The organism is Acaryochloris thomasi RCC1774 (assembly GCF_003231495.1).
Lineage (GTDB): Bacteria > Cyanobacteriota > Cyanobacteriia > Thermosynechococcales > Thermosynechococcaceae > RCC1774.
This window is the reverse complement of the sequence record NZ_PQWO01000016.1, coordinates 1-57,671: the sequence shown is the minus strand read 5'-3', so window position 1 is coordinate 57,671 and position 57,671 is coordinate 1. Positions and strand designations below refer to the sequence as shown.

At 50.5% G+C, this 57,671-nt stretch carries 49 protein-coding genes, 1 pseudogene and 1 riboswitch (1 of these 51 running past the window's edge); of the genes and pseudogenes, 31 read left to right on the top strand and 19 right to left on the bottom strand.

All coding sequences use genetic code 11. The features are described from left to right. A protein-coding gene (locus tag C1752_RS20725) for a UPF0182 family protein (RefSeq protein ID WP_110987964.1) crosses the window boundary here: on the top strand, window positions 1–2,399 show its 3' portion. Its footprint begins 562 nt before the window's first position; the window shows 2,399 of its 2,961 coding nt (coding positions 563–2,961); its start codon lies off the left edge, out of view; the stop codon is at window positions 2,397–2,399. Between the two features lie 80 nt (window positions 2,400–2,479). Here C1752_RS20725 and C1752_RS20720 read toward each other — a convergent pair whose 3' ends face one another. Next, on the bottom strand, window positions 2,480–3,430 hold the full coding sequence (locus C1752_RS20720; protein ID WP_110987963.1) for a peptidoglycan recognition protein family protein: 951 nt from the start codon (window positions 3,428–3,430) through the stop codon (window positions 2,480–2,482). Between the two features lie 95 nt (window positions 3,431–3,525). Continuing rightward, a complete protein-coding gene (locus C1752_RS20715) occupies window positions 3,526–5,166 on the bottom strand; it encodes a cyclic peptide export ABC transporter (protein WP_110987962.1) in 1,641 nt (546 codons plus the stop codon). Between the two features lie 219 nt (window positions 5,167–5,385). Between C1752_RS20715 and C1752_RS20710 the strand changes: the two genes are divergently transcribed. From C1752_RS20710 to C1752_RS20695, 4 genes are all read left to right on the top strand, one after another. After that, window positions 5,386–6,774 carry an aspartate aminotransferase family protein gene (locus tag C1752_RS20710; protein WP_110987961.1) on the top strand — a complete coding sequence of 463 codons (1,389 nt, stop codon included), beginning with the start codon at window positions 5,386–5,388 and terminating at the stop codon, window positions 6,772–6,774. Window positions 6,775–6,821: 47 nt separating this feature from the next. Further along, window positions 6,822–7,904 carry a sulfotransferase family protein gene (locus C1752_RS20705; protein WP_110987960.1) on the top strand — a complete coding sequence of 361 codons (1,083 nt, stop codon included), beginning with the start codon at window positions 6,822–6,824 and terminating at the stop codon, window positions 7,902–7,904. Window positions 7,905–8,114: 210 nt separating this feature from the next. Further along, on the top strand, window positions 8,115–9,035 hold the full coding sequence (locus C1752_RS20700) for a class I SAM-dependent methyltransferase (RefSeq protein WP_110987959.1): 921 nt from the start codon (window positions 8,115–8,117) through the stop codon (window positions 9,033–9,035). Between the two features lie 340 nt (window positions 9,036–9,375). Then, entirely contained in the window at window positions 9,376–10,044 is a 669-nt protein-coding gene (locus tag C1752_RS20695; RefSeq protein ID WP_158535152.1) for a TVP38/TMEM64 family protein, read from the top strand. 725 nt (window positions 10,045–10,769) lie between these two features. On the opposite strand, the gene C1752_RS20690 is transcribed toward C1752_RS20695, so the two are convergent. Further along, window positions 10,770–12,419 carry a cation:proton antiporter gene (locus tag C1752_RS20690; protein WP_110988006.1) on the bottom strand — a complete coding sequence of 550 codons (1,650 nt, stop codon included), beginning with the start codon at window positions 12,417–12,419 and terminating at the stop codon, window positions 10,770–10,772. 232 nt (window positions 12,420–12,651) lie between these two features. On the opposite strand from C1752_RS20690, the gene C1752_RS20685 reads away from it, so the two are divergent. The 8 genes and pseudogenes from C1752_RS20685 to C1752_RS20650 all read left to right on the top strand — a co-directional run bounded on the left by C1752_RS20685 (window position 12,652) and on the right by C1752_RS20650 (window position 21,381). Beyond that, complete coding sequence (locus tag C1752_RS20685) at window positions 12,652–15,405, top strand: cation-transporting P-type ATPase (RefSeq protein ID WP_110988005.1); 2,754 nt, start codon at window positions 12,652–12,654, stop codon at window positions 15,403–15,405. A 65-nt stretch (window positions 15,406–15,470) separates the two neighbouring features. After that, a complete protein-coding gene (locus C1752_RS20680) occupies window positions 15,471–17,138 on the top strand; it encodes an ATP-binding protein (protein ID WP_110987957.1) in 1,668 nt (555 codons plus the stop codon). Window positions 17,139–17,209: 71 nt separating this feature from the next. After that, window positions 17,210–17,650, top strand: coding sequence for a hypothetical protein (locus C1752_RS20675; protein WP_110987956.1), 441 nt, complete (start codon window positions 17,210–17,212; stop codon window positions 17,648–17,650). A gap of 78 nt (window positions 17,651–17,728) precedes the next feature. Continuing rightward, entirely contained in the window at window positions 17,729–18,061 is a 333-nt protein-coding gene (locus tag C1752_RS20670) for a nucleotidyltransferase family protein (protein WP_110987955.1), read from the top strand. After that, window positions 18,033–18,372 (top strand): annotated as a pseudogene (locus C1752_RS30355) (HepT-like ribonuclease domain-containing protein). Before C1752_RS20670 ends, C1752_RS30355 begins: the two are co-directional and overlap by 29 nt. A gap of 151 nt (window positions 18,373–18,523) precedes the next feature. Continuing rightward, window positions 18,524–19,042 carry a DUF4279 domain-containing protein gene (locus tag C1752_RS20660; RefSeq protein ID WP_110987954.1) on the top strand — a complete coding sequence of 173 codons (519 nt, stop codon included), beginning with the start codon at window positions 18,524–18,526 and terminating at the stop codon, window positions 19,040–19,042. A 117-nt stretch (window positions 19,043–19,159) separates the two neighbouring features. Further along, window positions 19,160–19,789: a Uma2 family endonuclease gene (locus C1752_RS20655; protein ID WP_110987953.1), complete on the top strand. Its 630-nt coding sequence runs from the start codon at window positions 19,160–19,162 to the stop codon at window positions 19,787–19,789. A gap of 176 nt (window positions 19,790–19,965) precedes the next feature. After that, complete coding sequence (locus C1752_RS20650; RefSeq protein WP_110987952.1) at window positions 19,966–21,381, top strand: cytochrome P450; 1,416 nt, start codon at window positions 19,966–19,968, stop codon at window positions 21,379–21,381. Window positions 21,382–21,400: 19 nt separating this feature from the next. Here C1752_RS20650 and C1752_RS20645 read toward each other — a convergent pair whose 3' ends face one another. Then, window positions 21,401–22,117, bottom strand: a complete 717-nt coding sequence (locus tag C1752_RS20645) for an NADH dehydrogenase subunit K (RefSeq protein ID WP_110987951.1) — start codon at window positions 22,115–22,117, stop codon at window positions 21,401–21,403. Between the two features lie 392 nt (window positions 22,118–22,509). On the opposite strand from C1752_RS20645, the gene C1752_RS20640 reads away from it, so the two are divergent. Further along, a complete protein-coding gene (locus C1752_RS20640) occupies window positions 22,510–24,315 on the top strand; it encodes a DUF2339 domain-containing protein (RefSeq protein WP_110987950.1) in 1,806 nt (601 codons plus the stop codon). A 43-nt stretch (window positions 24,316–24,358) separates the two neighbouring features. Then, complete coding sequence (gene pdxH, locus C1752_RS20635; RefSeq protein WP_110987949.1) at window positions 24,359–25,024, top strand: pyridoxamine 5'-phosphate oxidase; 666 nt, start codon at window positions 24,359–24,361, stop codon at window positions 25,022–25,024. Window positions 25,025–25,074: 50 nt separating this feature from the next. Here the strand turns inward: pdxH and C1752_RS20630 are convergent, their stop codons facing one another. From C1752_RS20630 to gyrA, 4 genes are all read right to left on the bottom strand, one after another. Further along, window positions 25,075–25,671 carry a Uma2 family endonuclease gene (locus C1752_RS20630; RefSeq protein ID WP_110987948.1) on the bottom strand — a complete coding sequence of 199 codons (597 nt, stop codon included), beginning with the start codon at window positions 25,669–25,671 and terminating at the stop codon, window positions 25,075–25,077. A 92-nt stretch (window positions 25,672–25,763) separates the two neighbouring features. Continuing rightward, the gene (locus C1752_RS20625) at window positions 25,764–26,411 is read right to left on the bottom strand and encodes a Uma2 family endonuclease (RefSeq protein WP_110987947.1); all 648 of its coding nucleotides are present in this window, start codon (window positions 26,409–26,411) and stop codon (window positions 25,764–25,766) included. An 89-nt stretch (window positions 26,412–26,500) separates the two neighbouring features. Continuing rightward, window positions 26,501–27,790 (bottom strand): four-carbon acid sugar kinase family protein, encoded by a 1,290-nt coding sequence (locus C1752_RS20620; RefSeq protein WP_110987946.1) that lies wholly within the window; start codon window positions 27,788–27,790, stop codon window positions 26,501–26,503. A 72-nt stretch (window positions 27,791–27,862) separates the two neighbouring features. Continuing rightward, complete coding sequence (gyrA, locus tag C1752_RS20615) at window positions 27,863–30,313, bottom strand: DNA topoisomerase (ATP-hydrolyzing) subunit A (protein WP_110987945.1); 2,451 nt, start codon at window positions 30,311–30,313, stop codon at window positions 27,863–27,865. A gap of 226 nt (window positions 30,314–30,539) precedes the next feature. Here gyrA and C1752_RS20610 point away from each other — a divergent pair, with 226 nt between their 5' ends. Both C1752_RS20610 and rbp read left to right on the top strand, forming a co-directional pair. Next, window positions 30,540–30,797: a lipopolysaccharide assembly protein LapA domain-containing protein gene (locus C1752_RS20610; protein WP_110987944.1), complete on the top strand. Its 258-nt coding sequence runs from the start codon at window positions 30,540–30,542 to the stop codon at window positions 30,795–30,797. A gap of 262 nt (window positions 30,798–31,059) precedes the next feature. Then, window positions 31,060–31,338 carry an RNA-binding regulator gene (rbp, locus tag C1752_RS20605; RefSeq protein ID WP_110987943.1) on the top strand — a complete coding sequence of 93 codons (279 nt, stop codon included), beginning with the start codon at window positions 31,060–31,062 and terminating at the stop codon, window positions 31,336–31,338. Between the two features lie 155 nt (window positions 31,339–31,493). On the opposite strand, the gene C1752_RS20600 is transcribed toward rbp, so the two are convergent. Both C1752_RS20600 and cobU read right to left on the bottom strand, forming a co-directional pair. Continuing rightward, a complete protein-coding gene (locus tag C1752_RS20600; RefSeq protein WP_110987942.1) occupies window positions 31,494–31,913 on the bottom strand; it encodes a hypothetical protein in 420 nt (139 codons plus the stop codon). Between the two features lie 125 nt (window positions 31,914–32,038). Beyond that, entirely contained in the window at window positions 32,039–32,590 is a 552-nt protein-coding gene (gene cobU / locus C1752_RS20595; RefSeq protein WP_199464468.1) for a bifunctional adenosylcobinamide kinase/adenosylcobinamide-phosphate guanylyltransferase, read from the bottom strand. A 110-nt stretch (window positions 32,591–32,700) separates the two neighbouring features. Here cobU and C1752_RS20590 point away from each other — a divergent pair, with 110 nt between their 5' ends. Together C1752_RS20590 and C1752_RS20585 are read left to right on the top strand one after the other, a co-directional pair. After that, the gene (locus tag C1752_RS20590) at window positions 32,701–33,639 is read left to right on the top strand and encodes a tetratricopeptide repeat protein (RefSeq protein ID WP_110987940.1); all 939 of its coding nucleotides are present in this window, start codon (window positions 32,701–32,703) and stop codon (window positions 33,637–33,639) included. Window positions 33,640–33,875: 236 nt separating this feature from the next. Beyond that, window positions 33,876–34,517 carry a 50S ribosomal protein L25/general stress protein Ctc gene (locus C1752_RS20585; RefSeq protein WP_110987939.1) on the top strand — a complete coding sequence of 214 codons (642 nt, stop codon included), beginning with the start codon at window positions 33,876–33,878 and terminating at the stop codon, window positions 34,515–34,517. 258 nt (window positions 34,518–34,775) lie between these two features. Here the strand turns inward: C1752_RS20585 and C1752_RS20580 are convergent, their stop codons facing one another. Further along, window positions 34,776–35,879 (bottom strand): glycoside hydrolase family 113, encoded by a 1,104-nt coding sequence (locus tag C1752_RS20580; protein WP_110987938.1) that lies wholly within the window; start codon window positions 35,877–35,879, stop codon window positions 34,776–34,778. A 66-nt stretch (window positions 35,880–35,945) separates the two neighbouring features. After that, window positions 35,946–37,403 (bottom strand): proton extrusion protein PcxA, encoded by a 1,458-nt coding sequence (gene pxcA / locus C1752_RS20575; RefSeq protein WP_110987937.1) that lies wholly within the window; start codon window positions 37,401–37,403, stop codon window positions 35,946–35,948. A gap of 118 nt (window positions 37,404–37,521) precedes the next feature. Between pxcA and C1752_RS20570 the strand changes: the two genes are divergently transcribed. Then, entirely contained in the window at window positions 37,522–39,630 is a 2,109-nt protein-coding gene (locus C1752_RS20570) for a PD-(D/E)XK nuclease family protein (RefSeq protein ID WP_110987936.1), read from the top strand. Window positions 39,631–39,639: 9 nt separating this feature from the next. On the opposite strand, the gene C1752_RS20565 is transcribed toward C1752_RS20570, so the two are convergent. Then, complete coding sequence (locus C1752_RS20565; RefSeq protein ID WP_233501778.1) at window positions 39,640–40,500, bottom strand: metal ABC transporter permease; 861 nt, start codon at window positions 40,498–40,500, stop codon at window positions 39,640–39,642. 795 nt (window positions 40,501–41,295) lie between these two features. Between C1752_RS20565 and C1752_RS20555 the strand changes: the two genes are divergently transcribed. From C1752_RS20555 to C1752_RS20535, 4 genes are all read left to right on the top strand, one after another. Beyond that, a complete protein-coding gene (locus C1752_RS20555; protein ID WP_110987935.1) occupies window positions 41,296–43,257 on the top strand; it encodes a nucleoside-diphosphate sugar epimerase/dehydratase in 1,962 nt (653 codons plus the stop codon). Window positions 43,258–43,405: 148 nt separating this feature from the next. Next, window positions 43,406–43,495: riboswitch (Glutamine riboswitch) on the top strand. A 32-nt stretch (window positions 43,496–43,527) separates the two neighbouring features. Continuing rightward, on the top strand, window positions 43,528–43,962 hold the full coding sequence (gene gifA / locus C1752_RS20550) for a glutamine synthetase inactivation factor IF7A (RefSeq protein ID WP_110987934.1): 435 nt from the start codon (window positions 43,528–43,530) through the stop codon (window positions 43,960–43,962). Window positions 43,963–44,221: 259 nt separating this feature from the next. Next, window positions 44,222–47,227: an excinuclease ABC subunit UvrA gene (uvrA, locus tag C1752_RS20545; protein ID WP_110987933.1), complete on the top strand. Its 3,006-nt coding sequence runs from the start codon at window positions 44,222–44,224 to the stop codon at window positions 47,225–47,227. Window positions 47,228–48,033: 806 nt separating this feature from the next. Beyond that, a complete protein-coding gene (locus tag C1752_RS20535; protein ID WP_110987931.1) occupies window positions 48,034–48,606 on the top strand; it encodes a Uma2 family endonuclease in 573 nt (190 codons plus the stop codon). Between the two features lie 53 nt (window positions 48,607–48,659). Here the strand turns inward: C1752_RS20535 and C1752_RS20530 are convergent, their stop codons facing one another. From C1752_RS20530 to C1752_RS20515, 4 genes are all read right to left on the bottom strand, one after another. Continuing rightward, window positions 48,660–49,256 carry a Uma2 family endonuclease gene (locus C1752_RS20530; RefSeq protein ID WP_110987930.1) on the bottom strand — a complete coding sequence of 199 codons (597 nt, stop codon included), beginning with the start codon at window positions 49,254–49,256 and terminating at the stop codon, window positions 48,660–48,662. Between the two features lie 122 nt (window positions 49,257–49,378). Then, on the bottom strand, window positions 49,379–50,305 hold the full coding sequence (locus C1752_RS20525; RefSeq protein ID WP_233501777.1) for a tetratricopeptide repeat protein: 927 nt from the start codon (window positions 50,303–50,305) through the stop codon (window positions 49,379–49,381). A 152-nt stretch (window positions 50,306–50,457) separates the two neighbouring features. Next, a complete protein-coding gene (locus tag C1752_RS20520; RefSeq protein ID WP_233501776.1) occupies window positions 50,458–51,201 on the bottom strand; it encodes a lipoate--protein ligase family protein in 744 nt (247 codons plus the stop codon). Between the two features lie 13 nt (window positions 51,202–51,214). Then, window positions 51,215–51,679 carry a YbjN domain-containing protein gene (locus C1752_RS20515; protein ID WP_110987928.1) on the bottom strand — a complete coding sequence of 155 codons (465 nt, stop codon included), beginning with the start codon at window positions 51,677–51,679 and terminating at the stop codon, window positions 51,215–51,217. Window positions 51,680–51,866: 187 nt separating this feature from the next. Here C1752_RS20515 and C1752_RS20510 point away from each other — a divergent pair, with 187 nt between their 5' ends. From C1752_RS20510 to C1752_RS20485, 6 genes are all read left to right on the top strand, one after another. Beyond that, window positions 51,867–52,151, top strand: coding sequence for a hypothetical protein (locus tag C1752_RS20510; RefSeq protein WP_110987927.1), 285 nt, complete (start codon window positions 51,867–51,869; stop codon window positions 52,149–52,151). A gap of 59 nt (window positions 52,152–52,210) precedes the next feature. Further along, on the top strand, window positions 52,211–52,537 hold the full coding sequence (locus C1752_RS20505) for a YtxH domain-containing protein (RefSeq protein ID WP_110988003.1): 327 nt from the start codon (window positions 52,211–52,213) through the stop codon (window positions 52,535–52,537). Between the two features lie 34 nt (window positions 52,538–52,571). After that, entirely contained in the window at window positions 52,572–53,087 is a 516-nt protein-coding gene (locus C1752_RS20500; RefSeq protein WP_199464467.1) for a hypothetical protein, read from the top strand. Between the two features lie 66 nt (window positions 53,088–53,153). Next, window positions 53,154–53,666, top strand: a complete 513-nt coding sequence (locus C1752_RS20495; RefSeq protein WP_110987926.1) for an adenine phosphoribosyltransferase — start codon at window positions 53,154–53,156, stop codon at window positions 53,664–53,666. A 16-nt stretch (window positions 53,667–53,682) separates the two neighbouring features. After that, on the top strand, window positions 53,683–54,807 hold the full coding sequence (locus C1752_RS20490; RefSeq protein ID WP_110987925.1) for an ABC transporter permease: 1,125 nt from the start codon (window positions 53,683–53,685) through the stop codon (window positions 54,805–54,807). Window positions 54,808–54,818: 11 nt separating this feature from the next. Continuing rightward, a complete protein-coding gene (locus C1752_RS20485) occupies window positions 54,819–55,109 on the top strand; it encodes a hypothetical protein (RefSeq protein ID WP_110987924.1) in 291 nt (96 codons plus the stop codon). A 13-nt stretch (window positions 55,110–55,122) separates the two neighbouring features. On the opposite strand, the gene trmD is transcribed toward C1752_RS20485, so the two are convergent. Both trmD and argB read right to left on the bottom strand, forming a co-directional pair. Beyond that, window positions 55,123–55,821 carry a tRNA (guanosine(37)-N1)-methyltransferase TrmD gene (trmD, locus tag C1752_RS20480; RefSeq protein ID WP_110988002.1) on the bottom strand — a complete coding sequence of 233 codons (699 nt, stop codon included), beginning with the start codon at window positions 55,819–55,821 and terminating at the stop codon, window positions 55,123–55,125. 3 nt (window positions 55,822–55,824) lie between these two features. Further along, window positions 55,825–56,679, bottom strand: a complete 855-nt coding sequence (argB, locus tag C1752_RS20475) for an acetylglutamate kinase (RefSeq protein ID WP_110987923.1) — start codon at window positions 56,677–56,679, stop codon at window positions 55,825–55,827. Window positions 56,680–57,249: 570 nt separating this feature from the next. Here argB and C1752_RS20470 point away from each other — a divergent pair. Further along, window positions 57,250–57,543, top strand: coding sequence for a hypothetical protein (locus tag C1752_RS20470; protein ID WP_110987922.1), 294 nt, complete (start codon window positions 57,250–57,252; stop codon window positions 57,541–57,543). Window positions 57,544–57,671: the final 128 nt, after the last annotated feature.

The window sequence follows — 57,671 nt, the reverse complement described above, 5'->3', positions numbered from 1 at the left end:
TTGCCAATCCGAGTTTGCTCTTCGCTGCCATCAGCGTTGGCTTAAGTCTGGGGATGGGATTGATTTTTTCTAGCCACTGGACCCAGGTGTTGGCGGCTTTCCAGGCTACAAGTTTCAATCAAGTCGATCCGATTTTTGGCCGAGATATTGCTTTCTATATTTTCGCTTTGCCTGTCTTTGAACTCTTACGGTTCTGGGCAACGGCCACTTTGCTGACGAGTTTGCTGGGGGTGCTGCTGATCTATCTGCTCTCTGGGAATAGCCTCAGTCAAGGCGGAATGCCAGGGATTTCACCGCCGCAGCAGCGACATCTATATGGGTTATCGGCGGGACTAATGTTTACTCTGGCGGCGGGACTGTGGCTCGATCGATTCCAGCTTCTCTATTCGACTCAGGGCGTATTGTTCGGAGCCGGTTTCACTGATTCTCATGTTGATTTACCCGCGAGAACACTGCTGAGCTGGGGGGGAGTTGCGATCGCACTTTTTCTAACCTGGCGCACCTGCTTCTGGACCAAATCGCGTCCCCGCTACAGTCTGTTAATTATGCTGGGCTGCTACATGGGTAGCGTCCTGCTCGGTGCCGTTATCCTGCCTCAGATCGTCCAGTCCGTCATTGTGCAGCCCAATGAGCTACGGCGAGAGCAGCCCTACATTGAACGAAGCATTGCCCTGACCCGCGAAGCCTTTGATCTCGGCAGCGTAGAGACAAAAACGTTCAACCCCACCGCCAAGCTCACCCCAGAACGCCTGAAAGCGAATGACATCACCATCCGCAACATTCGGCTGTGGGATACGCGGCCCTTACTAGAAGCCAACCGCCAACTGCAGCGCATTCGTCTGTACTACGAATTTCCCGATGCCGATATTGATCGCTACACCCTCAAGGCAGAATCTAATTCGACCACAGCGACGGAAAAACGTCAGGTTCTTGTTTCAGCCCGCGAGTTAGACTACAGTGCCGTACCGCAGAAAGCCCAAACCTGGGTCAACCGACACCTCATCTATACCCACGGCTATGGCTTCACCATGAGCCCGGTCAACATTGCAGAATCTAGCGGCTTGCCCACCTACTTTGTTAAAGATATTGGCACCGAAGCCGACGCTGGAACGCTGCAGACCGCTACCAACGAAATTCGCGCAAGTATCCCAACCGATCGGCCCCGCATCTACTACGGTGAGCTGACCCGTAACTATGTGATGACCGGCACCCGCGAAAAGAACAAAGAGCTGGACTATCCTAGCGGCAACGATAACGTCTACAACACGTACGACGGTTCCGGCGGCATCGTCATGAGCTCCTACTGGCGGCGGGGCATCTTCGCGGCCTACCTAAGAGATTGGCGCATGTTGTTTAGCCGCAACTTCACAACAGAAACCCGCGTTCTATTTCGCCGCCAACTTGAATCTCGAGTCCAAACCATTGCGCCTTTCTTACAGCTTGATCGAGAGCCGTACTTGGTGGCAGCCAACGGAATGCCGCCCAGCGATACCGTCCAACAGCCCGGCACGCTGTACTGGATGATTGATGCCTATACAACAAGCCATCTTTTCCCCTATTCCGATCCGGGAGAAGAGTCGTTCAACTACATTCGCAACTCTGTGAAGGTGGTTGTGGATGCCTATAACGGCAACGTAACGCTCTACAGCATTGATGAGACCGATCCCATTCTGCGGACTTGGCAACAGGTTTTTCCGGGACTATTTCAGCCCTTCAGCACCATGCCGCCGGCTTTGCGCAGCCATATTCGCTATCCCGTTGATTTATTTCGGGCTCAGTCTCACAGCCTACTGACCTATCACATGACTGACCCACAGGTTTTTTACAACCGCGAAGATCAGTGGCGAATTCCCAATGAGATCTACGGCGAAAAGTCACAGCAGGTACAGCCCTACTACTTGACGATGAAGCTACCTGAGGCTGAGAGCGAAGAATTTATTCTGCTGTCGCCTTTTACGCCGGTCGGACGCAACAATCTGATTGCCTGGATGGCGGCTCGCTCAGATGGAGACAGTTACGGTCGGCGGCTGCTCTATCAGTTTCCGAAGCGAGAGCTGGTGTTTGGTCCTGAGCAGATTGAGGCGCTCATTAACCAAGATCCGATTATTTCACAGCAGATTTCACTCTGGGATACTCAAGGATCGGGGGTCATCCAGGGAAATCTGCTGATTGTGCCCATTGATAACTCACTACTGTACGTGGAGCCGCTGTATTTAGAAGCCGAAGAAACCAGCGTCCCCATTTTGGCCCGGGTAATTGTGGTGTATGAGAACCAAATTGTGATGGCCAAGACACTAGATCAGGCCCTCAACGGCATCTTTAGCCCCTCAGATCAAAGTGCTGATGCGATCGTGCGTCCGGTGGAAGACCTTTTGCCCCTCAGGAATGATTCTGAGTAAGGGACAGATGTGAGTGGTTCCAAGAGGCGGGAGTTCTATTCACTAGCTTCAATCTCGACACCCATGCAGAATACTGAGACTTATGGCTGCAAGGACGGTGCTGGTGATTGACCTGGACAGCCAATCCTGACTTCATTTGTTTTGGGGTAGAGCTGTAGCAACGAGAGAAACCCAGCGCGATTAAAGCTTCTCGGATCACTTCGATTACCTGCCCGGTCCACGGCCCGATGGGTGGTGATTCGATCTTCGGGTACGCCAGTCTTTGAGACCAGCCAAGCGAGGGAGTAATACTGAGGACTGGTGTAGCCACTATGGCCAGATCGGCCACTGCGGCGACCGTCTGGAGGGCTGACAAAAGAAATGTGGTAGGCAAAATTATTGACAGAGGCCGACAGGGATGGATTCGTGCTGACGGTTTCGTCGCCTTTGGAACTAGCAAAGACGGAGGTTCCAGCCCCAAAGGCCCGTTTATCCGGCGGCACAAGGTAGTAAATTGTGCCGTCGCGCATAATCAGCGCATGGTAGCTAGCCTGCTGAGAGTTCTTGGGATGATTCGTTTGAAACAACCTCAGGGTTGCAGGACCAGAGATCACGGTTTCATGCAGCACGATAATGGGCTCTCGGTAGGCCGGTTGCCCCTGATAGTCCAATAGATACCGCTCACCAAAATTTGTGGGATGGGCCAGCGCAATTCTTTCTACAGGATGATGCTGGGCAACATAGTCCAGTGTTGCTTGAGGGGCATTGGTGCGAGTGGCTTCTGCTGACAGCGATGGCGGGGCTGGCTGTTGACGAAAACGGTCCAGCGTTAGCGTTCCTGGAATGAATTGTGTCTCTAAGTTCGGCTCTGGAGGGGCTTGCTTGGGGCGGGTTAGGCATCCCCGAACAGGAATCCCTGGCGCTTGCGCAACCAGATTTGCCGTCGGTGAAGCTGGACGGCGAATTGCCTGATGAGCTTGAATCGATAGATTAGTCGTCAGCAAGGCCACCGTTGATAAGCCGGAAAGAAATAAAAATAATTTTGGTTGCATAGTCCCCGTTTAGCAAATGTCCCAAAAATCTCATCTATTGAGACCTGAATCTCGCAATGAAGTTCCAATTTTGCTGCAAGGCTGCATGTGATGATTTATGCCTGCTGCGTGTCCAATTCTTGCACGACTTGTTTGTCGTACTCGATCTTGCCGAAATCAAGCTTGATGATCCGATCTGCTAGATGAAAATAGTGATCGTCATGACTAATGGCGATTATGGTTTTGCCCCTGGCTTTTAGGTCCGCCAAAAATTCAGTGTAAAAAATCTCTTTGAAAACCGGATCCTGATCGGCGGCCCATTCATCAAACAGATAGATGGGGCGATCTTCCAGGAGGGTTGCTAGCAGTGCCATTCGCTTTCGTTGTCCTTGAGAGAGAGCGGTGGTTGATAATCGACCTTGCTCAACCGTTACTTTATGATCAAGCTGAAGTTCTCTCAGATATTTCAGGGCCTTAGCATCAAGCTCATCTCCTGCTATCCCTAGCAGGCGGTCGAACAGGTAGAAATCAGCAAAAATCACGGAGAAGTGTTGCCGGTACCACTCGCGGTTCTGGCGATCAATCAACTGGCCATCTAATGCGATCTGGCCCTGCACGGGCGTGTACAGTCCGGTCATCAGCTTGAGTAAAGTGGACTTGCCGCTGCCGTTGCCGCCAACGACAAACACGAGTTCTCCAGGCTGAAGGGTGACATCAATCGGCCCTAGGGTAAACTCTGAATCTTTCTCTCCTGGATAGGTGCAGGTCACTCCCTTTAGGTTTAAGCTCTGCCATGATTCTGTAGCTGCAGCCGGGGATGACTCCAGCTCCTCTAGGTCTCTGAGCGAGAGTCCTAAGGTTTCGATGTTGCCAAGGGAAACGCTGGCTTTGCTCAGAAAGGGGAGCTTGGCAACGACGCTCTCCATTGGACCCAGCAGATAGGTAAACGTCAGGACATAGCCCAGTCGCATCTGGGGATTGATCGCCATTAAGTGGGGCAAGACAAACAGGATCAGGCCCAGGGCGAAAAAATAAATGAGCTTGCCCCAGCCATCTAGGGTTGCAAATAGACTGAACCCCCAGCTACTGGAGCGCCGAAACTGGCTGGCCGTCACATCTAAATCTTGACCGAGAAAGTCCTGGCGCTGCCGGTGATGTAGCTTGAGCTCTTTGACGCCCTCAATCACGGTGCGAAAATGCTGGAAGAGCTGGTCTTGCTGTTCACGCGCCTGCATGAGATAGACTCGGCCTCGACTCAGTAAAATTTTGCAGCTAATCCCTGCAATTAATGAGAGCAGCAGTACCATCAGCATGATCTGCCATGACAACCAAGAAATATAGACCATACAGCCAATAACGACGGCGAAGTTAATGCAGAGCACCGGAATGGCGGATACCGCCGTCGAGAGCGTCTGAATATCTTCTGTCAGAATCGCTAGCAGACGTGGCGATCCGATGCGCTCTAGATGATTAAGTTGGGTAGCTAAGATCTGGCGACTCAGGCGAGACTGCAGGGCAAAAACTGCATCTTGGGATAACTTAACGAGCACCACTCGGGAAACAATGCTGGTGGTTAGTGCGACCAGGGCAAAACCGGCAAAGCTCCAGGCCAGAACCGTTGATTGTCCCCCTTCTGCTAACGTTCGACTGACTAAGGCGATGACCGCTGCACTACAACCACCGCTGAGAAAGCCGGTTGTAAGTGCGATCGCAACTATACGCCAGGACGAACGAAGCAAGAAAGAGATAAGAGCCATGGGTTAGCCGAGAGCAATAGCTGCTATTCAACCACATCGTCTGAGGCGTTGGAGCCGCATGTTTTGTTGCTGTATAGATGATTAAGTTGATCCAAGGCTTGGCAATATCTCCTGTACACTACTAAAGTCTTTGGCGCTGATGTCTGAGTCTCCTGCTCTATTTGAGACTTCAAAGTCTCACTAATTTTCAAGACTTGATGGCCCTCAATCAATTAAATAATGGATATTCTCGAACTCATAAAACAGCGGCAAGAAGAGAACTTTAACCTACATAAAAACTATCTGAATAACCAGATGGTTAATGTTTTGCAAACCATTGGCTTTGACCGTAAATATGAGAGAGCCGTAGGCCCTTACCTCTTTGATCACAAGGGCGATCGCTATCTAGACTTGCTCAGCGGCTTCGGTGTTTTTGCGCTCGGACGAAATCATCCTCGGGTGGTCAAGGTGTTACGGGACGTGATGCAGGCCGAGATCCCCAATCTGGTGCAGCTTGACGTTTCCATCCTGTCGGGACTTTTAGCAGAGCAGCTACAGAAGATTACACCAGCGGGACTAGACCGCATCTTTTTTGCTAACTCTGGTACGGAGACGGTTGAAGCTGCACTCAAATTCAGTCGGTGTGCCACGGGGCGCAGCAAAATTGTCTACTGCAAAGGGGGATATCACGGTCTGACGCTGGGGGCTTTGTCAGCGACGGGCGATGATTATTATCGTCAAGACTTTGGCAAAATGCTTCCTGACTTTATTGAGGTGCCCTTTGGTGATTTAGTGGCTCTGGAAAAAGCATTGAGTTGTAAAGATGTTGCTGGCTTTATCACTGAACCGATTCAAGGCCACGGCGTCTGGATTCCGGAGGCAAACTACCTCCCTGACGCGGCGGCGCTTTGTCGTCGGTACGGCACGTTGCTGATTGCCGATGAAGTCCAAACGGGGCTGGGGCGGACCGGCAAGATGTGGGCGGTGGATCATTGGGGGGTTGAACCTGACATTCTTTGTATGGCTAAGGCGCTGTCTGCAGGTTTCGTCCCTGTGGGTGCGGTGGCCTGCCGTCAGTGGATTTTCAATAAGGTCTTCAACCGTATGGATCGCGCCGTGGTTCATGGCAATACCTTTGGTAAGAACAACTTGGCGATGGCCGCTGGGCTGGTGACTTTAGAGGTACTGGAAGAAGAAAATCTGGTTGAGAATGCTGCGACCGTGGGCAATCAGATTCTCTCTGATCTAACGCAGTTGGTGGGCCAATATGAGTATCTGAAAGAAGTGCGGGGCAAAGGAATGATGATTGCCCTTGAGTTTGCACGGCCTCGCAGCTTTTCTCTGAAGGTGCCCTGGGACATGATGGAGGCTGCTAACAAAGGGCTGTTCTCACAAATGATCACGGTTCCGTTGCTCCAGCGCCACCGGATTCTCTCGCAGGTGGCGGGTCACGGGATGAATATTGTCAAATTTATCCCACCCTTGACTTTGAATCAGTGCGATCGCAACTGGATCAAAGAAGCGGTCACCGACGTTGTCGCTGACGCCCACCGCGTACCGGGTGCCGCCTGGGAATTTGGAAAGTCCCTAGCAACTAAGGCCGTATCGATGAAAACGACGGCTCGTTAGCTGCCCTTATCTCGGCACAGTTCCCTCAAGCGAGCGTCTTCCTGACTATGACCAGCCTTTTTCATCCCCTGTGCGGGAGTAATCTGAACACGCTTTCGCAGCTCCTGACTCAGAATGGCCCCATTGCGCCCAAGTACCTGCCTCACGCTGCCTTTGCGCTGGGGTTTACGCTCCTGCGCTGGCCGATCACCACTACAGAACGACTGGTCTCAGCGATCAACCCTCGCCCTCCGATAGAGTCGCCAATATTTATTGTGGGATACTGGCGCTCGGGCACCACCCATCTGCACAATCTGATGAGCCAAGACCCGACTTTTGGCTATATTTCTCCGCTGGCAACGGGTCTGCCCTGGGACATCTTGGGGATTGTGCGCGCCTTTGAACCACTGCTGGAAAAGGCACTGCCGGAAGATCGCTACGTTGATAATGTGGCTGTCACGCCAAACTCTCCGCAAGAAGACTCGATTGCGCTGGCGAGTATGCTGCCGCTGTCTTACTATCACAGTCTCTATTTCCCGAGGCGGTTTGAATATCACTTTCGGCGGGGCGTTTACTTCGAAGGTTGCAGCGAACAGGAGATTGAGCTTTGGAAACAGCGCCACGTTCAGTTCCTAAGCAAGGTCTCAGTCCATCAGGGCGGAAAGCGCATCCTGATGAAGAATCCGGTCTATGTGGGGCATATTGCTAAACTGCGCGAAATTTGGCCTCAGGCGAAATTTGTCCACATCTATCGCAACCCCTATACGGTCTTTCAATCGACGCGGCACTTTTTTACCAAGCTCCTGCCTGAGCTGACTCTGCAAACCCACGATGAGCTGCCCATCGATCAGCTTATTCTAGAAAGCTATCCCCGGCTAATGGGTGCTTTAGAGGCTGATAGTGAGCAACTCCCCCACGATAGTTTTGTCGAGATTCGGTTTGAAGATCTTGAGTGTGACCCGATGGGGCAGCTTGCAAAAATATATAACACCCTCAATCTGCCTGATTATGAACAGGCTCAGCCGCACTTTAAGGACTATTTGCAAAAATTAGGTGCCTATCAAAAAAATAGCTACTCTCCGAATGTAGAAGATCGCGCAAAAGTGGATCGACTCTGGCAGCTCTTTATTCAAAAATGGAATTATGCCTAATAGCTTGATGCGTTGATGTCAGGGCATCGGTGCATCTCAAAGGACGATGGCAGCGGTGTCTTTTCTTCTCTCTCATCTAAGAATCAGTTGACATCAATTGAGCTTTTTCAATCTTTTTTAGTCTACTAATTTCTACTAATTATCCCCTTATTCTCATCAAGTTCTTGATAGTTCTTGCCTATGCTGAATGAATAGATTCTGTAGAGGGTTGTGGACAAAATTTCGGAAACGGCGTATCTCGTGGCTCTGCATCGAGCGTTGGAATCTGAGCGTTCAGATGCTTTATTCCATGATCCTTTCGCACGACTCTTGTTAGGGAATCGGGGGCAGCAGCTCACCTATATTCTCGGAGATCAGGAACGGAATAGAGATGCGATCGCAATTCGCACGCGAGTTATGGACGATCTGATTCTGAAGCTTGTCGGGACGGGTGAAGTCAATCTTGTCTTAAATTTGGGAGCAGGCTTAGATACCCGGCCTTACCGCCTACCTTTACCCCCATCATTGAATTGGGTAGAGGTCGATCTTCCGGACTTGATGGCTGAGAAAGAACGAAAATTACAGCTTCATCGACCGCAGTGCCGCTTACAGAGAGTCAGCTTAGACTTAGTGAATACCCGTTTTAGGCAGGAGTTGCTTGACCAAGTGAACGCGACAGCCAAGCAAACACTGGTCATCACAGAGGGACTGTTGGGGTATCTCTCTGAGGCACAAGTCACGCAGCTTGCAGAGGATCTGCAGCGTCAGTGCAATCTTCGCTGGTGGCTATTCGAATTATTACCCCCTCTCTTTCTGCAGCAGTGGCAGCAATCAAACGAGGGCAAGATTTACCGCGATTACTTTAATCAGGGGCGTCCCGCCTTCAAATTTGCTCCAGAACAGGGGACGAAGTTTTTCCAAGCCTTAGGCTGGGAAGTCTCTGAGCTGCGATCTTTATGGACTGCGGCTCGTCAATTCCAGCGCCTGCATGGGCAACTCAAAGTTTTAGCGCCTTGTTTGCGCTGGTTTGCCCCCCAATCCTGGCAAGCCATGACGGAGGGCAGTAGCATTGTGATGCTTGAGCATGCTACTAGCCACGGAACTTTGGACCCTAATCCTGCTGCTCCAGGGGCTTTAATGGCAGCAGTGTGACGCCTGGGAGACTCGTGTGATCAGGGTGTTACCCATAGAAAATAATATCCGCGTCGCTAAACCATTTGCGGAGGACTTCGGGCATCAGTAGTATATTGTGGAGCGTAGCCTCTGTAATCGTCTGCGAACCTCTGGGTATGATGGCTCTATTTCTGTGACGAATAAATTGGACTCAGGCAGTGACTTGACTGTGCAACGACCGCCGCATTCCCGTTGAAAAACAATACGACTGATTCCACCTGTGCCAAAACTTGTCAGACGCGCTTCTAATGTCTCCAGAAACTCTTCTCCTACGCGGACAAAAACTCGGCGTCCCAAACGGTCTCGAAGCCTTATTAGATTGAAGCCATCCCACTGGATTGCGCTATTTGTCACTGCACTGTGCGCGATCTTTAGCGGTTGGCTCGTCACCCAAGCAGGGATCGACTGGCATTCACCCCAGCAATGGATACAGTATCTGCATGGACTGGGCTGGATCGGCATCCTCGTCTTCATTAGTTTCTCGGCAATCGCCATCGTCGTCAGCCCGATCCCAAGCACTCCCTTCACCATTGCGGCAGGAACGATTTGGGGACCGATACAAGCGGGAATCTATGGCACGATTGGCATTTATCTGGGGAGCATCATTGCCTATTGGATTGGTCGTACTTGGGGGCGAGCAACCGTTAAAGTTTTGACCGGAAAGGCCATTTATCTCTCAAAACATCGCGGGGAGAAGTATCTGGGCTGGGTCGTGATGATTACCCATATGATTCCGGTGATTCCCTACGACCTGATCAGCTATGGTGCAGGTATTTCTGGCTTGTCGTTCATCTGGTTTGCCCTTCCTTGTCTGTTGGGCATTATGCCCTGCACGTTTCTACTGACCCACCTAGGCGCTGCAATAATGCTGAACTCTAGTGCAACCTTAGCCATTGCGCTAGTCTTTATCGCTGTCCTTGGCGTTTTGGCATGGGGAGTAAAGCGACGCAACTGGTTTGGGCTAGCGGATGTGATTTCGTTTCAGTAGCCTTCCTGCGTAGATCAAGTCAATTATCTAGCGAGAGGCTTCGATTGATTAAATCGTTCTTGAATTTATTAATGCTGACTCTCGGTTCAATAAAGTCTGTGCCGATGGACAACAAGTTAACGGGAAGCTAGTGACTTAAAACCTACGGAAAACAATCAAAATAGAGAGAAAAACTCACCTTACTGGAGAAGAGTATAAGGCTTTATCCCTAGGTTCACTTTTGAGGTGATGTTGAAGTCAAAAAACTCCATTTAAAGCAAATAACACCCGACCTAAACGTTACTGAGTAAATCTCTCTCATTCATCTCGATGCTATGTGGAGCAACTATTACAGTCTCTAAGACTCAGTTGAACTCCCATCTCTTTATTTGAGAGAACGTCAATAACAGACGCGGGTGTTATTTTGTTTTAGCGAGACAGATACTAATCTCAACAGCTCTTTCCTCTTGTAGGTTTGACTTGGCTGTTTCATCTGCCAGGGAAGCATTGACTGCTTCATTTACTAATATAGTCCTCCTTGAAAAAAACGTCGGTTCCTGCAAGCAAAGTTCATCTTAATGGGAGGATTTATCGAAGAAAAATGAACTTTCTTAACAACCCTACTTGTGGAAAAAGGCTGAGCTGCAGCCCCCAACTGTTGTTCGCGAATGTTACAGCCGCATCCAAAATGTGTTTGGCTCGGAGAGCAAACTCAAGACGAAGGGCATAAAGTCAAAACGCTTCGCCTAGGAGGACATCTCAATGTGGGTCAACATCCTTGCGGCCTCCTTCGCGGCATCGCGGAAAGGAAGCAGTACCTTATTTGCGCCTGCCGACAGCAAAATCTCTTCATCTCGCTGGCTGTGACTGGTGAGAGCGACAGATCCTTTGTAGTCATGGTGCTGCAGAGTATGGAGTAACGCTAGGCCCACGTCACACCTAGGAACTGTACTCACAATCCAGCGTGTTTCTTTGAGGGGGAGTAGGGCCGCCAGTTCTGGGTCATCGGCATCACCATAGAGGGTTCGCAGCCCTTGGCGGTTCCAGAAGCTCACCACTTCAGGATCAAAATCAACCCCCAGCACTGTGAATCCTGATTCGCAGAGATCGTGTACGACGCTGCCCCCGTAGCGCCCCAAACCAAAGACGATGAAATCAACGGGCGTCCACTCTGAATCTGGGTCTTCATAGTGGTGGGGATGAATGACTTTCCGCTCTAGCAAATCGAGCCAGTTTGCTAGTCGAGGATAGATGACATGGCTGTAGATGATCATGTAGCTCGACAGCCCCATCGTAATCAAGCCAATGAGCGTGATCAGGCCCAAAATGCGTTTGTCGATTTGTCCTAGACCGACGCCCAGGGATGCCAGGATCAGGGAAAACTCGCTAATCTGGCTGAGGGCAAGGCCGGTGAGGGCGCTGGTGTATTTGCGATAGCCCATGATGCTCATCAGCACGACAACCATTAGCGGTTTGCCTAGTAGTATGAAAGCTGAAAAGATCAGGGCGGGAATAACCTGTTGCCCTAGATACTGCAGGTCAATGTTGACGCCTAACTCAATAAAAAAGAACAGCAGCAGAAAATCCCGCAGGCTGACGAGTCGAGAGGAGATAGGGACTCTGTAAGGGGTGGATGCGATCGCAACCCCTGCCAAGAACGCCCCGACTTCTTTACTGAACCCCAACGTATCAGCCTCCGCCGCCAACGCTACAGTCCAGGTGATTGCTACAAGAACCAGCAGCTCTGGAGACCGAGCGACGCTGTGCAGCAGTCGCGGCAAAATATAGCGCGTAAAAAGTGCGATCGCACCTAAGAACGCGGCTCCCTTCAGCAAGACTTCTACAATGGTTTGCCCTAGACTGACGGTTCCTTCGTCCCCCGTGAGGGCCGTGAGCGCAATCATGACGGCAATGACGGTAATATCTTGCACAATCAAAACGCCGACGGCAATCCGACCGTGGAGCGAATCGATCTCCCGCTGATCAGAGAGCAGTTTGACGATAATGATGGTGCTGGAGAAAGTGAGGGCCGTGGCAACGTAAAAGGCTTCAATGTTGTTTAAGCCCAGGCCCAGGCCCATCAGGTAGCCGATGCCGCCTGTGAGGATGATTTGACCCGTGGCAGTTGCGATCGCAACCGGTCCCACAGCCCGAATCTCATGAGGATCTAGCTTGAGACCCACCACAAACAGCAGTAGTGTAATCCCCAACTTGGCAAACAGCTCTACCTCATCCGTGGAGGCCACCCAGCGCAGTCCCGCCGGACCGACCAAAATCCCCACAGCAATGAAAGCGATAATCAATGGCTGCCGCAGCCGCACCGCTAGCGCACCCACGCCAGCCGCAATGGTGAGAATTGCCGCGATTTCATAATATGGATTACTAAATTGAAGCATCAAACTCACAAAGAAATTAGCAAAGAGCAGGTCTGCCCATATCATCGGGGATTATATCGGCCTAGGTCGGCTCTCGGGTTCAAATAGGTCACTCAACTGTGTGTCCCATTTCAGCAGCAGACATGCACAATTCCTATACTCACGATATGGAAGTGCAATGAAAGTGAGATTTCGCCCTTGTTAGCATTGAGGTGTAAAGACAGATTCTCTGTCTCTTGCATTGGGGGTTATGATGCCAGCTCAATTGCAATTTCGTTCTTATCACGACCTTACCAGCCCTGAAGTCACTAAAGTCTTCGATAGCAACCTCAAGACAGGGCTAACAGCAGAAGAAGTCGCCCGTCGTTATGAAACCTATGGCTGGAATCAGCTCCCGGTTAAGCCCGGAAGACCGGCCTGGCTGGGGTTTCTACTACAGTTTAACCAGCCACTCCTCTACATTCTGTTGATTGCAGGCGGCGTTAAAGCATTTCTAGGCTCCTGGACCAATGCCGCGGTGATCTGGGGCGTAACGATCATCAATGCCGTGATCGGCTACGTGCAAGAAGCAAAAGCAGAAGGAGCGATCGCCTCACTAGCTAAAGCTGTCACCACAGAAACCACCGTTTTGCGGGAGGGGCAAACGCTGCGAATCCCTTCCCAAGACTTAGTCCCCGGAGACGTCGTGCTGTTGACATCGGGCGATAAAGTACCCGCAGACTTGAGACTAATGAAGACCCGCAGTTTGCAAATCGATGAATCAGCTTTGACCGGAGAATCGGTCCCCGTGGATAAATCGATCCAGCCCCTACCCGAAGATATTTCCCTCGCAGAACGGACCAATATGGCTTATGCAGGGAGTTTCGTCACCTTTGGGCAGGGGACTGGGATTGTGGTCGCCACCGCAGACACAACCGAAGTGGGGCAGATCTCTCAATCGATGACCCAGCGGGTCAACCTCAGTACTCCCTTGACCCGCAAGTTTGCCAAGTTCAGTCGCATTTTGCTCTACGGCATTTTGGCCCTCGCAACCCTCACCTTTGTCATTGGGTTGGGTCAAGGTGAATCCTGGATCTATATGTTTGAAGCTGCCGTCGCCCTCGCTGTCAGCGCGATTCCAGAAGGGTTGCCCGCGGTCGTCACTATCACCTTAGCTATTGGTGTTAACCGGATGGCCCGTCGTCATGCCATTATTCGTAAACTTCCAGCCGTTGAAGCCTTGGGGGGCGCTACCGTTATTTGTTCCGACAAAACAGGAACGCTGACCGAAAACCAAATGACGGTCCAGGCGATCTATGCCGGAGGAGAACACTACGAGGTTAGCGGTAGTGGCTATAGCCCCAAGGGAGATATTCGCCTCACGCGCCGCGATAGTTCTGCCGAACCGTTCGAAGATGGACTGCCCCCCATTTTGGAGGAGTGCCTGATTGCGGGTGTGCTTTGCAATGACTCCCAGCTCAAACAAACAGATGATACTTGGTCCGTCGTTGGAGACCCCACAGAAGGAGCGTTGATTACGGCAGCAGCCAAAGCCAGCCTGAACCAGGCTAGTTTAGCGGCTTCAAGATCACGACTAGATGCGATTCCCTTTGAATCTCAGTATCAGTACATGGCAACGTTGCATGATGGAGTTGTTCCCGTTATTTACGTTAAGGGTTCGGTTGAATCTCTGACCAGCCGCTGCTCCCAGATGATAGGACATGACCATCAGAAGACCGTCCTAGACCCTGTACAACTTGAGAAGGCCGTCGAACAGATGGCAGAGCAGGGACTACGGGTACTTGCCTTTGCCAAAAAAGAAGCGCATGCCCATCAGCATTCCATTGACCATGAAGATATCGAAACAGACCTGACCTTTCTGGGGCTGCAGGGCATGATTGATCCGCCCCGCCCAGAGGCGATCGCTGCCGTTCATGCCTGTCAGTCGGCCGGAATTCAAGTGAAAATGATCACCGGAGACCACATTGCTACAGCCCGGACGATTGCTCACCGCATGGGCATCCAGAAAGCTGAGCAAGTGGTGGCTTTTGAGGGGCAGCAGTTGGCACGTATGGACGATCGCCAGTTGGCTCAGGCGGTTGAAGATGGAGACGTGTTTGCCAGAGTCGCCCCAACTCAAAAATTACGACTGGTCGAAGCACTTCAGTCTAAAGGCGAAGTCGTTGCCATGACAGGGGATGGCGTCAATGATGCCCCAGCCCTCAAACAAGCCGATATCGGCACTGCGATGGGGAAAGGCGGTACGGAAGTGGCGAGAGAGGCCGCTGACATGCTGCTCACGGATGACAACTTTGCCTCCGTTGAAGCGGCTGTAGAAGAAGGGCGGACCGTTTATCAAAATCTACGGAAAGCGATCGCATTTCTCTTGCCGGTCAACGGCGGCGAATCAATGACTATTCTGATTAGTGCATTCCTAGCGAGGGATTTGCCTATCCTCTCGCTCCAGATCCTGTGGCTCAACCTGATCAACTCCCTCACGATGACGGTTCCCCTGGCCTTTGAACCGAAGTCAAACGGATTGATGCAGCAGCCTCCGCGCAATCCCAATGAACCCCTGATTACAGGGAGATTATTGCGTCGAATTTTGACCGTCTCGCTCTTTAACTGGATTCTGATTTTTGGCATATTTGAGTGGGCTAAATCCACTACTGGGGACATTGCCATTGCTCGGACAATGGCGATCCAAGCTCTTGTTTTTGCTCGCATCGTCTATCTGCTCAGCATCAGCCAATTGGGAATAAGCCTGCTCAGCGTGATTCGCCACAGGTCTAAAATTACTCGTGCGCCTATCTTGATAGTGGGTATTGTTGCTGCTGTTGCTCTGCAGTTTATATTTAGTCAGTGGTCGGTAATGAACACATTATTTGAGACTGCGCCGTTGGCCCCAGAGCAGTGGCTCGTTTGCTTGTTACCCATGCTGCCCATGGTACCGCTGGCAATCTTTGCCAATTTTATTGATCCACCTCAGGGAAAAGCTGTCGCTCATCCGAGATTGAACATGCACTAAAAAATTGGGCGTTTTCCCTCACCTCGTCTACTATGTCATCTAAATGCCAACAGTGAGGATTCAGGGTGAAAACGCAGCGTTCTGAGGTTACAGCGATTGGAACCGTTAAAGGTCCAGGCGAACACGGTAATCAATACGTCTTCATTACGGCTGATACAGAACACATCAAAATCGGAGAATTTGTCTTCTATCGTCTGGCTCAAGTCGGCGACCAAACCCTCGATGTTCTCGGCAAAATTTCAGCCTGTACGCTCGTTGATCACCTCCCCGATCGGATGTTTGCCGACACCGAAATTGACCCCAGCACCATTGCCGCACTGATTGGCTTTAAGCACGCCAGCCCTGAGCTATACGAAGTCGCCGTGGAAGTGGTGGGGCACTTCCATCAAAGTCTCGGGTTTATGAACCCGCGCCAGCCCCCAGAACCGGGAGCCAGGGTGTACATGGCTGATGATGTCACCCTGCGCCACATTCTCAACAAAAAGCAGTCTGGTGAAGTCGGCTCTGCTGCTATTGGCTCTTTGCTGCTGCGACAGGAAAATGCGGTTCCTATCAGTCTTGATGTCAAAGAGTTAGTAAGTACCCACATGGCGATTCTTGCGGGTACTGGCTCGGGTAAGTCTTACACTGCGGGGGTTTTGATCGAGGAGCTGCTGCTGCCCCATAATCGTGCCGCTGTGCTGATCTTTGACCCTCACGGGGAATATGGCACCCTCGAACAGATGCGAGGTCATCCGGCATTTAAGAGCGATGACGGCTATGCGCCCTTGGTGAAGGTTTTGCAACCGGAAGAAGTGAGAATTCGGATTTCGTCCCTCGACTATGCGGATATTTTGATGCTGCTACCGGAGATGAGCGATCGCCAGCAGGCCATTCTTAATAAAGCGTTTGGCACTCTCCGCAAAGATAAACGTTGGGACATTCAAGACTTAATTTTTGCCGTCAACATGGCCGACACCGTTGAAGATGACAACGGCAATGAGAAGCAAGGATCGTCGGCTTCCGCTTTGGAGTGGAAGCTGGAGAAGTTAATGCGATCGCCCTATTTCCATGCTTTTGAGCACTTGCCTCCCCGCGATCTATTTGAGCCAGGTCAAGTGACAATTTTGCACATGAATGAAATTAGTCAAGAAGAGCAGCAGGTGATCTGTGCTGCCATTCTGCGGCAGGCTAATCAAGCCCGCATGAATACTCTCAAAGAGAACAATACGCCTGAAGATGAGAACTACCTACCCTATCCGGTTTTCATCTTGTTAGAGGAAGCTCATCGCTTTGCCCCGGCCCATGAACCATCGCGCTGCAAAGCTGTGATCCGTACGATCTTGAGTGAAGGACGTAAGTTTGGTTTGGGGGTAGGGTTGATTACGCAGCGTCCTGGGAAGCTGGATTCTGATGTGTTATCCCAGTGTATGAGTCAGTTCATCATGCGGATTGTGAATCCCGTCGATCAGGAGAGCCTCAAATATGGCGTGGAGGCGGCGGGGCGAGACTTGCTGCAGGAATTGCCTGCGTTAACCAAGGGCCAAGTGATTATTTCTGGGATGTGCGTGAATACGCCTGTGCTTTGTAAGGTGCGACAGCGGTTAACGGATCATGGTGGTGAGACGTTGAATGCTCCGGCATTGTGGCAGCAGCATTTCAAGGCCCATCGGAAGCGCGAGCGCGCTGCGGCAAAGGCTGAGCTAGTGGGGCAGCGGGTGGCTGCGACCGTGAATGGGGTTGCAATCGAGTAAGGAATCAAGCATTTATGATGGGAGTGCTGGACGTCCATAAAGCAAATGCGCCATAACCGCATTTTATCCCAATGGAAATTCAACCAAATAATACAAAAACGCAGAAAAACCGTGAAATTTCTCCCTCAGAAGAGTTTGCTATTGTTGTTCTTGTGCTTGTGGTGACTATCATTATTTCAATAGTTTACTTCTTCAGATTCCTTCCTGTAGAGCTAAATTGTACGCGGTCGCCTCAAATAGGACTGGAATGTAGCATGGAGCGGCAGGTTCCTTTTGTACGGATGCATCCTGTAACTATTCCCGAACCGTTGGCAGCAGAGAGAAATGCATACAGTACCGAAGAGGGAAGAATGCAATATAAGCACAGAGTGGAAATTCGCTCTAAACGTTATTCTCGCCCTATATTGTTGCTTTTTACTTTTGATGACAAGACTGCACAAAGAGTTCTTAAAGAAATTAATGATTTTCTGTTGCGTTCTGACCAGGCTTCATTCTCCAGAGTTTATCCATAACCGTACCGTTGATGTTGTCCGATAGTGCCTCCTTCCCAGCGTCTACCAGCTTGGTATCAATCTATCCAGGTTTTCGTTATGACCATTGCAGCGATCGCACTCCCAACCACCAAAATCGATGAGTTTTGTCAACGCTGGCAAGTCACTGAGCTTGCCCTATTTGGCTCCGTTCTCCGTGATGACTTTCGCCTCGATAGCGATATCGACGTAATGGTAAGCTTTCACCCTGATGCTCACCCCAAGTTCAGTACTCTCGACCAGATGGAGACAGAGTTGAGAAGCATTTTTCATCGGGATATTGACTTGGTTACCCGCCAGGGTATTCAAACCAGTCGCAACTACTTACGCCGCCAAGAAATTCTCTCCTCAGCTCAGGTTGTTTATGCAACGGGATCTTCAATTCCTGCTTGATATGCTGCAATCAGCAGAACTAATCATGACCTATTACAGCCCAATGCTCAAAAAACGAATTTGCAGAAAATGTGCAACTTCAAGATGCAGTAATTCGGCGGTTGTTGGTGCTTGCTGAAGCTGCAAGACGGGTATCCGAGACAACTCGACAGACCTTGCCAAATATTTCATGGCATGAAATATTTGGCATGCGAAATCGCTTAGTTCATGAATATAACGATGTAAATCTCAATATCGTTTGGGATGTTGTTCAATCTGAAATTTTGCCTCTGATTGGAGACCTGAAATCGAAGATCCCTCCCGAGTCCTGAGAAGAGTAGATAGGAGCGTCATCTGACTCCCACAAACCACTCTGACGCTGAGATTGCTGCAGTTGCGATCGCAGAAGTTCTTTCGCCAACATGGGGCGTCACTGAGCAGTTTTTCGCTGTCCATCAATTAGCTGATGAACCGCTTGCCTATGTGGGAGCTGGTCATAACTGCCAACAGGTCTACCTAAAGCTGCGCGATGAACGCTACTACTGGGTTGTTATGGTGTGCTGCGATGCTGAGGTGCCTGAAATCGCAGGAGGTTTTGTTAGCCCTCATGTCAAGATATGCGCTGGAGTTTATAGCACAGACGTGACAACGGCAGAAATTTCTGCAGCTTTGTCACTTCAGCCAACTAAGACGCAAGCAAAAGGTGATCCAATAGCCAATGGTCTTCGACGATGTCCTAAACATCGCTGGGAATATAAGCCCGATGTCCCTGATTGTCTTGATTTTGAAACAAAGCTCAGGCATTTGTTCGGCGACTTGCGAACTGAAGACGTCAGAGCATTGCCGCCAACGTGTGAGTTCTTCATCAGTGTTGCGTACTACGAATATCAAGGTTCGTCTGGTGGCTGGCATCTTGATTCTGATGTCTTGAAGCACCTTGCTGAATTGGGCGGTGAACTAGATATTGATCTCTACACAAGCGGTCCTGAATTACCTGACTAGCAAGAGAATCAAGCTACGAAAAGGCTGACCACAGGGGATATTGTGATCTGCACACCTCAATATCTGTCATATATCGAATTTGGTAGACTGAGCGTATTGATTGGGCTGAAATAACTGATGGCCGTTGCAACCGACAAACTGATACAACAGCAGCCTCTGAGCTTTGAAGCATTCCTAGCTCATTATGGCGAAAGCAACCGCTACGAACTCATTGACGGAGAGGTGTTTGACTTGGAGCCAACCGGTCAACATGAGGAAGTCTCAGCTTTCATCAACACAAAAATCTGCGTCCAAATAGATCAAGCGAATCTGCCTTATTTTGTTCTTCAGCGCGGACTGTTGCGCCCCTCAAATGCAGCGATGACAGCATTTCGGCCTGATGTCGCCGTCATTGATCGTACAGAGCTGGCAAAAGAACCATTGTGGCTAGAGCAGTCTATTCTGACGTTGGGCAGTTCAATTAAATTTGTCGTAGAAGTGGTGAGTAGCAATTGGCAAAATGACTATGCCCGCAAGGTCGAAGACTACGCAGCTTTGGGCATTCGTGAATATTGGATTGCAGACTACGCAGGCTTAGGCGGGATTCGACACATTGGGAAGCCTAAACAACCCACTCTTTCTGTCTGTACGTTAGTGGATGGAGAATACGAAATTCAGATGCTTCGAGGCAATCAGACTATTGTTTCATCCACTTTCCCTAATCTGAACCTGACTGCTGCAATGGTTTTGAACGCTGGAAACGTCTAAGTCATCCAAAGCCAAGTCGCGTTTTAGACGAAAGGCATGATCTCCACCCCCATCCGAAAAGTTGGCATTAGCTGAAAAATACTTCTCCCCAGCTTTGAAGTTGTAGCCTCTGCCGTTAGTGAAATTAGGGGGCTTGCCATAGACTGCAAGAGTAGTGCTTAACCTCTATCGCTGTAATGGATCAACCCCTCAAAAACTGGACCGTGTTCTCTGATGAGCAATCGCCGCCAGAACAGCTTTCTGAGCCACCCCGTCGTCCAAAGTGGACGGATACCCTTGCTTATATTGCCGACCCTGATCAGTTCTGCCGTCACAATCTAGCCCAATACGGCCCCGTCTTTAAAACCAGCGTCTTTGGTGGAACGACGGTCTTTGTCGGTTCTGCCGAAGCCATTCAAATGACCTTCAATGGCGATGCTGACTATACAGAAATTGGCTTGCCCGCCACCACAATGGATATGTTTGGCGAGTTTAGCTTATTTCAGCGACCTGATTTACATCGCCAACGGAAAAGTGCTGTGCGGCCTGCCTTCAGCGGTAATATGCTAGCCGACTACTGCGCTAAGATTCATCCGTTGCTCACAGAACATCTGCAGAGCTGGGATGCGTCTCAGCCTATTGCCCTCACGCCGTTGCTGGAAGACTTCGTTTTTGATCTATTGGTCCTGCAGCTCTTAGGAATTCCGCTCAGTCAAGGAGACGTTGCTTTAACCGGACTCCCGATCTCTACGAAGGCTGAACTGAAGCGGCAATATCAAACCTTTTTTGATGGTTTCTATGGCCTCGTTAAATGGCAGTCGCCTTTGACCACCTTTGGCCGTGGCAAGCGGGCTAGGGCTAAGCTTATCGACTTTATGCGCGCTTTGATTCAACAGCGTCGGCAGACACCTCTGGAACCCGCTACTGATTTCTTATCCATGATGCTAGCGAGTCAGCAAGAGAATCCAGACAGCGTCTTTAGCGATGATTTGATCGAAAATCAGTGCTTACTGCAGCTTTGGGCTTCTCACTACGAAGTCTCTATTTTGCTGTCCTCCTGGATGTACCAATTGGGTCAATACCCCCAATGCATTAAGCAGGTGCGAGCCGAGCAGGTTGCTGTCCTTGGTAAAGAGGAGCATCTAGAAGCGCTGTCGATGGAACAACTGAAGCCCCTAATGTTTTTAGATGCCACGATCAAGGAGACGCTACGGTTGTTGCCGCCTAGTTCTACGGCCACCCGCAAATTGACGAAGTCGGTTGCCCTAGATGGAGTGCTGTTCAAGGCCGGCTGGAATGTGATTGCTGAACCCCGAATTGCCCACGCCATTGAGGCTTATTTTGCGAATCCCGATCAGTTCAAGCCGGAACGGTTTCTGCCAGAGCAGGGTGAAGGTCGGATGTATGAGTTTATTCCATTTGGTGGGGGTGTTCATGCCTGTTTGGGAGCGCAACTTGCGATCGCGACTGCAAAGATCTTCATCCTTCACCTGCTGCAGCGATTTGACTGGGACTTAATGGGCGACGCCGACTTTATTCAGTTTCCGCTCAAGAGAATCAAGAGCAACTACCGCATCAAGCTGCAGGCTCGAGAGGAAGTGACTTGCTTATGAATAGAGTTTTTGCGAGCGGCTAAGCCTCTGTTGACTCTGTCTCTGGAACTTTCAGAGCGGGCACTGGCATCGTCGTTGCCGCCGCTAATTCTGCCGGAGGCGCTTTGCGAGTCGCTGACTCTAAATACTCACCCGTCAAAATGGGAGGTACGACCTTCATTTGATGAGCCGTACTGTAATAGCGGTGCTTCTGTGCAATCTGCCCCCGCTCACGGATATCTTCATTAGAAATCTTCTTGCGCAGTTTCACAATCGCATCCATCACCGCCTCAGGCCGGGGTGGGCACCCTGGCAAATAGACGTCAACGGGAATCAGCTTATCGACGCCGCGCACTGCTGAATAGGAATCAGTACTGAACATGCCGCCGGTAATGGTGCAGGCACCCATGGCAATCACATACTTAGGCTCCGGCATTTGCTCGTAGAGACGTACCAGTGCTGGGGCCATCTTCATCGTGACCGTGCCCGCTGTGATCAAAAGGTCGGCCTGCCTGGGGCTGGAACGCGGCACGAGGCCAAAGCGATCGAAGTCAAATCGAGAGCCGATCATCGCCGCAACTTCAATAAAGCAGCAAGCGGTACCGTACAACAGCGGCCATAGGCTTGAGAGTCTGGCCCAGTCATAGAGGTCGCTTACAGATGACAGAATGACGTTCTCAGCTAGCTCTTGGGGGAGTTCTGACTGAGAGGCGGGGTATAAAATCTGTCCGTTGGAGTCGGAGGTCGATGGGGGCATAGCAGTCTTATGTACTTGCAGCAGGTCAATTCGCAAGGGAACGCTGAGTGACGCTCTCCACTCCTTAATGTAACAACAGTTTTACCTCAATGTTCCATTGATTTGTTAGATGCTGTGAGTTGATGGGTGTTTATTGTGATGCCCTGCGCTGGATAACCCTTGAATCAATTGGTTTAAGTGGGTGCTAACCCTGCAGATCTGGGTTTACAGCAGTACACGTATTGCTTAGGACATAAAAATGGCTGAAACCCATCTGTAGGCAGAAATGGCTGTCCTAACTCAGCTAGGTACTGCTATATCGCTCTAAACCCGCTTTCTAAAGTGGCACAAAAGTCACGATTCACCCTGACATCACTAGATATGCTGAAAGCAAGCCGTTACGCATCAAGGCTATGGCCGATAATGTAGACCTAGAAAAGCGTATTGCTCATCTGGAATTAGTCGTTTCTGATCTGCAGAAAACGCTAGAGAAGCTGACCGTCCCTCCTCGACTGGATGCTTCTGATCCCGAACTTAATGTTCGTCCTGCTGTCAGCCCTAAACTCCTTCAAGCTCCACAGGATGAGGTCGTCTTTGTCTCTGATGTCTCCGACGCTCAAAGAAAACAGAGGCCCGCTCTCAAAATCCCGAACTTAGTTGGGGTAAACCGCGAAGAATTTTGGTTGAACCGCCTCGGTATTGGCCTGCTGCTGTTAGGCGTTGCTTTCCTGTTCAAATATTCCATTGACCAGGGATGGATTATCCCGGAAGTGCGGGTGGGGTTTGGTCTCGGACTGGGTTGTGTGCTCTTTTTCTTGGGCTGGCGACTGCAGCAGCAGCGGTCTGCTCTGAGTCAAATCTTAATTGGCGGCAGTATTGGTACCTTTTACATCACAGGGTTTGCGGCTTACCAGCTCTATCAGCTCTTGGCTTATCCTGCTGCTTTTGTGTGGATGGTGTTGGTGACGCTGCTGGCGTTTGTGATGTCTTGGCGGTCCAGTCAGGCTGTTTTAGCCGTGGTCGGGGCCATTGGAGGTTTAGGGACGCCCTTTTTGCTCTACAGCGATCAGGGTAGCCCTGTGACGCTGGTTGCCTATACCTGCTTGATTTTGATCGGCACGAGCGGCATCTATTTTTATAAAAGCTGGCAGTCGCTGCTCTGGACGACCTATATCGGCGTCGGGATGATTTTTGGCTGGTCAGTTATTAGCTCTGTCTCGCTGGGAGGGACTGACAACTATGGCAAATGGTTAAAGGTTGCGATCGCAAATCCCGATCTAATGGGCATCCAAACCGGATTCTTGCTGGGGTGGGTTGCCTTTGCCATTATTCCCATCGCTAGCGTGCTGTTTCAGCTTAAACGTTCCAACTCGACGCCGTTAGCAGCATTGAGAACGCCGACGATATATGCGATCGCATTCCTAACGCCCCTTGGGTTGCTATTGGCGACGGGGACGATTTGGGGTTTGGGCCGCCAACTACTGGGGTGGCTCACGGTTGCTGCAGCCCTGCTTTACGGGGCGGGCGGCTCAGCCTTGCGACAGCGGAATCAGCTCAAACTTCTGGGTAATACGCACTGGCTAACAGCTGTTGTTCTGTTCTCACTGGCCTTGCCTGCCATTTTTCAGGGGCATGTGCTGCTCATGATCCTGGCTTTAGAGGCGTTGTTGGTTCATACTGTGGCGCGACGAACCGCAACGCCGCAGCTTTTGGTACCCGCCCATCTTCTGTCTGCCACCGTGAGTTGCTGGATTCTGGTGCGGCTGGACGCCACTGTAAACGTGCCGATGCTGTTCAATCCTCGGGCATTGGCTGACTTGGTGGCAATGGGTCTTTTGCTACTTGCCTCACTGATGATCCGGGCAAAATCGATGGCGCGGCTCTATCAGCTTGTTGTTCATTTCGAGCTGCTAATCTGGCTGTGGCGAGAGCTAGCGGCTCAAGGGGCTGGATATGTCACGGTGGCCTGGGGTATCTACGCGATTGGGGTTTTAATTGTGGGGCTACGTCAGGATTGGTCAGCGCTCCGCTGGACCGGTCTAGCAACGCTGCTGCTGGCGGTTTCTAAGCTAATCCTCTACGATCTTGCCAATGTAGAAGCGCTCTGGCGAATTTTGCTGTCTCTAGGTTTTGGGGCTGTCTTTTTAGGACTCAGTTATGCCCTCCAGGTATTGTGGAAGCCGAAGGCAAGCCAAGACATTTCTGAGCGAGATGCGTAAAATATAGGCCGCTCCCGTCTATTGGTGTAGAGGTAATTTGAGAATGAATTCGGCAAGTTCTGAAGGACGTTCAGTGGAGATTGCAGACCTCCGACAGGACTATCGATACAAGGCTCTTTTGGAATCTGATGTTTCGGCAGATCCGTTCCAGCAGTTTCAGCTTTGGTTTGATCAGGCGGTGGAGGCTGAGTTACCCGAACCGAATGCAATGACGTTGGCGACGGTCACTACTGACGGGAGACCTGCCGCTCGGATGGTGTTGCTCAAGGGCTGCAGTCCCGAAGGGTTCATGCTGTATACCAACTATCACAGCCGGAAGGGGCAAGAATTAGCCCAAACGCCATACGCAGCGCTAGTGTTTTGGTGGGCTGAGTTAGAGCGTCAGGTTCGGGTTGAGGGGGCGATCAGCAAGATCTCTGATGCTGAGACGGAGGCTTATTTTCACCGTCGGCCCCGTGGGAGTCAGATTGGGGCCTGGGCGTCGGAGCAGAGTGCGGTGATTTGCGATCGCAACATCTTAGAAACTCGCCTCCGCGACCTAGAGCAGCAGTACCAAGATCAGCCCATCCCCCGACCACCACACTGGGGCGGCTATCGACTGATGCCTAATCTAATTGAATTCTGGCAAGGTCGCCCCAACCGACTCCACGATCGTCTTTGCTATCGACTCTCGGACCAGCAATGGAAAATTGAGCGTCTGTCGCCTTAGGGCCGTTGACGGTCGCAGTGCTGCATTGCTAGCGAGGAATCCATCATGTCTCAGGCTGAATGACCCTCTTTGTTTTCCGTCGACTCAAATTGAAAAATATCCTCATAAAGCAGCGTAATTGGGCACTCAAAATCAATACTTTCAAGCTTTATAGAATCTCCTATTTCATAGGCTGTGTACAGCCATAGTCGCCCTTCGCCTCGGCGATAAATTTCGACGCTGATTTCTGTAGAGCTAATCAATACGTACTCTTCTAAGCTGCCTAGAGTGCGGAATTCTTTGAATTTGTCGCCGCGATCATGTGCCTCTGTTCCTGGGGAAAGGACCTCAACGATGAGCTTGGGATATTGGATCGCGTCGAGGGCGACCCGATCTCGTGCATCACAGCTCACAACGAGGTCAGGATAGCGGTAGATCGTCGGCGTAATATTGACCTTGGCATCAGCGATATTGATGCGGCAACCCTGTTTGCGAAGCTGAGGCCTTAGAGCCGTCAGTAAGTTAATCGCAATATCATTGTGAGGTAGTGTGCCGCCCGTCATGGCGAATACTTCGCCATTGACAAACTCATAGCGAAGTTCTTGAAAAGGCTCCCACTCTAGATACGCTTCGACCGTCATTCGTTGAGGTTGTGGAGTAGCAAGCATGGCATAGACTCTCGCTGGATAACTTTAATTATGACCTCTGTGTCACCTACGTTTCTTACCCTGCACTTAGCTGGGTGAGCAAAGCCGCCCCACTATAAAGATCGCAACCACTCTCGCAACTCTCGGTCAGCCTTCATCTCACTCATCCGAGCCACGGCCAAAAACTCATATAGCTTTGCTTGTGGTACCTGTGGGAAAGTTGGACTTCTCTTCAGCTCCTCATATACAGAATCCTGCAACTGATAAACTCGCCAAATCTCGCCGTTATATCGCCAAAACTCCGGCACGCCCATTGCCGCATACAGCCGTAACTTATCAATATCTGTGTGGGTAATATCAACCTCCACAATCAAATCCGGCGGTGGATCCTGATCCAAATCCACATCCCGCCCCGCTACTAATGGCTGATTCTGAATGTAATAGGCTGCATCTGGTTCACTGGAGCGATTCAAAACCTGTCGATCCAACGTTGTTGAGCCCATTGTCTTGATCTCCATTCCCAGCTCTGATGCCAGAATATAAATGAAGCGCCCAATCAACCAAGCCGAAAACTCATGAATCTCAAGGGGCATGGTAATTTCTAACGTGCCTTCGGAGTAGGTTAGACGCGTATTGCGATCAGAGCTAAGGGACTGTCGCACGGCCAGATATCCCTGCCAGGTAAGCGATCTCAGCACCACACGCTGCTCACCAACCGGCTGCGGCACAGGCTGTTTAACCAAAGGAACGGCACTAACCATAACGGAACACGATTCCTAAACTCCCTTCATTCTAGGCTGTGGAACCTAGACCACATTCCCCTACCCCATCCTGCCTGTCAATTGAGCGCCTATCTGTAAGCCCTAAATCGCTCATAGATCTCCGTGAGCGTGTCTATCTCCCCTACATTCCCTGGACAAAGTACGACGGGAAGCTCGGGGAATGTGGGATGCTCAGCAGCCGTCCGTACCAAGCAGCAACCGGGAAGAACTTGCCCCAGCAATCGAACCTGCTTGAGCTGTAGCCCCTCAGTCAAAATCGCGTTCGAGGTTATTCCCCCTTTGCTGACGAGATACCCCACCTCGGGCAGATTGTGCACGATCGTCGTCAAAAATGAAGACACGGTTTGTCCAAACTGTAGTTGGGTTTCTGCATCGGCAAAGGACAATGCTTGGCGACTTGTGAAAACCACAAGCGTTTTACCTTGCTCGTAAGCCATTCTCACCTGCTTCATAACTTCGCTGGAGAGGTCCATGCTCAGTCGAGCTACATCGATCTCAATGCCAATTGTCTCTGGCTGCTTCAAGAGATGGCTGAGCTGTTGCGTTGTTTTTTGGACATGAGATCCGACAATAAAAATGCCTGGATTTACAGAACGTCGGTATTGGCCTATTTGCTCTGCCGGCACCGGCTGGGGTGGGAGTTGTGCCAGAGCCGTCAGCAAACTCGCCGCACTGCGAAATAGGAATCGTTTTCCCTGCTGAGTGGCCTGTAGTACCTGAACCGCAAACTGATCGAGGTCAGTCTGAACTTGGGCATCTACCACTACACACTGATTGTCTTTGAGCTGCAGCAAGCGCTTCAGCTCCACTGGCTCTAAAAAGCGCTCGACTTGGCTAGCGGTAATACGCCCCTGGGTTTTCTCGGCTACATAGTCAGGAAGGTAGCTGTGCTGAAAGCCAAATACAGGATCTTGGGCAAATTCCGTTTGTTCAACTGGAATGCGTTTTCCCCTTGTGAGCACGTAGTGGATGCTCTCCTGTGTGATCCGTCCCCCTTCCAGAAAGGCGGGCACCAAAAAATGGGCATCAAATGGACCCAATTCTTGAGCAATAATATCGGTCTCCAGAGGATAGTGCCCCCTGAGGGTCGAATCTGATCGACTGACGACAAGGTAGTCTTGAATCGCCTCAGCGGTCACTGCCGCCTTTAGATTCCGGCAGACCTCTTGTGTAATTTGGGCCGCGACGGTTGGGGGATTGGCGCGGGTATTGGTGAGAATGAACAATAGCGGGGACGGATCTCGAAGCCCCACTCTCAGCGTTTCCACATCCCATTGCAGCAGCAGCAGGCAACTATGCACCGTCTGTGAACCGGTGGGATCATCATCGAAAACGATAATTTTAGGATATTTCGCCATTCATCGAGTTTTAGCTTGTCATCATGTGCCCACAGGTATGAAAGCGATGCGGAGGCCCAGCCATTGATACCATTAGGCATCCGGTTGATCGAAGACCGGTGTGGCACCTACGAGTAGTTCTCCGCGCTGGGGCTTCAGAACTTGCCGTCCCGCCCCCTCTCTCCCCGCAACGGGCAAATCATCGGTGGGGAGATAGGCGATCCGATCTTGATTGGTGGTGACTAAAATCTCGGCGGTGGTGGGCAAAGCCGAAATGAGTACATCGGTTTTAGTGGCAAATTGAATGGCTTGACTGCCCACATCACCCAGCTTTCCAATACGGAAGAAATCGATCGGTAGACGTTTGCAGTAGCCGCGACTGGAGAGCAGCACGAGGGCGCTATCATCCGTAAGGGTCACCATGCCTGCAATTTGTTCCTGCTTGCGGAGTCGCAAAGCCCGGTTCCCTTGAGCGGTGCGGCCCATTTCAGGAACTTCGGTGACGGGGATGCGTAGGAGGCGACCTGTTGAAGTTGCGATCGCAACTTCACTCTCCTCCCCAATGGGCACCACCCAGCGAAGCTGATCATCATCCTTGAGCTTAATCGCCCCTAATCCGCGCGCCGTAATATCGGCGAAATCAGACCAGGGCAGCATCTTGATCCGCCCCTGCTCCGTCAACAAAATCAGGCGAGATTCAGGATCAACCGCAGATCTAAAAAAGTAGGTTGCAATCTCTTCCTTGTGAGCGCTCTCAGGCTGCAGCGTCATCAATGGCACGCCACGGGCCTTATTCGAAGTCAGCGGCACCGACTGTAGCGGCACCTGGTAGGCCTTACCGCTGTTCGTAAAGGTGACAATTTCATCAGACAATCGCGTATTAGACAGACGCAGGGGCAAATCGCGGGGCTGTTCCTGCCACTCCGCCGCCTTCTGTGAACGGGGCCGGGGCGTAGAACGAAGACAGCGAACATAACCGCGCTGACTGATCTCTACCGTGACCGGATCGTCAGCAGAGCGAACCGCCACGGTCTTTGGTGCCGCCGCCAACTGAAGATGGGTGCGGCGCTCATCGTTGTGCTGGCGCTTCAGTGCTCGAAAATCCTGCTTAAGCGATTTGAAAAGTTCGTGGCGACTACCGAGCAGCACCTCTAAACCTTGGATTTGAGTGGTTAGCTCATCAAACTCTTCTTTTAATTTTTGCTGTTCCAATCCCGTTAAGCGTCGCATCGGCATCGCCAAAATCGCATCGGCTTGGCGATCGCTTAAATCAAGCTGATTCTGCAGCTCATACTTGGCCGTCGTGCCATCTGCTGCTTGCCGCAGAATCTCAACAACAGTATCTACGTTACCTAAGGCCGAACGCAGTCCCTCTACCAGGTGAATACGCGTTTGAGCCTGCTCAAGCTGATAGCGATAGCGACGAGTCAGCGTCTCTTCCCGAAAGTCAAGGAACTCCTGCAGCACCTCTTTCAACGAAAGCTGAACAGGCTGTCCATTGACAATCGCCAACATAATGACGCCAAAGTTAGACTGCAGCGGCGTCAGGCGGTACAGGTGTGAAAGCACAACTTCTGGGTCACTCTCACGCTTCAGCTCAATCACCACCCGCATCCCTTCACGGTCGCTCTCATCCCGCAGATCAGCGATTCCCTCCAGACGGCCTTGGCTAATCAGCGACGCAATTTTCTCGATGCACCCTGCCTTATTTACCTGGTAGGGCATCTCTGTTACTACAATCACCGGACGGCGATGGCGACCTCGTCCCGGCTGCACCTCCTCAATGCGGGTGACGGCCCTTACCGTAATGCTGCCGCGTCCTGTCGCATAGGCTTCCGTAATGCCCGTCTGCCCCATAATTTCGCCCCCCGTCGGGAAGTCGGGACCGGGCACAATTTCTAGCAACTCCTCAGGACTGAGTTCGGGGCGATCAATGAGGGCAATCAAAGCATCAACAATCTCACCCAGGTTATGAGGCGGAATGTTGGTTGCCATCCCCACCGCAATGCCAGAACAACCATTCAGCAGCAGTGTCGGGAGCTGAGCGGGTAAAACCGTGGGTTCCTGCTGTGAATTATCAAAGTTGCCGACAAAGCCAACCGTCTCTTCCCCGACATCTTCTAGCAGGCTGATGTTGCCGAAGGTAGAGAGCCGCGTTTCGGTATACCGCATTGCCGCCGGAGGGTCATTATCCACAGAGCCAAAATTTCCGTGCCCCGCCACCAGCGGATAGCGACTGGAAAAGCTCTGCACCATCCGCACTAAAGCGTCGTAGACTGACTGATCGCCGTGGGGATGGTATTTACCTAGCACGTCTCCTACGACACGCGCGCATTTGCGATAAGGGCGGTCTGGCGTTAGCCCTAGCTCATGCATGGCATACAGAATGCGTCGATGCACGGGCTTGAGACCATCACGGACATCGGGCAACGCCCGCCCCACAATCACACTCATGGCATATTCCAAGTAGGACTGTTCCATCTCGGTGCTCAGGGCTGTGGCAATAACCCGTCCAGCAGAGAGCAGATTCAGTTGTTTCGCCATGGGTGAGGTTCCTAGTTAAGCGGCGTGAGCCATTAAAAGCCATTCAAGGGCAACGTTGGCAGAATACTATACCCCGTCCTAGCTTGACGAGCCATTGGGAGAGATTTACCAAACGAAAGGCTAAGTGTGCCTCTCTTGCCTAAAGAGGTGAAAATCAAAAGCGAACACAGAGGGCAGACTGGGCCATCGCTTAAGCTATGAATGAAGTCGCTCCATCCATATTGATATGCATTTTCTTCTGTCTTGTCTACTGGGCCTTGGGATTACGGCAGCAGCATTACTCTCCGTTCAGAACGCGGCGGCGGTATCCATCAAGTTACTCATCTGGCAATCTGTACCGTTACCCTTCGGGATGATGCTCGTACTGGCCGTTAGTGTGGGGCTATTTTTGGTGGCCCTGTTGCGGCCTGCTGGGCAAGCGACCGCATCCTCAAATGCTGATCTCAATCTAGATGACTTTGATTCTGAAGAATGGCAGCGGTAAACCAAAATTTTGTATCAAGATATACTGAATTTTAGTTCTTAAAGAATCGTTAGGTAGTAGGGTCTGTCTGCCTCTGGAGAAGGGCTTTTGTTAACGTTTATGAGAGTTTAGTTGTTTCCTAACAAGTGGTGAAATGTTTCCCATCACTTCGTGATAAGCTCAAAAAAAGTTTGTTTTCGGCTGTGCAGTTCGCTTAATGATGATGACTCTAAGCTTGTCTCCGAATCTAACTAGCCACTCTCTCTGATTCTGGAGATTTTTCATGTCAATTTATATTGGGAACCTTTCCTACGAGGCAACTCAGGAAGATCTCAGCCAGGTCTTTGCTGAATATGGGGCTGTAAAAAGCGTCAAGCTACCCACTGATCGAGAAACAGGTCGCATGCGCGGCTTTGGTTTTGTTGAAATGTCTAGTGATGCAGAAGAAGAGGCTGCCATCGAAGCCTTAGATGGTGCCGAATGGATGGGCCGTACACTCAAGGTGAATAAGGCCCGCCCACGCCAGAGTAATGATGGTGGTGGCGGTGGTCGTCGTTTCTAGTCGCTTCGTTTTATGTGATGGTCGCTGAGGTGTACTAATGCTTTTTGCGGTTTGACGACCCTTTCAATTAATTGAGTCCCCACTGTATGTTTGCGGTGGGGACTTTATTGTAGGGGAGCTGCAAATCTGAGAGCGTTGCCAATGATCGGTAGAGCCTAGGGTTTAGAATCCACAAGACGTTGGCGGATATCTTTAAGGCGCGGCTGATTGCTGATCGGTAGGCGAGGATGAGGCAACTCGTTATTGGGCCAGCTGGGTAGATCGTGGCAGGGACATTCTGAAGAGGCCACCCCTGCACTGGGGATCGGGGAGGGCATGGTGCAGCGACCACAGTCGATGACGTCCCACTGCTCGGTTAAAAGCTGAGCAATGGTAAATTCTGCCCCCTCAAGATAGCAATCACCCGAGTTAGGATCGCGGGCTTGCTCCCAGCAAGCTTCAAACTCTGCGCTGTACCGATCACCGGCGATGATCGCCCCGGGCTTTACCGTCTTTTGTCCTCCCTGGAGGACGAGGTGTTTGCCCAGCTGCATCCAGTAAGCCAGGTATTGTTTAACTTCAATTTCGCTAGCCATAATAGACCCCTCTTGGAGAGATCCCAAGATTTCATTACTTGCTCCGTATGTTAACGCACACCAGAAAGTTGTCAGGTCTGGGTATGCATCGCTGCAGCCCTCTCTAGAGTGGTACTGTCGGTTATCTAAAGGGCGTCTGATGCAGGGACGGGTGTCCCTAAAACTTTAAGATTCAGGGCATATCCTGCCCCCACTAGATATACGGCATCTGCAATATTGCCAATCTGTCGAACCAAGGTGCCTAGCCGATCGCGAAAAAGACGCCCGGAGGGATAGGCCGGAATGACGCCCCAACCTGTTTCTTCTGCGACTAAGATGACGGTGGCGGGTGAGTGATTGAGGCTGTAAATTAGAGCCTCTGATGTTTGTTGCCAATGTTCATTCTCTTGTTCTAAGACGTTGGCAAGCCATGTTCCCAGAGAGTCAATTAGCAGACAAGTCCCCAATGTGGCTTGATCGAGAGCTGTGGGTAGGGCAATGGGGATCTCTAGGGTTTTCCAGGTTTGAGGACGACGAATTTGATGCGATCGCAACCTTCTCTGCCACTCTGCATCTTGGTCATTGCCAGAGGATGTGGCAACATAGACCACTGGTCCCTCCATCTCCTTCGCCAAAGCCTCAGCCCATTCACTTTTACCCGAACGGGCTGGACCCGTCACTAAAATTAGCTGTCTCACCTTACCGATCTCACAGTCATTGAAGAATCACACATTCAGTGAGTGTGACATAGGTTATCCTTCGGCCTCAACCGAACCAGCGTAAATATTCAGTGAAAGAGAAGGAGACGATGACCGATAATAGCAGCAGAACTCAGAGGCAAGCGGTGCAGAAGAAACAGCAGAATAAAAAACAGCGCTGGCTCATTTGGATTTTCCTGATCATCGCCGTCGTCGGACTGGCCGGGGCTTCCTTCATCCCTGTCTTTGAAGAGTTGTTCAGTAATAACTCCTCTTCGCAGCCCACCGCGACACCCACCGCCACCGTTGACGGTCAGCAAGACGGGCCGCAAAAAGAGCTGCAGGACTTAGAAAGAAGTTATCAAATTGTGCTCGAACGAGAGCCGGAAAATCCAAAAGTTCTCGAAGCTTTAGTTCAGACTCGGCTGCAGATGATTGCTTTAGGGCTTAAAAAACCTGCTGACGTGGTTGAACCGCTCACGAAACTAGCGAAGCTTTCACCTGAACGGACTGAATATCAGGTGCTGCTAGGGCGTTCACAGCAGCAAGCGGGTGACCGCGAGGCTGCCTCTCAAACCTTCCGCGATATTTTGGCAAAAGACCCTGCCAATGTTGAAGCCCTACAGGGACTCGTCGCTGGCTTACTGCAAGAGAAGCGTCCCACTGCCGCTATTGATATCCTGGAAACCACCCTCAATACCGCGAAGCAGGCCAACCAGCTTACCCCTGGCACGATGGACGAGCTGGCGATTAACCTGATTTTGGGGCAGGTTTATGTTGATCAGCAAAACTACGACCAAGCCCTCACGCTCTACGATGATTTGATTAAAGAGAGCCCCAAAGATTTTCGAGCCTTCTATGGCAAGGCCGTGGCCCTTGATGCCCAAGGTAATAAAGCAGACGCCCAAACCTTCTTTCAATCTGCTGCTGCCTTGGCTCCCGAACAATATAAAGAGCCAATTAAAGCCGCCGCCCAACAAACACAAGTCACACCAGAGCCAACTGCCAGCCCTCAGGTGCCAACCACACCTTCATCCAGCCCTGAATAAGCGTCCGTTTGCGGAGAATGTCATGATGTTAGTCATAGATAGACATCACTTGAGCATTGAATCGATAACGAAGCAACGGTTAAGGATATAGTAGTGAAGTAAAATATCGCATGAATAGTCTTCGTCGACCCCATTGATGCGCTCTTGACTGTACCAACAGCCAGCATCTGGAGGTCAGCAGCTTCAACGGATCAGACTATCAGCCGTAATTTGGATTCAAAAGGACAGTTTTTGTTATGGAATTCACCATTGAGTGTGAACCCCGCCAGAGTGGAGTGAACCCTAGAAAGCTACGCAGAATGGGCAAGCTCCCCGCCGTGCTCTATGGACATGAAGGGACCGAATCAGTTTCTCTTTCTCTGCCGCTAGCCATTGCCGAGCGGATGCTGACTGCGGTGGAGGTCAATAATACGTTGATCACAGTCAAAGTCCCCGAACTTTCTCTAGACTGTCAGTCCCTTCTTCGGGATGTTCAAACTCATCCTTGGAAATCAAGTCTCTATCACCTCAGCTTCTTTGCGATCGCAGGTCAAGACAGTGTGACCGTGACTGTGCCGCTTAACTTTGTTGGCGAACCCATTGGCGTCAAGCAGGACAACGGTTCCCTAGACTTGGTTCTAACCTCTTTAGAGCTACAGTGTGAGCCTCAGAGCATCCCAGAATCAATTGATATTGATATCAGCGGATTCAATATTGGGGATGCCATTCACGTGAATGAACTGTCTCTGCCTAAAGGCGTTACCTCTGCCGGAGAAGGAAACCGTGTTGTAGCATCAGTCTTAGCGCCAGCGGGTGCAACAGTCACTGATGATGAGACAGAAGAAGGCTCTGAAGAAGCTGCTGGTGAGCCCGCAAGCGACGAAGCGTCCGCAGAATAAGTGCCGTGGGCCTGAGGCAGCCGTTTTCCATAATGGCAGTTCAGCCGTCAATTAGGGGAGAGACAAATCTCCCTAATTGACGGCTAAGTCTTTTAAAGCGCTGAATATTCTGATGTTCAGACGAAGAGTTCTCAAGAATAAAAGCTATCTTTGAATACTCATTTGCGGCAACTCCTGACGCGCTAGGTGGATTTTCTGTTTGACACTGCAGTCTTAACCATCTTATGGAACGTGTTGTCAGTTGGCCTGTTTCAGCCATTAGGTGTCGCTATATTGCCTGCTTAAAATTTTTTCAGCAGGTTTATTCTGAGGCGTAAATCCTGTGCCGACCTGCTGCGAATCTTGGTTGATTTCAGGAAACCACTTCCACCAGTAGGCTCCTGCGAACCACTCTTGATCCCAGAAGGTTTGAAAAAAGGCCTCGTAGCAGTTAGCCTGCGTCAATAAGCCAACCTTCGTTGCGGAAACTTTGGGATTTAGTTCTGACGAATCAGGCCACTTCCAGGGTTCTATCGCCGCATCTTCGGTACTGCGATAGCCAATCTCAGTGAAAATAACTGGCTTTTGATATTTTTTCTGAACAGCGGTAATTGGCTCGATGTAGGGTTGCCATCCTGCCTTAAGCTGCTCAATAGTGGGAGAAAGCTCTGTCGATAGGGGAAAGTAGGCTTGAATGCCGATGAAATCTAAGGCATCCCAAAACTGAATCTGCTCAAAGGCTTCAAACCAGTTGGCCGCATAGGTGAGTTGACCGTGATAGACCTGACGGATCTCCGCAATTAATTGGCGCCAGTCCTGTTCACGTTGCACCGCCGTTGTCTGTAATTCAGTGCCAATACACAGAGCCGGAATCCTATGAGTTTCAGCGAACCTCGCGTAGTGCAGGATAAAAGTCCGATACTGATTGAACCAAGTTTGCCAGTCCACCTCAGACTGCATCGCAATGTCGGTGCGCCACTTACCCTCACGGACCTGAGTGAGCCAAATATGGGGTTTTAATAGAGTCTTGATCCCTAGCTCCTGAGCATATTGAGTGGTGAGTGCTAATCCCTGATCTGTTTCACCCCAATAGCCGTCTGTTGTCTGTAACATCAGTTCGGGTGAGTCATAGTCCCTTTGCCAGCCAAAGGGCGTCTGGACAATCCAGTTCACATAATTTGCTTTAAGGGACTCTAAATTTTCCCGAGTGATGGGTTGTGGTCCGGCAACCCAAGAGACGCCTTGCTGTTTTTGTGAGTGGTCGGCTTGAGCAATATTGCTAGATTGCTCTGCGGGAGCTGAAATGGGAAAGGTCTCGCCGACTGTATAGCAGCCGATCACGAGTAAATAGGTCATCGCCCACAGGAAAATAAATTTCTTCATCAAAACGCTGTGGGTGACCCGCTGCTTTCAAAATTGGGAGGACAGGAGTAAGAATCGTCGATTGTTCTACTCATTCATTGTCCGATAGGTCGCAACTGCAGACGGAGAAATTTGATTCAAGTAGCGGAAAATCCAGTACTTGAAGACCGTATCCAGCATCACCGGAAAGGTCGCAATAAAGACGTTGATAAAGCTATGGTTCAACGGCAGCCCAAAGTGAGAAAGGGCACTCTCAATAATCACTTCCCAGCCGTGAGGGGAGTGAAAGCCCACAAAGACATCAGTGAAGAGAATGATAATAAACGCCTTGGCACTATCGCTCAAACCGTAGATGATTTCATCGAAAAACGATTTGATGATGGCAATCTGTTCTTTTCCACGGGCAATCAGGATTGCGAAGACAAGCAGAGAGACGAGATCAGCAAAAATGTTTTTGATCGGTTCTGTTAGTTCCCACTGATATTCGTCCGATAGCTCCACGGCCCGTTCTCTGAGCAATTGATTGATATCAGCTTCAGGGATAGGCGCGGGGTTAGTAAGATTCTGAAATTTTAATCTCTGCTCATAGTGCGAAAGCTCATTGAAGACTTTGTTCTCAATTTCAGGGTTAATGATAATCTCAATTTTTTCACTGCCCTGAAAGCGATCCACCACTGGCCCCACCACCACGTATTTCATGAACACCTGAGTCAACAGCGGCAGAATGGTCAGGAGTAGAAGAAAACGAACCGCTCCCTGGGTACGATTGCGAGACACCCGAAAGTCTTGAAGAATGTCTTCTTCAGTGCTCGGATCTGGATCAAGTTCTTTGCGAAATCGGTTGGCGGTCCTCAGGATGGAGCGGGGAACGAAACTGCCACTGTCTAGCTTGGACGGATCGGCCGAGATGTCATCGGACGTAAATTCTCCTTCATAGAGCGAATTCTGGACGGACAGCACGACGGGAACAGACTCCTGTCGCGGGTTCGATCCGTTCACTTTGCCGTTGATTTCGTTCGTCTGAATGAGTGGGGACTGACGTTTTGTGGCCTGCTGTGAGGGCTGAGGCCGCCGAGTGGATGCCAATGTATATCGGATCAACACAGAGTCAACGAAGGTGAGTTTGTCCAGTAAGGACTGGCGCTCAACTGACTTAGCAATGACTTCGGGTACCGCTTCGATGGTGATATCTTCGGGGCTGGGGTCGTAGGCGTCACCGGGGACACCCATTCGCTGCATCAGGTTTGGCCCATCTGGATCGCGGGGGTAGAGATCGACAAAAGAAGTGCCGATTTTATATTCATTGAGACGCCGCCGGATCGTTCTCAGATTTTTATCCCGCTCGGTTTGGAAGTAGGTTGAAACTGCCCCGGTGTAGGGACTGCTAAATCCAATAGGCTGACCGTCAAAGTGTTCATCTTCGATGGCTTTAATTGATTTGGCTGCTTGATAGGCTGCTTCCAACGCTCGCTCTGGTGTGTTTCGGTACCATTTTTCAGCGGCTAAGAAGGTCTTTTTTAGGGTGGAAGCAAGGGGAGAGCGCATGGGGTGCCTAGAGTCCGGGCTATCTAATTCTACTGTCGCTTTAGTGCTATAGATTCAGCGTTCAGGCCCGCAGAGTGAATTTGAGTATGATGGATTTTAGCAAACGGGTTTGATTTAGGTGAACAGTTCTCTTCGTTGGTTCTCTGGTCCTGTCCGCAGCGGCAAGACAACAGCTCTAATTGATCATCTTGCTCTTGAGTCTCAGGTGACGGATGCTTCTAATTTTCTGGTGTTTGCGGTCAATGGCGATAACCGCCAGCGGTTGATGCAGAAGATTGCATTGATCACACCCCACCCAACGGTAACCTCCACCACACCTTTGGGCTTCTTTGAGGATGAGGTGGTGTTGTTTTGGCCGTTGATTACGGAGGCACTGCAGCTTAAGGCTCATTTCCCGGTGCGTCTGAGGCCAGAGACTGAGCAGGCGCTGGCAATTCAGTTCTGGAATGATGCGGTTTGGGAGCAATTGAGGCAGTTTGAAAACTTGAGTTGCGAACGCTGGGTCCGGCGCGTCTTAGATCTGCTGCAGCTCGCAGCGTTTAGCGGCACACCCTTAGAAGAGATTCCCGACCGGCTCCAGCAAGGTTTTGTTCATGATCAGCCCAAAACGTGGGAAATTTTGGGGCAGAGTCTGATTCAATGGCGCAATTGGTGTCTCGATAACGGTCTGCTGACCTATGGCCTGATTACAGAGCTGTTCTGGCGCTACCTGCTGCCAAATCCAACCTATCGCGGACATTTGCTACAGCGCTTCCAGGGCATTATGGCTGACGATGTTGATAGTTATCCGGCAATTACCCGCTCTCTATTTGAAGTCTGGCTGGAAGCCGGTCACCCTGCGGGCTTTACCTTTAATCCTGAGGGCGCCATCCGTTTGGGACTGGGGGCTGATCCAAACCATCTACTGGGCCTTTGCGAGCGCTGCCAAGTTATTTCCCTGACGCCTGCGGCGTATTCGTTGGGAGGTGCAACGGCCGCTAATGAAGCTTTTCCTATGGAGGCAGGCCGGTGGTCGACAATCTCATCTACTGTAATCGACTTTCTCAGCCATGCATCAGTGGCGCTACCGGACTCTATTGTGTCGCTGCGAACCAGCTCTCGAGCGCAGCTCCTGCGTCAGACTGCTGAGACCATTATCGATGCGGTTCAATCTGGTGAAGTTGAGCCGCGAGACATTGCTGTCATTGGTCCGGGTCTTGATACGATTGCCCGCTATACGCTACGAGAAATATTAGCTCGCCAAGGGATTGCTGTTGAATCACTTCAGGATCAGCGACCTCTCAACAGCACGGCCATGGTTAGGGCTTTGCTGACGCTCCTAACCTTAGTTTATCCAGGTCTAGGGCGTTTAGTGGATCAAGAGCAGATTGCAGAGATGCTGGTGGTTCTGACGACTCCAACGTCTGACTCGGATCAAGCAGAGCTCATCGACCCGGTGCGAGCTGGTTTACTGGCAGACTACTGTTTTCAAGCTCACCCTGAACAGCCACGTTTACTACCGATTGAGAGCTTCCCTAGGTGGGATCGACTGGGTCACCAAGCAACAGTGGCCTACAACCGAATTCTGAGCTGGCTGGCACAGCAAACGGTGGCAACGACAGTCCAGCAACCCTATTTGACGTTGAGTCCTGTGTTCATCTTAGATCGGGCCATTCAGCACTTTTTTTCGGCTCAGGTGCTTTCCTTTGATCAGCTATCGGTTCTGAGAGAACTGATAGAAACGGCCCAGCATTATTGGGAGGTCGATACTCGGCTGCGCCAGACTCAGACTCGAACAGAGCCAATGGCTGTAACGGTGGGTCAGTTTATTGCTCTTTTGCGTCAGGGGACGATTACGGCCAATCCGTATCCGGTTAATCATCAAGGCCATCAGGCCGTTATGCTCTCAACAACGTTCCAGTATCGGATGGCGCGTCAGGTGCATCGCTGGCATTTCTGGTTAGATGCAGGCTCTGCGCTGTGGCATGGAGGAGGGGCAGTCGTTCTATGGGGTGCTCCCTTCTTCCTTCAAAGTTGGTCTGGCGATCCGCTAACGGTGGATGATGAGCTTGTTCAGGATCAGCAACAGCTTGAGCGACTGATGCAAGATCTGCTGGGACGAGTCACTGAGCGAGTTTACCTGTGCTACAGCGAACTGTCAGTAAGCGGCCAAGAGCAGGCAGGGCCTTTATTGCCTCTCGTGGATGCTGCTGCATCGCCATTGAATTATTCAGGAATAATGGCCTGATTACAAGTGCTAATGTTTATGGCGGCCAGACGACAAATTGATGAGGGTAATCAGTGACTGCTTTCTACCGTTGAGACGGGTGAGAATACCCTGCGAAGGACTCAAGAGTAAGACGACGAGTACAAACAGTGTGGATGATGCCAAGACGATGGCTGGTCCTGAGGGCACACCTGTGTAGTAACTGCAATAGACGCCCACTGCGCTAACGCTGGCTCCCAACTCAGCACCTACAATCATCATCTGGTGCAGCTCTTTGACGAGTAAATAAGCCGTCAGTGCTGGCCCAACAAGCATTGAGATCACCAAGATGACGCCAACGGCCCGCACACTAACAATCACCGTCAATGTAATTGCAGCCATCAGACCGATGTACAAAATATTGATGGGAAGGCCCATGACCTTTGCCCTAGTGGGATCAAAGGTGTACAGCAGCAGTTCTTTATAGACCAGCCTCACCGTTGTCAGCAGCAGCAATGTGACGATCAGGGTGTACGTGATGTCAGTGGAGGTGACGCCGAGAATGTCACCAAACAACAAACCGTCTAGGTCGAACTGATTTTTAAGAAGCGACAGCAGCATAATCCCAAGGGCAAAAAAGGTGGAGAATGTGATTGCCATTGCCGAATCTGCTTTAATCCGGGATTGAGCGCGAATCCAGGTGATGAAGAGTGCCCCTGCTAAGCCAGAGCAAAAGGCTCCAATCAAGACATTAATGCCAGTGAAGGCAGCAACCGAAAGCCCTGGCAAGACATAGTGAGCAATGACGTCCCCCAACAGTGTCATGCGTTGCAAAATCAAGAAGCTACCGATGACCGGACACAACAGGATGCCGACTAAGATGCGATCGCATCTCGCATAAACGCATAGCATAACCCAGTGGCTCCAATACCCAATCGAACATGATTGATCTGCCTAACAGAAAAAAGGCATATCTACATCCCGGCGACCCACCGTTCCGCGATAGGCTCGCTGCAGGTTTTCCGGCGTCATCACCTGCTCCAGCCCCCATCGGCAATTAAAGACTGATTGAGCAGCAACAGCCGATCGAGCTGTGACATCGAGTCACCCTAGTCATGACTGCTCACCAGCAGAATTTTCCCTTGAGCCTTTAGCTCATCAAAGACATCAAAAATGATATTCTCCGTGGGCTGCTGGTATAAGCCCCAGCATGGCCTTCATCAGCGTATTTTACCAGCTCCAATTAGGGCCAATTACTCCGACAAGCTGAAGCTGACCTGGGAGTAATCTAAAGGATCTAAAGCTAACCTGACCTAAGCCCCGCCCCTCTCGATAACTGACCGCTAACTGTTGAACCTCTAGCATGCCGCCTAGAGCCGAGAATGATACTCATCATGGAGTGGTTGCTACTTTGAAGCAAGGGTATATACGCTGAACTGCATTTGTGGTGGATGTCCCTGCAGTTAATTTGATTGGGTGTTTGATTAAATGGCACTCTTGTCGCCTTTCCTGGCCCACTACCCGCACAATAGCAGGACGGGAACTTTTTGAACTCACGGCAGTCACAATATCTCTTGACTTGTACGATAAGTAAGGGCTGAAAACGCGGCTTATTGTCTAGAGTAGAGGCTTTCACTTCGTTGCCAATGCAACTCCTCGGGGGAGTGTAGTGATAGTGTAATCATACAAACATAGTGCTTTCTGCCCATGCTGAATGGTCTGAGTGATGCGTTTCTGAGACTGAGAAACCGTCATTTTTTTCTAATTGATGCCGTTTGTTTCACATTGACACCGCTGTTGGCGTTGAACTTGCGGTTAGACAGTGTGGGGGTGCCCGAACATCATCAAGCGGGCCTGATTGCCATTACGTTACTGTTTATCTTTCTGAAGTTTTCAGTTTATTTGCCTTTTGGCCTCTATCGTTCGTTTTGGCGCTATGCCAGCATTGATGAACTGCTCAAGATCGTGTCCTTGACCCTTGCAGTCATCATCCTGCAAGCCTTTGCTTTTTCGACCCTGCAGTCTCTCGGCTTGATTGCCTTACCTCGTTCACTTCCCTTCATTGAGGGCCTGCTAACCCTACTCGTCGTAGGTGGTAGTCGGTTCAGTCTCAGAGCAATTGAGCGCTTCAATCACCGCTGGGGAAGCCTATCGCAGTGGCGTACCTCCCAAGCACATGCTCTGATTATCGGTGCCGGTGATGCAGGTGTTGCCCTTGCTCGAGAGCTAGAATCTAATCCTGGGGTGAGTTTGGTCCCCGTTGCTTTCATTGATGACGATCCCAAAAAGCGCAAGCTGAAAATCCGAGGACTGCCGGTTCTCGGAGATCGCACCTTGATTCCTGAAATTGTCAAAACACTGCAGATTCAGGTCGCCATTATTGCGATGCCCTCGATTTCAGGCCCCGTGATCCGAGATATTGTCTCTATCTGTCATCAGGCCGGGGTAGAAACAAAAACCCTACCTGCTCTGCAGGATATCTTGAGCAGTTCAAGAAACCTACGTCAAAGCCTGCGAGAAGTGCAGATCGAAGATTTGCTCAGACGGGAGCCGGTTTATATTGATGTTCAGCGTGTTCAGAAGCTTTTGCAAGGCAAGCGTGTCTTAATTACCGGTGCTGGAGGTTCCATTGGTAGCGAGCTCTGTCGGCAGGTCTACAGCCTCAATCCGAAAGAAATGATTCTGTTGGGGCATGGAGAAAATTCGGTCTTCAATATTCAGCAAGAATTACATAACCTAGGTGGGGATAGGGGTTGCGACAATAATGGCTCGGGTTACCTGAATGCCCCTATTTTGACTCCGTTCATTGCTGATTTACGCCATCCGGCTCGACTCCGGTTTGCCTTTGAGCAGTTTCAGCCAGAGGTCATTTTTCATGCCGCAGCTCATAAGCATGTTCCTCTGATGGAAGACAATCCACCAGAAGCCATTACCAACAATGTTCTAGGAACCAAAGCCCTCGTGGATTTGGCTGTAGAGTTTGGCGTCGAGAACTTCGTCATGATCTCCACAGATAAGGTTGTGAACCCCACTAGTGTGATGGGCGCTAGTAAGCGGGTCGCGGAGATGCTTGTCCTGCAGGCCGCTCGGAGAAGTCATCGGTCGTTTGTCATTGTTCGTTTTGGTAATGTCCTGGGTAGTCGAGGCAGCGTCATCCCGACTTTTAAGCGTCAAATTGCTGAAGGTGGACCGGTGACGGTGACTCATCCTGACATCTGTCGCTACTTTATGACCATTCCTGAAGCGGTCCAGTTGGTGCTGCAGGGGTCCGTCCTCAGCCCAGGGGGCGAAGTGCTGATGCTCAACATGGGTGAACCGGTCAAAATCGTAGATCTAGCCAATGATTTGATTTGTCTTTCAGGCTATCAAGTGGATAAGGACATCAAAATTTGCTTCACAGGTCTGAGACCTGGGGAGAAGCTATATGAGGAGTTACTCATTCCTGGAGAGGAGTACCAACCCACCGAGCATGAAAAATTGTTAGTGGTCAAAAATGCTAGCAGGACTGTATCAGAACAGCTGACGCGGGTGGTTGCTGATTTGGGACAAGCTGCCTTTAGTAACGATTCTGAGCAGATTCGCGGTCTACTCAAAACGCTCGTTGATGGGTACCAGACTCAAACTGTAAGGACTAGGCAGTACGTGAAAACGGCAGCCAGGAATAAATAACGCCTCTCTCGTCAAGCTCGATAAGTTCCCTGTGACGCACTGTCTCTCTCTGGATAGGTGACGTGAAATTTTTATCGCAAAAACCACGAAAAAAGTGTATTGAATTTGACAGTTTTATGCAAAAAAGATATATTTGATACAGAAATATATCGTTCATCTCTAGCTAGTCCTCGTGTCGATGACAAATTTGTGGGCAAGACGGAGACGGAAGTAGGGGCTCGCCCTGAAGGAACGCGCCTCACCCACTTGTATCGTTATGAGGCGAGAGCTATGCAACTTAAATATCGTGGCGTTGATTATGAATACGTTCCTCCTCAGGTTGCGGCCAAGCCGACTGAGCTAGTTGGAACCTATCGCGGTTTGGAGTGGAGATTTAAGACGGCCACTTCTTCAGTGCAGCAGCCAACCTTAGATTTAGTTTATCGAGGTGTTGCGTATCAGACTGGCCAGCACCCAACCGTGCCTGAGAAATCGATCTCCTCGTCCCCGGCAGTCAAGGCTGGAGCATCTGCCAAGGATATGGCCCGGGCCTTAATGCTTGGTCATCATACCCTCATTAAGCATCGGCAGCAGTCGATGTTGGGACGTGTTGCAGCTGAGGTGGGCCTTGGTTTAGAGGCTTCTCATTACTGGAGTCATATTCAAGGCAAGGCAAATCCTGGGTTTAGAGCAACTTATGATCGCAGCCCGGCTGCACTAAGTTAGTAATTTCTGGGCATACTAGAAATATCACTACTGAATGATAAGGATAGGTCAACACCTGTCCTTATTTTTTTTTGATTTTTTGTCGGTTTCTCAATCAAACTAAGGCCACGGCCGTAATCAAACTAAGGCCAACGACGATCAGTGTGGGGTCGTGCTTATGACTCGTCCCTACGTCTGAATTGGCAGCAACGGTGCAAGTACAACAGCGTTTCCCCCACTAGAACGGTAGAATTATTAAGGAATATTTACACTCTCTGCCATGCCTCGTCGCGCTGACGCTAAGAAACGCCAGGTTCTATCTTCTTCTAAGGCATCCTCCTCGACGCCCTCTGCCGACAACATCATTCGAATTCGAGGGGCACGTCAGCACAATCTTAGAAATATTGACCTTGAGATTCCTCGTGATCAGTTGATTGTTTTTACGGGGGTTTCTGGATCAGGCAAGTCTTCTCTGGCGTTCGATACAATTTTTGCCGAGGGTCAGCGCCGCTATGTAGAGTCTTTGAGTGCCTATGCCCGTCAGTTTCTTGGTCAGGTAGATAAGCCTGACGTGGATGCCATTGAGGGCTTGAGTCCGGCAATCTCCATCGATCAAAAATCGACATCTCACAACCCCCGCTCTACGGTGGGAACGGTGACTGAGATTTATGATTATTTGCGCTTACTTTACGGAAGAGCAGGAGAGCCTCACTGCCCTAGATGCGATCGCACCATCACGCCGCAGACCATTCAACAAATGGTGGACCGGATTATGCAGCTTCCAGAAAAATCTCGCTTCCAGGTGCTAGCACCCGTTGTACGTGGTAAAAAAGGGACTCACAAAAAGTTGCTTTCGAGCCTAGCCGCTGAAGGATTTGTCCGTGTGCGCGTTAATGGTGAGGTACTAGAACTCAGCGATAATATCGATCTAAATAAGACGCATAAGCACGATATTGAGGTTGTTGTCGATCGCCTAATTCTGAAGCCAGATATCGAAGAGCGCCTGGCGGATTCACTGTCTACGAGCCTGCAGAGGTCTGAAGGCATCGCAATGGTAGAAGTCTTGCCCGATCCAAAGGCCAATATTGTACCGCTGAGGCCGGAAGGGGTACCCAAAGCGGCAGACAGCAATGGCAAATACGAAACTGAAGAGCCTCTCAAATCGACGGTTCTATTATTCTCAGAGAACTTTGCCTGTCCTGAGCACGGGGCTGTGATGGAGGAACTTTCGCCCCGCTTGTTTTCCTTCAACTCGCCCTATGGTGCCTGTCCCAACTGTCATGGGTTAGGGAGCTTACCTACCTTTGCTCCTGAACTGATTGTGCCGGATCCGAGTCTGCCGGTTTATGCTGCGATCGCACCTTGGTCAGACAAAGATAACACCTACTATTTCTCACTTTTATACAGCGTTGGTCAGGCCATTGGATTTGAGCTTCAAAGCCGCTGGGATCAGCTTACATCTGAGCAGCAACACACTGTCCTCTATGGCACGAAAGAAGCTATTTATCTCGAAGTCGATTCTCGTTATCGGCAGTCCAAGGGCTATCACAAACGTTATGAAGGCGTCATTCCGCTCCTCGATCGCCACTATAGAGAGAGTACCTCCGAGAATTATCGACAGAAGCTAGAGCAGTATTTAATTTCACAGCCCTGTGACGTTTGTGACGGTAAGCGTCTAAAGCCAGAATCCCTCGCCGTGCGCATGGGGCAGTATGGTCTGATTGATCTGACCTCTGCCTCCATCCGAGACTGCTTGGACCGCGTTGAGTCTATGCAGTTGACTGCGAGACAGGCCCAAATTGGCGATCTGGTTCTCAAAGAGATAAAGGCCCGCCTCAAGTTCTTGCTAGACGTGGGACTGGACTACCTCACCCTTGACCGTACCGCTATGACCCTCTCTGGTGGCGAAGCGCAGCGGATTCGACTAGCGACCCAGATTGGTGCAGGTCTAACAGGTGTGCTTTATGTGCTAGACGAACCCAGCATTGGCCTCCATCAGCGAGATAATCATCGCTTGCTAAAAACTCTGACTAAGCTTAGAGACTTGGGCAATACTCTAATTGTGGTCGAGCATGATGAGGACACAATCCGGGCAGCGGACCATATCGTTGATATTGGCCCTAAAGCCGGGATTCACGGTGGTGAAGTCGTTGTTCAAGGCGGGCTAGAAGATCTGCTATCGGCCTCAGAGTCTCTCACTGGTCTCTATCTCTCTGGGCGGGAGGTGATTCCTACCCCTGAGACTCGACGGAAGGGCAATGGACGGTCTCTGATCCTCAAGCAAGCGAACCGAAACAACCTGCAAAACTTAGATATCGACATTCCTTTAGGCGAGCTGGTCTGTATCACGGGGGTCTCAGGATCGGGTAAGTCTACCCTCATGAATGAACTGCTTTATCCTGCTCTTCGACATCATCTTGGACAAAAGGTACCGTTTCCCAAAGAGCTAGAGCGCATTGGGGGACTCAAAGCTTTAGATAAAGTGATCGTTATTGACCAGTCACCCATTGGCCGTACGCCTCGGTCTAATCCGGCGACCTATACTGGGCTGTTCGACGTCATTCGCAGCATATTTTCTGAGACGATTGAAGCGAAGGCGAGGGGATATAAGCCAGGACGATTCTCTTTCAACGTTAAAGGTGGACGCTGTGAAGCTTGTGGTGGTCAGGGCGTTAACGTGATTGAAATGAATTTTTTGCCCAACGTTTATGTTCAGTGCGAAGTCTGTAAAGGGGCGCGCTACAACCGTGAGACGCTGCAGGTAAAGTACAAGAGCAAATCCATCGCTGATGTTTTGGATATGACGGTGGAAGAGGCATTGGGATTTTACGAAAATATTGCTAAAGCTGCCGCTAAGCTACAGACGCTAGTCGATGTCGGCTTGGGCTATGTCCATCTAGGGCAGACAGCTCCCACGCTATCGGGGGGGGAAGCGCAGCGGCTGAAGCTAGCGACGGAACTCTCGCGGCGGGCAACGGGCAAAACGCTGTATCTGATTGATGAGCCGACGACGGGACTGTCGTTCTATGATGTCCACAAGTTGCTGAACGTGCTGCAGCGGCTGGTGGATAAGGGAAATTCAGTTTTGGTAATCGAACATAATTTAGACGTGATTCGCTGCTCGGATTGGGTGATTGACTTAGGGCCAGAGGGAGGCGATCGTGGGGGAGAACTTGTGGCCTATGGCACCCCTGAAGAAGTGGCGAAGGTGGAGAAGTCTTATACAGGTCAGTATCTTAAGCAGGTCTTGGCACTCCATCCACCTCAAGCCATACAAAATGATTAGCATGAGAATCGCTGTCCCTGGGCAAACTAAACTTAGTCAGGACATTGTCCCAGTGATTGTGAATGTTTTCTCTCATACATGGATATGAACGAAAACAGTAATGAAGAGGCAGAATGCAACGTTCTACTATCGCTTTGTTATCAGATAGTTTTGCAAGATTATGAAGCGACCCAATGACATGGATACTCCTATTTTGTAGGCATTGGTATTTCGACGTGGATAACTGCTCTCGGATTTTTGACAGTGACACCTGAGGCTGATGTGCCAGAGTTTGTTTTTTTGAGGATAACCATTGCCTCCATAGTGTTTATATTGCTTCTGACACTCATTTTCCATTCAAAATATAGTCCCATTTATCGCCGCAGCCTAGAACGATCCTGGAAGCAGAGTCGATTTTCAGACGATCCTCGAATGCTGAACTTTTCGGAATCAGGTGTTTCATTTGAGTCAGAAGAGATAAAAGGAACAAGGCCCTGGGAGAAATATATAGAGCTGGAAGTTAAGGAAACGGTATTCCTTCTCTTCTATGTCTCACTTCGTAACGACAACTATCACATCATATCTAAATCGGCCTTTGCTGCAGATGATGAGCTCATAGGATTTTGTAACCTCTTACGGAGAAAACGACTCAGTATCGTTGATATCCACAGACGGCTTCCTTCAGGGGCAGACTTATGACATCGTTAATCACTTTTTAGCTGAGCAGTGCCTGGTTCTTATGGCGCCCCACCTGTAGAAGTGGCAAGCGCAATTATCAGTGATTCTGTTTGAGTTAACATTGAAGCAAGATTTCAATATGAATCACCATGAGTCAAGCAACAACGAGCGTTCGCTGGACAACCCAGGATATTGAATCGTTACCGGAAAACGAGTGGATTCGCTACGAGATTATTGATGGGGAGTTGTTTGTGACGAGATCGCCCCACCATAAGCATCAGCAAATTGCAGGACGAGTTTTTGCGGTCCTTGATTCCTGGTCGCTAGAAAGTGGTCTAGGGGAACCATCCATTATGCCGGGTCTCGTTTTTTCAGACTCGGACAACGTATCACCCGATGTCATTTGGATCAGCGATGAACGGATAGCTCAAATTCAAGATGAAGCGGGACATTTTCGGGGGGCACCTGAACTGGTGGTAGAAGTTCTCTCCCCAGGTCAGGCTAATATCGATCGCGATCGCCTTGCGAAACTGAAGCTGTACTCAGCACAAGGTGCTCATGAGTATTGGATTGTTGATCGGTTCGCTCGGCGAGTTGAAATTTACCGTCGAGAGAATGCTCAACTCGTCTTAGTAGCAACATTGTTAGATGGAGATGAGATCGCATCTCCCCTACTGCCTGGGTTTACCTGTCAAATTACTAGCCTCTTCGGATCGCGATAGACGAGAGATTCTTCACAACACTCTCGCGTTTTGAACCACAATCCCCCGTGTTCTTAATCTTCAATCCCTTGTTGCCAAGTTTTTACTGCATCAACATGATTTGCGATCGCAACACAGCGCACAAGCAGCTCTAGATCAATTCCTGGTACAGCTTCACTCTTGGCTATCAACTCATAGTCAAGCGGCTCTCCTTCTCCTCGCAGATGGTAAATCTGTAGTGCCCCATCTTCCCAAAACCAGATTTCTGCAATCTTCAGTCGCTTATATACTTCTAATTTGCTGACGCCACCACTGGAAAACACAACTTCAATTGCAAGATCAGGGCGAGATTTCCCTGGTGCTAGCTTATAGGATTTATCGGCCTCTCGTTTTACCCGACCCGTTTCACTTTCTAAGGTCATGGAGCCAATGGGCGTAAAATCAAATCCTGCCATCAACAGGAAAAGCTCTAGTAGAGCGGCGATCCGTTCCTTGACTGTTTCATGTGCTTCACTGGGAATCTGTACAATCTCTAGTACACCATCTAAGAAAGAGAGGCGATATCCTGGGCGATCTAGCAACTGCTCGACGGCTTTGAACTCGCGCCAAGTGAGTCCCTCAAATAAGAGCGGCGTTTCTTTCTGAGGCTTGCTTAAGGTTGCTGTAGTCATAGGAGATTGATGATGACAGCTTTGTTACTGATCATATGCGATCGCATCTTAGCCTCGGCAGACCATAAGCTGTTTGCCTATGATCTGCCTGGACTCTCATCCCGAAAGTGCGTTTGCCCTATTTATTCTCGCGTCTTCGCATTGATGTATGTCATGACGTTCCGAAGCGCCTGTTCTGCATAACTATCTCCTGGACGCTCTTCTAAAGCTTTCTGGAAATGACGGCTAGCTTTTTGATAGGCCTTGCGCTCGGCTGCATCATAACCTAATCGCATGTAGCGATCGTAGATTGGCTCTGGTCCTTGGCTCTTTTGCTCCTGCTTGCCACCTTTGACAACATCAACAGCATTCCAGTAAGCAATGGTGGCCTGACGATCGTTCGGACGCTCATACAGCGCACTCCGAAAATAGGTGACAGCCGTTTGGTGATCGTCTCGCTGAGCTGCTGCATACCCTAGACGGAGATAGCGATCATAGGGGCGTTCACCCTCATAAACGTTGGGTAGAGAGATTAAATCCTCAAGATCAGCACCCTCCCCTCGGCGAATATAGGTTTTAGTATTAATAATGGCTTGGGCCGCGTAGCCATCATTGGGCCGCTCAGCTTGTGCACGTTGAAAATTAATCAGCGCTGTTTGATAGTCGCCACTTTCTGTCGCGTCATAGCCAATTTCCATGTAGCGGTCATAATCAGTCTCAGGTGGGTCGTTGGCGCTACCGTCTGCTTTATCCTGCAAGGCACTTTGAGCATTCCAGTAGGCCGTCGTCGCATCGCGATCCAGTGGACGTTCGTAGAGGGCATTCCTGAAGTGAATAGCGGCGGAAACATGGTCATCCTGCTTGACCGCTGCGTATCCTCGTCGCATATGGAAATCGTAGGCGAGTTCTCCTGTCTGACCAAAGTTTGTGGTGGCGGCTGGCACAGCGGGAATTTGAGCTTGTGCCTGTAGAGGAGTGGCGAGAATCACCAAGCCCAAAATCGGCGACATTGCTTTTGTGGCAACCCTAATGTTCATCGTTAGATATTTCACCTGTGTATCAATTTTCAACGGTTCAAGACTGACTGAGTTAAATCTACGATGGCAAAAAAGTAAGTCTGCCGCCTATACCCTTTGTTAGAGGCGGCGTTAAAGAAGCTCTATAGCGAAAGATAGAACCCTGCTTGGCCGACAGGCCTTCCGCATCTTTTTCGAAGGCGTGGTTAGCTGCCTGCAAGGCTACTGTCTATGCTTGCGTTAATAGCCTTCCACTCAAGGTCTGAAAGCGGTTGATTACGCAACTGCATCTGAAAGCAATCTTCTGCAGCCTGGGTTAGGGATTGAATGATTTTGGACTGAGGTAGATGTTGAGCGGTGATAGGTTGCCCTACGTTTGCTTCTTCGCCAAAAACTTGAAGGTAGAGTTCAGAGTCAGGCTGTAATCGTATTGAGCCATGTTGAAGCACTGTTGCTCCTTGCCATGCCTGGGCGCTGCCAATTAGCTTTGTGCCATCGGTGAGGACGAGGTCGGCATCAGTTGCGATCGCAAAACAATTCGGCTGTTCCATATAACCCCGCCCCGCTCCACCGAAGTGCAGCGAAACGCCCAGCGTCTGCCACCCCTGAATCAGAAATTCACACAGCGCTCGGTAAGCCTGCCGTCGGTTCCCCGATTGATTATTGACCACTAACATATAGGTCAGGTCACCCTGATGCAGGACCGCTCGCCCCCCTGACGGTCGGCGCACAAGCTCTACGGGCTGTTGATTCCAAGTTAACTTCTGCCAATGCTGAGGCCAGCGCTGCTGATTCTTACCCAGCGAGATGGCTGCAGGGGACCAGGTGTAAAAGCGCAGAACGGCAGGATGCTCACCCTTTGCACACTGCTGAAACAGCCATTGATCCAGCGCCATCTGCAGGTGACCGGGTGCCGCAAAGGGCGGAATCAGTCGCCAGGTCTGAGACACCTAATTGAGAGACCTAAGCAGCAGGGAATTCAGCCACCAGCTCATCATCATAGTCATCGGCAATGGTGGCCACGATGGTAATTAAATGGGACATTTCGCCAGGGGATAGATCGGCCACTGACCGGCTTGTAACCACAACAATACTGTCCTTAAAGATGCCAAAACGCGCCTCGAACGTCCCCATCCAGTTGAGTTCCATTAGCTTTCGCATCAGACCCGCTTCGTTTTGCACCGGCAAGGCCAGGACCGGCGACCAAACGGTAAAGGTATCTTCGTCAGTGCTGCCCGTGAGTTGAATAAAAACCTCAACGCTGCCGTACTTAAACTTCCAGAGGTGTCCGGCCTGGGTGCGGTTAACTAAGCTACTGTGCTCTTGGTCAAGGCTAGAGATGACGGTTTCAATCACCTCAACATAGTTGTTGTTCACGTCAGTTTCAGTAAGATCCACCGTTGCAATATCCGAATCGTAGGTCTGCATATCAAAGGAATGAAGTCAGGTGGGCAAGACAAGAGACAAACTTTTGTAAAGTCCAGCTCTGTTTTTCCGAGAGGCGCTAGGTCTAAATAGAGCTTCAGCATAAACTGAAGATCCAGCGCTCATGCACTGATCATACCGTTGCTCCTGTCGCCATTACCCGTTAAGGCGGTTTTTATTAAGGAAAGTCATGTTGACCATTGTGCTTGTCATTAATCTATTGCTGGCGATCCTCTGTTTGGGGGTTGCTTGGCAAGTTTGGCGACTCAAGCAATCGCTCGGACAGGTCGCCGATACGCTGATTGAGGTGGAACAAACAGCCCACCCTATTTTGTATGGCGCACCTCAGACAATTACCGAGAGCTATCAGCGGGTGGAAGAAGTTTGCGATCGCATCCGTCAGATCGAGCCACAGCTCCGTCGCGCCAGACAGGCTATCCGGCTCATTGCTTGGCAGCGGCGTCGGTTCCGGTAGCTTTCTTCTTAATGACCCTCAACTTCAAAACAGCATTTAAACTTTGGAATAGCATTCAGATGTCAAACAATCATTCAGGCGTATTTTTAGGTGGAGTCCTTGTCGGTACCGCCGTCGGCACCGTCACCAGTCTACTTTTAGCGCCCAAGTCAGGGCGAGAGAACCGCTACCTGCTTAAGGAAACAATGGATGCCCTGCCAGACCTTGCAGACGATCTGTCCGCCAATCTGCAGCTTCACGCTGGTCGTCTTTCCACCTCAGCCGTCAAGCGCTGGGATGAAACCCTCGAACGCCTTGGGGAAGCCATTGAAGCAGGGGTAGAAGCCACCCAGGCCCAGCGCCAGCACCTGCAGCAGACTGCTCAGAATAATGCGTCAGAGGGGTAAGGCAGTGGTTGACGTTTGCCTTGGGTAATAAGCTGTGACGACCCCCCTCTTTTGGCTCGGACTGTCAATTTTACTGGTGGCAATTTGTCTCGCCGTTGTGCTGGCTGTGGCCATTCCCGCATTTCTAGAACTAGCGAGGGCGGCCCGCAGCGCGGAGAAGCTCTTTGATACCCTCGCGCGGGATCTGCCCCCGACTTTAGAGGCTTTGCGGCTTACAGGTTTAGAGGTTCAAGAATTAACAGATGGTCTCGGCGATGGCGTCGAAAGTGCAGGCCGCGTCGTCAAGCAGGTGGACCGTAGCCTCCAGGAGACTAAGCAGCAGGTGCAGAGCGCGGAGATCACCACTCGCAGTATGGTGACCGGTGCCAAAGCGGCCTGGAAAACGCTAACGACCCCGAAGCCGCCTCGTCGAGCTAAACCTCAGGCGGGGCAGCCAGCATCGGACCCGTCGCCAACCGTTCCCACCCCAGAGAAAACGCACGCAAATGGTCATTCACATGCGGTACAGCAGGATATGACACCCAAGGGAACTGATTCTTCGGTATCGTAATCTTTAAAGACGGTAGGCCGATCCTCGCTTACTATGAACCTCAGTTCAGTATTTAACGGGTAGCGCATGGACTTGAAATCCCTGATTCGTGACATTCCAGATTTCCCCAAGCCTGGAATCATGTTCCGCGACATTACCACCTTGCTGCAAAATGCAGAAGGCTTGAACTACGTCATTGATCGCTTGGCTGAAGAACACGCCGACCAGGGCATCAACTACGTTGTCGGTATGGAGTCGCGCGGCTTCATTTTCGGCACTCCCCTTGCTTACAAGCTCGGGGCTGGTTTTGTCCCCGTTCGTAAACCCGGTAAGCTTCCGGCCCCGGTGCATGGCATTGACTATGAATTAGAGTACGGCACCGATCGCCTAGAGCTACACCAGGATGCGTTTCAGCCCGGAAGTAAGGTGCTCATCGTTGATGATTTGATCGCAACCGGCGGAACAGCGGCGGCCACCGCCAAGTTAATTAACCAGTGTGACTGCACGCTAAGTGGCTTTGCCTTCATCATTGAACTAACGGCCCTCAATGGACGGCAGCACCTGCCCGACGTTCCGATTAACGCCTTGGTACAGTACTAGCCCCTGAGAGCTTTGCATGATTGACCAGCCAAAAACACCTGATATCCAGTCAAAGCCGTCTGTGATTGATGGTCTGCGGGCTTTTTTAACCAGTGACACCTTTGCGTACGTCGTTAAGCGACTATTCCAGGGACTGATCACGCTGTTCCTGGCTTCTATCCTGTGCTACGTGATTGTGCAGCTCACGCCTGGAAACTACCTCGATAAGTTGAGAACCGATCCCAAGATTTCGCCGGAGCGGTTAGCGGAGTTAGCAAAGCAGTTTGGCTTAGAAGATGAGCCGGAGTCCCCTATCGCAGCCAAAGCCTGGAGCCAGTTTTGGAGCCTTTGGGGACCGTGGCTCGGGTGGGTGTTTCAGCGCTATTGGCTGTGGTTGGGGCAGGTGCTTCAGGGCAATTTTGGCTATAGCTTTGCCTCTCAACGTCCTGTTTTGACGTTGATTGCGGAAAAAGTCCCAAATACTTTGCTGCTTTCGATCGCTTCTATTTTGATTACCTGGGCCATCGCTCTGCCTTTGGGGATTATTGGTGCCGTTAAGCAGAACCGTTTGACCGATCGAGTTTTAAGGGTCTTTAGCTATGCAGGCCAAGGATTTCCTAGCTTCATCACGGCCCTCTTGCTGCTGTTTTTTGCCCAGAGCACGCCTCTCTTTCCCGTTGGTAACATGACGAGCGTTTATCATGCGGATCTTTCGCCCATTGGCAAGGTTTTAGATATTGGCTGGCACATGATTCTGCCGACTTTGGCCTTGACCGTGACCAGCTTTGCCGGTCTTCAGCGTCTGACTCGCGGTAATCTACTGGATGTGCTGCGGCAAAATTATGTGCAGACGGCTCGGGCAAAGGGCTTGCCGGAGAATAAGGTGATTTATGTTCACGCTCTTCGCAATGCGGTTAACCCACTGATTACTTTGCTGGGATTTGAGTTTGCGAGTCTGCTGGGTGGTGCGTTTATTGCCGAAACTTTTTTCAACTGGCCGGGACTGGGCCGTTTGATTCTTAAGGCGGTTCTAGAGCAAGACTTATATTTAGTGATGGCGAGCTTGATGATCGGGGCTGTGATGCTGATTATCGGTAATTTGCTGGCGGATCTGCTGCTGAAAGTTGTAGATCCCCGAATTCAGCTTGATGAGATGAAGTAGGGAGGGTCTGGATGGATTCAGCGCTTTATTATGTGTTGCGATCGCAAGCCAACAGCAACTATCTCACAGCCCACCCGAACCCCGACACAGCGGTGGCCTATCTCTTAGTGTTCTCAGAACAGTTTGACGCCCTCAGCTATCTCAACACCCACGGCAGCGAAGTTGCTCAACACTTTCAGGTTGAGACCCTTCCCACTCGACAACTTCGAGGGGTCTTAGATCGCTGGCAGCTCCAAGGGATTGGCCTTGTTCAAGATCCGCTGCTGCCGCGCATCGAATTCTTGCAGGTAGAAAAATCGTAAATCTTTGATATTTCTACTCAAGATCGGCTTCGTTTTGCCAGACCTTGTATAGATCAGGCCTGCGATCGCAAGTCCGCTCCTGCTGCTGCTCCCGTCGCCATTGAGCAATTTGCCCATGATTCCCAGAGCGCAGAACCGCTGGAACCTCCCAGCCACGGAAAACGGCAGGGCGTGTATATTGCGGATAATCCAGCAACCCTGCCTCAAAGCTTTCATACTTTAGAGAATCAGCTTTTGCCACCGTTCCCGGCAGCAATCTCAGCACTCCATTGAGCAATGTTAAAGCTGGAATTTCGCCACAGGTCAGCACAAAATCCCCCAAAGAAATTTCCCGCGTCACTAAGTGCTCTGCCACTCGCTCATCGACGCCCTCGTAGTGCCCACAGATCAGTACCAATTGTTCGCAACGTGTAAGGTCTTGAAATAAAGTCTGATTCATCGTTTCTCCCTGCGGCGTTAGCAGAATAATTTCCCGCCTAGAGAGCTGAGGTAAAGACTCAACTGCTGCAAAAATGGGATCAGGTTTCATCAGCATCCCTACGCCGCCACCATAGGGTTCATCATCAACCCGGTGATGCTTATCGGTCGTGAAATCCCTAGGATTGACTAAGTTAACTTCCGCAATCCCCTTCGCCAAAGCCTTGCCCACCAAGCTACTTGATAAAGGTGAAGCAAAAAACTCCGGGAATAGAGTCACAATATCAAAACGCATCATCTAAGCCGTCAGCATTGAACCCACTCCAGCATCCGTAAAAATCTCTAACAGCAAAGCATGGGGGACTTGGCCATCAATAATGTGAGCCGCATTCACCCCTTGAGCGAGAGATCGGACACAGCACAAGACTTTAGGAATCATACCGCCCGCCACAATCTGCTGTTCAATCAAAGACCGCGCCTCCCCGATGCTCAGCTGGGGAATCAGCGTCGACGAGTCCTTTGCATCGCGTAGAATCCCGGCTGTATCAGTCAGCAGAATCAATTTCTCTGCATCAAGAGAAGCCGCAATCTCCCCAGCCGCAGTATCTGCATTGATATTATAGGGTTGTCCCTCTTCGTCATCGGCCACACTGGAAACAATTGGGATGTATCCGCCGTCTAGCAACGTAGAAATGACATCTGCATTCACCGCATTTACCTCCCCCACAAACCCGATCTCCGCTTCCCCTTGAGGGCGAGCCGTAACTAAATTCCCGTCTTTCCCACAAATGCCGACCGCAGCTCCCCCGGCTTGATTAATCAAAGAGACGAGTTCTTTATTCACCCGCCCCACAAGCACCATTTCCACAACATCCATTGTGGCTGCATCCGTAACCCTTAGACCATTTTTGAACTGGGTCTCAATCCCTAATCTGTTAAGCCAGTGATTGATTTCAGGTCCACCGCCGTGGACAACAACAATCTTCAGCCCCACAGAAGCCATGAAAACAATGTCACGGATCACCCCAGCCTTAAGAGACTCATCCTTCATCGCCGCACCGCCATACTTCACGACAATCGTTTTGCCAGCAAAAGACTGGATATAGGGTAGGGCTTCACTTAAGACTTTAACGCGATCATTATCGCTCAGCATTTTGAACCTAAGATAATGGCTGTAGGATTACTACGGCCCATTTTAGACCGAGTATTTGTGCATAAACAATTAATACTAAGTCCCTATCGTCTCTAAAACACCAAAACCTTTATCAGTATTTAAGATGATTGCCTTGTATACCTTCACCTGAATGAAGTTATACGACATAATCATGAAGAGTCATTAAAATCCCTAGCTATCTTAGCGACATCTCACTGATAGTAAGTTCATGAGTTACATCCGTTTGAATAACAAGGTTGTTCATGAGGGTTGACTTCTCAAAAAAACGATGCCAAGATAAGCAGACATACGAGGCTTAATCTGGCATGCGCGGGGTTAAATGCTAGAACGGGGTGCTTCGTCTGGTATTTCAATTAAGTGTTGCGGGGGTAACACAAATAGGTTTCAGAGAGTCTTAAGTCTCTCTCAATCTTTTTGCCTATTGTAAAAGATTTGCCCTTGCGCGACTCTTCTACTAATTTTATGACAACCAACATATTGGCCGAAAGCGGTTCTGCTTTCGCCTAATTCTTTGCTGACTCTACATTGTCATTCAGTGGTGATTTTCCTATGAAACTTCAAAAAGTCCTACCTCTCTCTGCAATTCTCGTTGGTTTCGCAGCTCTTCCTTCTTTTGCTGGGAGCTCCTATGTTGAGAACAGCTTCAACCTAAAGAATACTTACAACGGTCATTCTAATACTGACGTGGATGTTAATCAGGTCTATTGGGGGACTCGTTCCGCTGGTTCTGATGCGACCAAAGATGAGTACAGCATCACAACAACTGAGTACAACGAGAGCGGTGACGTTGCTGGCTCTTGGCGTGAGACTAATTTCTCAGAGGTTGATGTCGCTGATAAGTAGAGAGGTGCAAATAAGCTTAAGATAGCTATCGTATCTATCGCCTCTTCCTCCATGCCAGCAGCATTGCGTATCACTTTGACTGAAGATGAAGCATCAACTCTTCAAGACCTTCGCCAATCTCCAGCAGC

Excerpts from the sequence above, each read along its gene's own strand:
- C1752_RS20555 (WP_110987935.1), top strand. The coding sequence starts at position 41,296 with ATGCTGAATGGTCTGAGTGATGCGTTTCTGAGACTGAGAAACCGTCAT.
- C1752_RS20515 (WP_110987928.1), bottom strand. The coding sequence starts at position 51,679 with ATGCAGACCTACGATTCGGATATTGCAACGGTGGATCTTACTGAAACT.
- pxcA (WP_110987937.1), bottom strand. The coding sequence starts at position 37,403 with ATGCGCTCTCCCCTTGCTTCCACCCTAAAAAAGACCTTCTTAGCCGCT.
- C1752_RS20675 (WP_110987956.1), top strand. The coding sequence starts at position 17,210 with ATGGAAATTCAACCAAATAATACAAAAACGCAGAAAAACCGTGAAATT.
- C1752_RS20535 (WP_110987931.1), top strand. The coding sequence starts at position 48,034 with ATGAGTCAAGCAACAACGAGCGTTCGCTGGACAACCCAGGATATTGAA.
- pdxH (WP_110987949.1), top strand. The coding sequence starts at position 24,359 with ATGAATTCGGCAAGTTCTGAAGGACGTTCAGTGGAGATTGCAGACCTC.
- C1752_RS20650 (WP_110987952.1), top strand. The coding sequence starts at position 19,966 with ATGGATCAACCCCTCAAAAACTGGACCGTGTTCTCTGATGAGCAATCG.
- C1752_RS20600 (WP_110987942.1), bottom strand. The coding sequence starts at position 31,913 with ATGGCTAGCGAAATTGAAGTTAAACAATACCTGGCTTACTGGATGCAG.
- C1752_RS20690 (WP_110988006.1), bottom strand. The coding sequence starts at position 12,419 with ATGCTTCAATTTAGTAATCCATATTATGAAATCGCGGCAATTCTCACC.
- C1752_RS20530 (WP_110987930.1), bottom strand. The coding sequence starts at position 49,256 with ATGACTACAGCAACCTTAAGCAAGCCTCAGAAAGAAACGCCGCTCTTA.
- uvrA (WP_110987933.1), top strand. The coding sequence starts at position 44,222 with ATGCCTCGTCGCGCTGACGCTAAGAAACGCCAGGTTCTATCTTCTTCT.
- trmD (WP_110988002.1), bottom strand. The coding sequence starts at position 55,821 with ATGCGTTTTGATATTGTGACTCTATTCCCGGAGTTTTTTGCTTCACCT.
- C1752_RS20655 (WP_110987953.1), top strand. The coding sequence starts at position 19,160 with ATGGCCGTTGCAACCGACAAACTGATACAACAGCAGCCTCTGAGCTTT.
- C1752_RS20590 (WP_110987940.1), top strand. The coding sequence starts at position 32,701 with ATGACCGATAATAGCAGCAGAACTCAGAGGCAAGCGGTGCAGAAGAAA.
- gifA (WP_110987934.1), top strand. The coding sequence starts at position 43,528 with ATGCAACTTAAATATCGTGGCGTTGATTATGAATACGTTCCTCCTCAG.
- gyrA (WP_110987945.1), bottom strand. The coding sequence starts at position 30,313 with ATGGCGAAACAACTGAATCTGCTCTCTGCTGGACGGGTTATTGCCACA.
- C1752_RS20705 (WP_110987960.1), top strand. The coding sequence starts at position 6,822 with ATGACCAGCCTTTTTCATCCCCTGTGCGGGAGTAATCTGAACACGCTT.
- C1752_RS20625 (WP_110987947.1), bottom strand. The coding sequence starts at position 26,411 with ATGGTTAGTGCCGTTCCTTTGGTTAAACAGCCTGTGCCGCAGCCGGTT.
- C1752_RS20685 (WP_110988005.1), top strand. The coding sequence starts at position 12,652 with ATGCCAGCTCAATTGCAATTTCGTTCTTATCACGACCTTACCAGCCCT.
- C1752_RS20620 (WP_110987946.1), bottom strand. The coding sequence starts at position 27,790 with ATGGCGAAATATCCTAAAATTATCGTTTTCGATGATGATCCCACCGGT.
- C1752_RS20470 (WP_110987922.1), top strand. The coding sequence starts at position 57,250 with ATGAAACTTCAAAAAGTCCTACCTCTCTCTGCAATTCTCGTTGGTTTC.
- C1752_RS20490 (WP_110987925.1), top strand. The coding sequence starts at position 53,683 with ATGATTGACCAGCCAAAAACACCTGATATCCAGTCAAAGCCGTCTGTG.
- C1752_RS20580 (WP_110987938.1), bottom strand. The coding sequence starts at position 35,879 with ATGAAGAAATTTATTTTCCTGTGGGCGATGACCTATTTACTCGTGATC.
- C1752_RS20495 (WP_110987926.1), top strand. The coding sequence starts at position 53,154 with ATGGACTTGAAATCCCTGATTCGTGACATTCCAGATTTCCCCAAGCCT.
- C1752_RS20485 (WP_110987924.1), top strand. The coding sequence starts at position 54,819 with ATGGATTCAGCGCTTTATTATGTGTTGCGATCGCAAGCCAACAGCAAC.
- argB (WP_110987923.1), bottom strand. The coding sequence starts at position 56,679 with ATGCTGAGCGATAATGATCGCGTTAAAGTCTTAAGTGAAGCCCTACCC.
- C1752_RS20715 (WP_110987962.1), bottom strand. The coding sequence starts at position 5,166 with ATGGCTCTTATCTCTTTCTTGCTTCGTTCGTCCTGGCGTATAGTTGCG.
- C1752_RS20645 (WP_110987951.1), bottom strand. The coding sequence starts at position 22,117 with ATGCCCCCATCGACCTCCGACTCCAACGGACAGATTTTATACCCCGCC.
- C1752_RS20610 (WP_110987944.1), top strand. The coding sequence starts at position 30,540 with ATGCATTTTCTTCTGTCTTGTCTACTGGGCCTTGGGATTACGGCAGCA.
- rbp (WP_110987943.1), top strand. The coding sequence starts at position 31,060 with ATGTCAATTTATATTGGGAACCTTTCCTACGAGGCAACTCAGGAAGAT.
- C1752_RS20565 (WP_233501778.1), bottom strand. The coding sequence starts at position 40,500 with ATGCTATGCGTTTATGCGAGATGCGATCGCATCTTAGTCGGCATCCTG.
- C1752_RS20505 (WP_110988003.1), top strand. The coding sequence starts at position 52,211 with ATGTCAAACAATCATTCAGGCGTATTTTTAGGTGGAGTCCTTGTCGGT.
- C1752_RS20710 (WP_110987961.1), top strand. The coding sequence starts at position 5,386 with ATGGATATTCTCGAACTCATAAAACAGCGGCAAGAAGAGAACTTTAAC.
- C1752_RS20585 (WP_110987939.1), top strand. The coding sequence starts at position 33,876 with ATGGAATTCACCATTGAGTGTGAACCCCGCCAGAGTGGAGTGAACCCT.
- C1752_RS20670 (WP_110987955.1), top strand. The coding sequence starts at position 17,729 with ATGACCATTGCAGCGATCGCACTCCCAACCACCAAAATCGATGAGTTT.
- C1752_RS20630 (WP_110987948.1), bottom strand. The coding sequence starts at position 25,671 with ATGCTTGCTACTCCACAACCTCAACGAATGACGGTCGAAGCGTATCTA.
- C1752_RS20640 (WP_110987950.1), top strand. The coding sequence starts at position 22,510 with ATGGCCGATAATGTAGACCTAGAAAAGCGTATTGCTCATCTGGAATTA.
- C1752_RS20720 (WP_110987963.1), bottom strand. The coding sequence starts at position 3,430 with ATGCAACCAAAATTATTTTTATTTCTTTCCGGCTTATCAACGGTGGCC.
- C1752_RS20510 (WP_110987927.1), top strand. The coding sequence starts at position 51,867 with ATGTTGACCATTGTGCTTGTCATTAATCTATTGCTGGCGATCCTCTGT.